Raw genomic sequence first — 57,671 nt, 5'->3', positions numbered from 1 at the left:
TGTAAAAAAGGTGTTAGAGGAAGTTGGCAGGAAAGATCCAGATATAGAAACCGTATTACTAGATATAAAGCAGTATGATATTCAATTTTGTGATGGCAGGGATCCTATTCAATATTCCGGGGACACTCGTAGCGTCATTGATATCGTTTGTTCCGCTGATTTTTATGTGATTGGTACACCCATTTTTCAAGCGTCACTCTCGGGGGCTCTCAAAAACCTTTTTGATTTAATTCCTGTTCAAACTTTTCGGAATAAAGTGATAGGGTTTGTCGCAACCGGCGGAACTTACCAACACTACTTGGTCATTGAGAATCAGTTAAAACCAATTGCAGGTTATTTTCGTTCGTTTGTCGCACCGAGTTATGTTTATGCACATAATGAACATTTCAATAAAAACAATGAGATTATTGATCAAGATGTAGTCAACAGAATTTCATATTTAGCTGAAGAACTCATATTTATGCAAAGAGCATTAGGTAGGCTCAGGTGACGAATTGTCCTGTCCGCTCTAAGATATGTAGAAAGGAAGAGGAGGGCAGTAATCATCGGCAGTCATGCCCGGTGGTAAGTGCGTCTACAGTCTTCACACACTGGTGTATGATGGCAAAAATTATTCCATCCGACGGGTTGGTAAGGCGATCCACTAAAGCAGCTGTCATTTGTTCATCCTTGAAAACATGACCCTTGGCCATTTCACAGTTTTGTCCATCGATTTTCCACCCGGTGCCAATACACACCCACGTATTTCATTCCTGCTGTAGATGAGATCGTCCTCGGAGAAGAAGTACACCCTCGCTGCCCAACCTTCTGTTCTTCCTTGCTTAATTGACGGAAATAGGCCGTCTCGTCAAAGGTACGTTTTCGACGATAGGTCAATACCCCTATGATTGTAAGTTGCATCGAAAGCATCCTTTCTGGATAAGATTACTTACAATGTTTGTTGTCTGGACGAGCGGGGAATACTGATTCCATTCTGCTAAAACAGGAACGATCGGCCTAAGCGCGAGGCTTAGGTCTTTTTTTGAATTATCACCGTCCACCCATACACCTATCATGGTTCAATTCGAATCAAAAGCCAGATTTAGTATTATTACATAGGAGTTATGAAGGGAGTCAATTACTTTGAATGTTGAATTGTTTAAGGATTTGATTAAGGATGAGCGGGGCAATTATTACGTAGCAGTCCACAAGGAAGGTAATGAGCTGACTTTGGTTAATGCGATGCTAGAGCGGTCTTACGAAGATTTATTGGAGTTTAATGAGGAATTCAAACAAAAGTATGCAGAGTACGAGCACCAGTTCATTGGCAAAATCATCATGGATAAGGTGCGGCACGACGTCGTATTCGCTTCCAAAGAGGACGGTCATGGCCGAATGCATGATTTGGGTAAGGTAATGAGCGAATACAGGGTTACGTTTATCGATATGATTGAATTTTACCGAAATCCTCGGACATGACGCCTATGAGAGCGAAACCGATTAAACTTAGTGTTTTGGATTTGGTCCCCGTTTTTGATGAGGTCGATGCAACCTTCGCACTAGGACAAGCTGTAGAGCTGGCTCAAGCAGCCGAAAGACTGGGATATTTCCGTTATTGGGTGGCGGAACATCATGATATGCCAGGGCTGGCATGCACCTCAACGGATGTGCTTCTATCGCATATCGGTGCAAAAACACAGAGCATTCGTATCGGATCCGGGGCATTGCTGCTGCCGCATTATAAGCCTCTTAAAGTTGCAGAATCCTTTCATTTACTCGCTAGCTTGTACCCGGGACGAGTAGATCTTGGTTTAGGAAGGGCGCCCGGTGGTTCTGCTGAAGTCAGCCTCGCTCTCAGTGACAACTTTCTTGAAAATGTCTGGAAAATGCCAGAATTGCTCCGAGGAGTTTCCGAGTTATTGCAGGGGAGCTATGAATACGAAGGACGTCGGATTACTGCCCGCCCAACTCCATCCGTATCGCCCGAACTGTGGCTGCTAGGGACTAATAAGAAGAGCGCGGCTTATGCAGCTGAGTTTGGAACAGGTTATGTTTTTGGCCAGTTTATGAGCGACGTAGCCGGGGAGGAAGTATTAAGAGCTTACCGCGAAGCGTTTACTCCGTCAGCTCTTTCCCCTGTACCGCGAGCAATCGTTGCCGTTGGTGTCGTTTGCGGGGAAACAGTGGAGGAGGCAGAGAGGCTGGCATCCTCGGGTACAGCTTTGTTTCAACAAGAAGCTTCCGCAGGGGAAAGGGCTCCGCTTTCGGAGCGTAAGCTGCTGATAGGCACGCCTGAGAGCCTAAAGAAAAAACTCGAACAGTTATCTCACGTGTATGGCGTTGATGAATTCATTGTCGTTACGATGATTCCCGACTATCGGAAACGGTTGCGTTCTTTTGAGCTGCTTGCCCATACATGCTCAATGGCTTAATTCGTTTTATTATTACAGCAGGAAATCGTGAGCAAAAGCCCGGATGATTGCCGGGCTTTTGTGCATCCACCGACACTTCCTGCAGTTTGGGGGCAGGATTCCGCTCCCGCTATGTGTAATTATTTCCTGCTATAACAAAACCACAGACGTAACGAGGAGGGAAAGCGCGTGTCACACCCTGAAAAGAAAGTCACTTTTACTCATCCAGAGACGATGCCCAAAGGTTTCGGATATTCCCATGTAGTGGAAGCAACTGGAGGCAGAACGATCTACATTTCCGGACAAGTCTCTTTGAACCAAGAGGGCCAGGTCGTCGGGGAAGGAGATCTGGCCGCACAGACGAAGCAGGTCTTTGAAAATATCAAAGCGGCCCTGGAAGCGGTAGATTCCCGTTTCGAAGACGTCGTGAAGCTGACAATTTTCATGACGGACATTACGCAGATTCCAGTCGTCCGGGAGGTTCGTGACACCTACGTGAACACGCTCACTCCTCCAGCCAGCTCAGCCGTTGAGGTGAGCAGGCTCATAAAGGAAGAGTTTCTCATCGAAATCGAAGCCATTGCTGTGGCGAATGCACGCTGACCGGTTGGGGGAAACTACTGGAAAGATGTGGTAGTAAACACGGTACGAAAAGAAGGCAGGGAAAATCAACATGTCAGCGACGTATAAAAAGGTGTTTTGGGCATCCGGATTCGGGTGGATGTTCGATGCGATGGATGTAGCACTTTTATCCTTTATTATGGTAGCACTACGACAGGAATGGGGATTGTCCGGTGAACAAGCAGGCTTGCTTGGGACCGGCAATACCATCGGAATGGCGATCGGGGCGGTAGCTGGCGGATACCTGGCAGATCGGGTCGGACGCAAGCCTATATTTATGCTGACGCTGCTGTTGTTCGGGGCTGCCTCTCTGGCGAGTGCATTTGCCACAGGCTTTTCGCTCATGCTCCTGTTCCGCTTCCTGATTGGTCTTGGTCTGGGGGCGGAGCTGCCGGTAGCTTCTACCTTGGTGAATGAGTTTGCCCCTCCGGAAAAGCGCGGCCGCACAGTGGTCCTGCTGGAGAGCTTCTGGGCCGTAGGCTGGATATTGGCCGCCATCATATCCTACTTCGTCATCCCTGTTTACGGCTGGCGGGTAGCTGTCATCATCGGGGCCTTGCCGATGGTGTACGCCTGGTACATTCGCCGCAACGTTCCGGAGTCGCCGAAGTTTCATCAGCGTGAGGAACGTGTTCCTTTAAAAGAATTGCTCACCTCCCACAAACGGGAGACGATTACGCTGTGGATCGTCTGGTTTGCCATTACGTTCTCGTATTACGGCATGTTTCTCTGGATGCCCTCGGTGCTGGTCGACAAGGGCTTTACGATGATCAAGAGCTTTCAGTACGTCCTGATCATGACGCTGGCCCAGCTTCCCGGCTATTTCGCCGCTGCCTATCTGGTGGAGAGATGGGGAAGAAAGTACACATTGGCGACGTTTCTGTTTATGACGGGCGTCATGGCGTTTGCTTTTGGGGGCAGCACCGGTACAGGAGGGCTTCTGCTGACGGGAGCCTTGCTCTCCTTCTTTAACCTAGGGGCATGGGGTGCTTTGTACGCGTACACGCCGGAGAATTACCCGACTCCTTTGCGGGCAACGGGAGCAGGCTTTGCCTCGGGTGTCGGCAGGATTGGCAGCATCATCGCTCCTTACCTGGTAGGGCATTATTCGGCGCTTCATTATAGCTACACGTTCATTTTCAGCATGTTTACAGTGGTCCTGTTGGTGGGGACAGTTGTCTTGCTTGTGATGGGACGAGAAACACGCGAGAAGCGAGTGACGAGTATCGCGTAAGGCTAGTAAAGGGCTAGAATGGCAGTCGCTTCGGCAATGACCCTGGCCTTCAGCTCCTCGGGGTGAATCGCCTTCATGCTTGCTCCATAGGAGAGCACCATTTCACAGGCAGACTCCAAAGTATGAAATTGTACATCGGCATCCACCCATTCGCTATCGACAGGATGGGTGGATTTTATTTGGACGTAACGCTCCTGCTTTAGGCGATCGAGTGACGATTCCCGGATACGGATTTGCGCTGGATAGCGCGGCAAGCTGGCTTGGAAGGCAGCAGTCGATTGCTCCCAGTACAGGCTCAGATCAAAGTCTTCTGGTCTGACAAAGGATTCCTCCAGAATCTTGGCCTCGACAAGCCGGGAAATGCGGTATGTCCGCAAATCATCCTCTACCTGCGCGACGAAATACCACGTGCTGCGCTTGGCGACGAGACCGAGTGGACGAACCGTTCGTTCCACCGTTTCCGTCCCCCTCCCGTACCGAATAAAAAGGACGCGCTCCTGCCACACAGCTTCCTGTACCGTGGACAGGCAGGGAAACGTCTCTGTCGATTGATGCCAGCCTGCACCGTCAATATGGATGCGCTGACGGACGTACTCAGCATTTCGCCTGCTCGTCTCAGGTGTAGCAGCCAACAGCTTTTGCCAGGCGGCTTCAAAGCTTTCCCGCATTCCGAGGTCACCTAAAGGCATTGTAGGGGACACGAGCAGCAAAGACTGGAGTTCACTTTCCTTTAAGCCCGTCAGATCGGTGCGATAACCCTCGGACAGAGCCCAGCCGCCGTTGGTCCCACGCTCCGCATAGACGGGTACGCCTGCCATGCAGAGCGCTTCCATGTCCCGATGAATGGTCCGTTCAGATACCTCCAATTTTTCTGCGAGATCCCTTGCTGTCATCCGTCCATGGTTTTGCAGCAGCAACAGGATCGAAACCAATCGATCTGCTCGCATAAAAGCCCTCCGTTCGTTTGCCATTTTCCTCTCCATCGTATCTTACCGAATATGACAGCCGTTGTCATATTGGAACCGATACAATAGCGCTAAGTATTGCAGGGATTCATTTATCCAAAGGAGTGACAAACCCATGAGCCATTCAATCAAGGCCATGCAGGGAAAAGTGGCAGTCGTAGCAGGCGGGACGAGAGGAGCGGGCAGAGGCATCGCCGTCATGCTGGGTGAAGCAGGTGCGACCGTCTACGTGACAGGCCGCAGTGTGAGAGGGAACCCATCGGATTTGGGCCGAGTGGAGACCATCGAAGATACGGCGGAAATGGTGACCGCAGCAGGGGGAGTGGGAATACCGGTACGCGTCGATCACTCGCAAGAATCCGAGGTAGTCGGCCTGTTTGAGCGAATCAAATCAGAGCAGGACGGTCAGCTGGATCTGTTAGTCAACGACATTTGGGGAGGAGAGTCTCTGACAGAATGGGGAAAGCCTTTCTGGGAGTGCTCTTTGGGCAAAGGAATTCTGATGCAGGAGCGGGCGATTCATACGCATATGATCACGAGCTATTACGCTGCGCCGCTCATGATTGAACGAAAGAGTGGTTTAATCATTGAGATCACAGACGGGACAGACTACCGTTACCGTGGCAATCTGCCCTACAGTCTCGCAAAAATCTCGGTGATTCATCTGGCGCAGGCGATGGCGGAGGATTTGCGCCCGCATGGTATTGCTGCGGTGGCATTGACTCCAGGCTTTCTGCGCTCGGAAGAAATGCTCGATTATTTTGGAGTGACCGAAGAGACGTGGAAGGAAGCGGCAAAACAAGATCCCCACTTTCTGATGTCAGAGACGCCAGACTATATCGGGCGCGCTGTTGTCGCACTCGCTACCGACCCACAAATAATGAACAGGTCCGGGAAAGCCTTCAGTACATGGGGGCTGTCCGACGAGTTTCCCTTTACGGATCGGGATGGAAGCCGGCCGCATTGGGGGAATTACGCAAAAGAACAGGGATTTTAAGGAACCAATAAGCAAGGAAGAGCCCCTCAGAAGGGGTTCTTTTGCTTTTGCAAAAAATCTATGATTTCTGGTAACTTTTTTATTTCCTACTGATTTCGTCTCTTTTTTTTTGATATACTCATGATGGTTTTAGCTCATGAGGCAGGAATGGTGAAGCCCTGATGGATTTTTTTCTCGATATGAAAACGATCATCCTTTCTTTGGTTGTTGGCCATTTGTTTACTGTTATCTTGATCAGCGCGTACTGGCGAAACCACAAAAAGGACGCAAAGATCAACGCCTTTTTCTTTGCCAAATGTACGCAGGCTCTAGCGTGGCTGTTTTTAGTACTGCGTGGGGGAGTGCCAGATGCGATTAGCATCTCGCTTGCGAACTCCTTTTTGTTTGTAGGGGCTGCATTAGAGACGATCGCTGTTCTCATGCTGAAGCAAGCGTTTAACCCGATTACCCGGAAAATATATGGAATATTGACTGCATGGAATATGATTGGTTTTCATCTGATCATTCTCTTCTTCAACGAGGAATACATCCGAATCGCCTTTGCTTCATTGGGAACGGCATTGTTTATTTTTATTCCCACGTACAAGCTTTTCAAAGAGAGTGGGTCCTCCCTGCTGATGAAAATTATAGGCTCTCTTTATCTTTTGGTCATAGTGGCTCTTTTGGGAAGATCGGTGGCAGCCGTTTTGTCTGGGAGCTCGATGGGACTTTTCACGCCTGGACTCTCTCAGACACTCTCCTTTTTGTCATTGTATCTGGTGATGATCCTAGGAAACACAGGCTATGTTCTCCTGTTGAAGGAGCAGTCTGATCGTGATTTGGTCCGATTAGCCAGTCTGGATGATTTGACCGGAGTCTTAAATCGCCGAACATTTATTTATCGAGCCAGAAAATGCATCGAGCTTTGCGCCAAGAGGAAGGCTCCGATTACACTGCTGCTTTTCGATGTGGATCACTTCAAGCAAATCAATGACACTTACGGACACGTCGCCGGTGACTACGTCCTGCAGGATTTGACCCAGAAGATCATGCGGCAGCTAGCCCCCGACGACTTATTCGGCAGGTACGGCGGTGACGAGTTCGCCATTATTTTACCAGGACAAGACGAGCTAAAATCATCCCGATTGGTCGAACGAATCAGGGAGGCAGCATTCGAAATGAGCGATGCGAATGTAACAGTACACTACACTTTGAGCGTGGGGATGCTAACGGTAGTACCCGATCGTCAGACCGAGCTGGAGTCGCTGTATCTTTCGTGTGACAAGGCGTTGTATCAGGCGAAGCGAAATGGACGCAACGGAATAGCTCACGCTGTGAGCGAAGCATAAGCATAGATGGAATCTTCGAAAAGATAGCCGTTCCATCCTGCAATCCTTTACCTGGGATACTGATTCTACAGATGCGATACTCTCCCTTCTAGTCAATGAACTGGCAAGCATCTCCTCGTACATTATGCTTGTTCCGCTTTTTGGGATAGTCTTGTTGCCAGAACAGAAAGGGAACTGGCAGTAGCGGCAATTTCCTGTATAGAACGAAGGATAACGTCCAGATCCTTTTTGTTTGCCTCAAACATAGAAATATAGTTGTCTACTTCCAAACTTGTTGCTGTCAAACCGGTTTTCACTTCGTTGACTTCCTTTGCCGTTTGAACAGTCGCTTCTTTCATGCCCGAAAGTTTCAGCCTTATTTCCTCCATATTGGAGGTGCTTTCTTCCACTAATTGATTAATATCCTTGTTGGTTTGTTTGGTTTCTTCGGCAAGTTTTCTCACTTCATGTGCAACAACGGAGAAGCCCCTTCCGTGTTCGCCTGCTCTAGCGGCTTCAATAGAGGCGTTTAAAGCTAGTAAGTTGGTCTGGTTTGCAATATTCTCGATGTCTTTGGACATGGCGATGACTCTTGACAAAACACTGGAAAGCTCATTCACCTTTTCAACTGAATGGATCGCCTCTTGTTGAAGGGCAGCCATTTTGACTTCCATTTGATTGATTTTACCGAGACTATATGACGTCAAATTGTTCAAATTGTTGCTGCTTTTCATTGTCATTTCTGTATCTTGCATTAATTTTAAAGCTTTGTCATTCGTAGAGCTGGAAGCGCTCTCCGTATGTTTTACGGATTCGGCAAGTTCTTGGCTGATACCGATCAATTCTTCTTGTACGCTTCTTTGTTTTTGATTCAGTTCCTCAATTGTGTGAATTCGACTGGTTACATACTCCTGTATGACGATTTGAGCATCCAAATTGGTAAATCCAGTAATGGCTACTAAAGTCTTTGCGAGCAAATCTGGCGAGTGGGACAACTGCTTCACAATAAGAGGAATGATAAAAGAATGGATTGTCTGGTAAGTAGCAAGGAACCACTGCACAGGCAATGCGGCTTTGTTATGTGTGTTGCCGATCCGTTTTCTGAAAGAGAAATACTCCGTGCTCAGGTCGGCGGTGAAGAGTGTATCCATATATTGTATAAAGACTTCTTTTAACCGCTCTCTGGAAGTATGTGCGGTAGCGATTTCTTTTAGGGTAGAGGTTTGATAAACCTTATCCAGAATTGATTCAAACACCGAGTCTGCTGATTCCATAATAATTGGCTTTATTTGCTGCAACGCCTCTGCATGAGACTTGGTTACCTGCATGTATGTCAATCTTGCGTGTATCTCTTTGTCTTGGACAAGCAGCTTGTCTTCATCTTCAAGCTTCTGATCGGGAATTGTGTCAGTGGAAGCCTTTTTTCCGAAAAGAGAAAATATCGTATTCATATTCCATCCTCCAAGGTTTTAAAGATCGCTGGCAGCGTCTTCTCTCTTCTTACCGTAGTCCAAAATATCATCCTGTATAATTTTTGTCAAATGTTAGTAAAATGTTTTGGTCTGAAAAAGAACTGAGTATACGAACTTAAGGTGTTGTTATATAATGTTTGTATAAGCTTTTGGAGGAAAATAGACTGATGAATTCACCAGGTAGATTTACAATACGCCAAGTCGCAGAGCGAACGAAGCTATCCACCCAAGTCATCCGAAAGTGGGAGGAAAGATATGAGTTAATTAAACCGCAACGACTGAGCAACGGTTACAGGGTCTATACGCAACAAGATGTGGAGACCATCTTGCGTGTAAAAGCGTTGGTTGATCAAAATTACTCTTTGCAAACGGCGATTATGAACGTCAAACAACAGAGCGATTTTTCTGAAGACACTATCGTCCCTTTGGAAAAGGAACGGCTGAAATCGCATTTTGTGGAGAAATTGATTAAGGCTGGAAGCAATTGTGAAGAGGCGGCATTACTGAGATTATTGCAAAGGGCACATTTCGAGTATCCAATAGATGCTTTTATACAGAAAGTCGTTCTACCTTTTTTAAAACAAGTGGGCGATTTATGGGAATCAGGGGGGTGGAGTGAATACCAAGAGCATATTTCAAGTCAAGTTGTTCGGGATTATATCTCTCATCTACGAAAGGGGATCGCACAGGATCCTGAAATGCCCTTGATTTTGGGGACTTGTTTACCGTATGAAATGCACGAAATTCCCGTTCATATCATGCTGCTTCAGGCTGCACAGAAAGGCTGGAGAAGTATGTTTCTTTGTCCGTCTCCTGCGGTGGGAGCTATTGAAAAAGCAGTAGAGAGACTCCAGCCCATGAAAGTCATTCTTTCAGCAATGACAGTCCAGCCGTTTAGCAAAGACGATCAATTGCTGGGGAGACTCGATCATTTTGCTGTTCAACATCCTCATATCCAATTTTTTTTAGGGGGGAGTGGAGCGATTCAATACACAGAAGGAAAAAAACTAAGAGCAATAATCGTTACAGAAGACTTAAATGAAGTACTGCAAATCCCTAGATGATCTTGTTTTAGCGTGTTTTTTGAACTCTGATTGTCTACACTCTTCATCCGACAGGAGATTGATGAATGGATTGTCTAAATTGCTCGTTTCCTCCTATTCAGTATGAAATCCATTTTGAAGGTGAGGCAAACATAAAAATGCTTCCCGTGCTACATAAACATATAAAAAGACAAAATGGATGGGCATTACAGAATGAAAACAACTTGGTTGTAATGGAAGAATCAGTCCTTGAGTTGTTCGATTTTTGTATAGAGCATATGCTACCTGATCGGATCTTTTATCGAATTCACGGAACATCGTGGGATTCTTTTTCGACTATTTCCTCTGTAATAGAAGCCCAATGGATAGATGACTTGATCGCGCAAAAAAAGATTACCTGTGAATGCTAATCTAATTCTTGACCACCCAGTGGTACATCGCTCATAAAAAAGTTGACCACCTGAGCACCTCTTTCCTGTATCTTGAAGTTGCTGAGACAACAAGATATGGGAGGAAAGGACATGCTTCAGATGGCTAATTATGAGTTTATCAGGAAACAACACATTTTGCTAGGAAAGCCGATTCGGCAAATTTCTCGCGAAACTGGCTATTCCCGTCAAGTCATACGAAAGGCCTTGAAATCAACGAAGATCCCTGTGTACCAGCTTTCGAAACCGAAACCCAAACCAGTCATTGATTCCGTGCAGCCCATCATCCTGGAATGGTTGCGTCAAGATGAACAGGCTCCTCCCAAGCAGCGTCATACTGCCACCCGTATCTACCAGAGACTTGTCGACGAATACGGATTCACCGGCGGTGAATCTACGGTTCGACGTTACGTCAGACAACTACGCGTTTCTCCTCCAAAAGCGTTTGTCCCCCTCGACTTCCCGCCAGGGAAATTTGCCCAATTTGACTGGGGCGAGGTTACTGTTCTTTTACAGGGTAAGCAGGTAAAAGTTCAAGTCTTTTGTATGCGTTGTACCTACAGCAGAAAAATTTTTGTCAAAACTTTCTTTCACCAAAAGCAAGAATCTCTTCTTCAAGGGCATGTCGATGCCTTTGAGTTTTTCGGTGCTGTTCCTCAGACCGTTACGTACGACAATCTGACAACAGCCGTAAAGAAGGTGTTGGAAGGTAAAAACCGCGTGGAACAAGAGCGATTTGTTCAGCTTCGTGCTCACTACCTGTTTGAAAGCTATTTCTGTGATCCGGGAAAAGGGCACCAAAAAGGCCAAGTCGAAAATCTCGTAAAGTTCGTCCAAAAGCAGTTCTTTACCCCAGTTCCATGTGTCTCTTCACTAGAGGAATTAAATTATTTCCTCCTTGAGAAATGTATCTCTTACGAGACAACTACGGTTCCAAGATCTTCCTTAACCGTTGGAGAAGCGTTTGTACAAGAGCAGCAGACCATGCTCCCATTGCCTCCACAACCACTGGATTGTTGCCGTGTCGTCTCTGTAAAAAGCAATACCTTGTCTATGATTCACTTTGAGAAAAATGCCTATTCTGTTCCCGTTTCATACGCATCTACCGAGCTTACTTGTAAGGTGTTTGCCGAACGGATCGAGGTATACCATGGAAACAAATTGATTGCTGAGCATGAGAGATGTTTGGAAAGCGGCAAAGAGCTTTTGCAATATGATCACTACCTGGATTTGCTTCTTACTCGACCAGGTGCGGTTTTGTATGCTAGACCTTTGCATCAAGCGGGGTTACCTCCAATTTACCAACAGTTCTTGGACAAGTGTCGACATCGACCAGGCGGAATGAAAGAATTCGTTCGCCTCCTGTTACTACATCGTGAATTCGATACGACTCTTGTGGAGGAATCACTGGGGGAAGCATATCAAAAAGGGTTGTTTCAGTATGATGCCGTAAGGCAATTGTTGTTTCAGCGTACGCTACCCGAACACCGTCTTCCCCAACTCGCGTTGGCTGAAGATAGTCCTGTTCCGCGAATTCAAGTAAAAGTTCCCGATCTTAACCAGTACAATCGTCTGTTACAAAAGAGGAGTGTGGTACATTGAGTACAATTTTCTTGCTTGAAACCTATGCCAAACGGCTTCGATTACCGGCTATTAAACGTGTCTACAAGGAAATGGCCCACGATGCTACCGAACGACAAATTCCCTATGAAGAATTTCTTCTCGCTCTTTTGGAACAAGAAGTTCAGCAAAGGGACGCAAATCAAATCGCCAGTCGGATCAAGCACGCCAGGTTCCCCTCAATGAAAACACTCGATCAATATGAATTCTCTGCCATTCCGTCTCTTAATAAACCAAAACTGTTACAACTCGCTCGTTGTGAGTACATTGAAAAGGCAGAAAACATCATGTTTATCGGGAATTCTGGTACAGGTAAAACCCATCTCTCCACTGCCCTTGGGAAGGAGGCATGTCACCATGGCTATTCCGTACAGTTTTGGACAGCCGCGAAAATATGCAACGAGCTTATGGAAGCTCAGTCCCAAAAGCGAATCCTCCAGTTGGAGAAACAATGGCTGAAAACCGATTTGATCATTCTAGACGAAGTCGGATTTGTTCCTCTCAGTAAAACAGGGGCGGAGCTCTTATTTCAATTTTGTGCAGCTCGCTATGAAAAAGGGAGCATCATCATTACTAGCAATTTGGAATTTGCTGATTGGACTCAGATTTTTAAAGATGAACAGATGACGGCAGCTCTGGTCGATCGTCTCACACATCGTGCCCATATCTTTGCCATGAATGGAGATAGCTATCGATTTAAACAAAGCATTCAAAGATCGTGATCATGAAAAAGTTACCCACCCGACGGGTGGATTGATTTTTGCCATGGTGGTCAATTTTTTGATGAGCACGGTGGTCAACATTTTGATTGACATTCACAATTACCCCCTTTTTTCAACCTATCGTAGATCAAGAGGGTAACATTTTTGGTCACGAAATTTTGTCGAGATCGTTGAGAGAAGATGGAACATTCATTCCCCCAAATGAGCTGTTTTTATCTGCAAAAAAACGCAATCGGTTGTTTGCACTGGATCGACTTTGCAGACTTACTGCTGTTCAACATTCCGCTGTCTTGAAAAACCAGAAAATTTTTATTAATTTCCTCCCGACTTCCATTTATTCACCAGAGCATTGCTTGCGAACCACACTAGAGTTAGCGCGTACGATAGGGGTTAATCCCGCCAACTTTGTATTTGAAGTGGTCGAATCAGAGAATGTAGAGGATACGGAACATTTAAAAAATATCCTGCATTTCTACAAACAACAAGGCTTTGAATATGCCTTGGATGATGTTGGGGAAGGCTTCAGCACGGTTGAATTGCTAAAGGAATTACAGCCTGCGTATATGAAGCTCGACATGAAATACGTCCAAGGAGTGTGTGCTGACTCACAAAAACAAGAAATGGCTTGCAAAATCTTGCAGGCTGCGCTTGAAGCAGGGTCCATTCCCTTGGCAGAGGGCATCGAGTCAAACGAAGACTTTGATTACCTGAAAAAGCAGGGTTTTCAGTTGTTTCAAGGCTACCTCTTTGGAAAGCCCGCTCCTGCGCCTTTGCAATCGTTTCGAATGAGAGCTTAATTATGGATGATTTCCTTTCCTAGCCACCCACTTGCGAACATCACCAGACAGCAGCAAATTGGCAATCACACCCGCAACCAATCCCCAGAAGGCCGCGCCGATCCCCGCGATTGAAATACCGGAGATCGTGACGAGAAAGGTAATGAGGGCACTTTCTCTTTGCGACACGTCGCTCATCGCCGAGGCAAGACTGGAGCTGAGAGAGGCAAACAGTGCGAGGCCGGCGATGACCGCGATCAGTTCCTTGGGAAAGGCGGAGAATACCGAGGCGATGGTCGCTCCGAACATGCTGAAAACGAGATAAAACGCTCCGCATGCAATTCCGGCAATATAGCGCTTGGACGGATCAGGATGGGCTTCTTTTCCTGTGCAGATCGCAGCAGTAATGGCGGCAAGATTAATCCCGTGCGCACCAAAGGGGGCAAGTACGATCGAAGCGACCCCTGTCGTCGTAATGAGCGGGCTGGCTGGCGTATTGTAGCCGTCCGCTTGAAGGACGCCGATACCGGGAGCGTTTTGCGAAGCCATCGTCACGATGCACAGCGGAATTCCCAGACCGATGATGGCATCCAGGGAAAAGGTAGGCAAGGTGAAGATCGGCTGCACGAGAGCGACCTGGATGCCTCCCAGTTCAAAGCGATTCAGCAAGAAGGCGGCGATCAGCCCGACCAGCAGCGAAAAGACGACGGCGTATCGCGGCATCCAGCGCTTTGCCAGGAGATAGCAAACAATCATAGGCAATGCCAGCGCAGGCAGCTCTTGCAAGGATACGAAGACCTGCACGCCAAAGGAAAGCAGGATTCCAGCGAGCATCGCCGTGGTAATCGATGGTGGAACGTATCGCATGATCGTAGAGAAAAGGCCGGATACTCCAAGCAGCGTGATGATCACGGCAGAGAAGAGATAGGCTCCGATCGCGTCAGAGAACGGATAGACAGACAAGCTGGTGACGAGCAGAACGGCACCCGGTGTCGACCAAGCCGTAATGACGGGAGTCCGATACCGAATGCTGAGTACAATCGCCGTCAGGCCGCTGCCGATGGAAATCGCCCAGATCCAAGAGGATAGCAGTGCGTCACTCATGTTGGCTGCCTTGGCTGCCTGAAAGACGATTAATAGAGGTCCCGCATAAGAGACCATGGTGGCGATCAAGCCCACGATAAGGGCAGAGACGGAAAAGTCGGCAGGAATCCTTTTGAAAGGAGAAAAAGACCCATGCTGTTGATGAGAGCTCACGAAAAAATGCCTCCTGATGAGGGTCAGCTCGAGCTGTTGCCGGAACCCTTTTCATTTAAAATGTAGCGAATGGTGCGCTTGGTGATATTGAGCTTTTTGCTGAGCAGCTGGCGATCACCCTTTGTTTCGGTCAGCCCTTTTTCTATAATCGCCCGGCCGATTTCTCCTTCCAGCAGCTTGATCCGCCTGAGCAGATATTCAAAATCGAAGCCGTCGAGAGAAGTGACGTTTCGAGTGATCGCTTCGACAAAACGCTCGCACTCCCGATCAATTTGCTGGGTGAGCGCCAGTGGGGGCTCTTGTACAGGAGAAGGAGAGTGGCTACTCTGGATCGCCTTTTTGTGCAGACTCGCCGGCAAATGCTCTGCACACACGGTCTCGCACTCGTGGAGAGCAAGCGTCTGATTAAGCACGTTAATGAGCTGCCGCACATTGCCAGGCCAGTCGTAGCCTTGCAGCAGCTCCAGGGCTTCCTGGTCGATTTCACTTACCTTGCCATTTCGTTTTTGCATATAAGCGTATGCGATCGTCGGGATATCGGCTGCTCGTTCACGGAGAGGGGGAATGGACAGCTTGATTCCTTCGAGTCGATACAAAAGGTCCCGGCGAAAGCGGTTCAGCTCGACCTCGTGCTCCAGATCGCGGTTGGTAGCCGAAATAAATCGAATGTTGCTCTGCCCGACATGCTCTGCGCCAATCCGCATGAACTCACCGGTCTCCAATGTGCGCAGCAGCTTCACTTGGATGGAGGAGGGAGCTTCTCCGATTTCATCGAGAAATAAAGTCCCGTTGTGGGCGAGCTCGAACAGTCCCTTCCTTGCTTTGAGAGCACCGGTAAAAGCCCCTTTTTCGTAACCGAACAGCTCGCTCTCCAGCAAGGTTTCAGGAACCGCCCCGCAGTTAAACGCAACGAACGGCTGCGAAGAACGTGAGCTGGCACCGTGCAGAAACCGGGCCATCAGCTCTTTTCCTGTGCCAGTTTCGCCTTCGATCAGGATGTGGATCGCTTTTTTTGCCAGCTTCTTGGCGATCGCCATGACCTTTGCCATCGGGCTGTCCGGGGCGTACAGGATCCCGTACTGGGCAGCTTCCCGCGATAGCTCGCTTTCTTCCACGGTAGACGACTCCAAAACGGCATCAATGATACGCTCGAGGTCGTCCAGGTCGTCAAAAGGCTTTTCCAAATAGTCCTTGGCTCCCCATTGCATCGCGGTGATTGCGGACTTGATCGTGCTGTAGCCGGTCATGATCAGGACCTCGCAGGAGGGGAAGACTGCCTTGATCCGTTTGAGCAGATCCAAGCCATTGGCATCCGGCAGCTTTAAATCGACCAGAGCGGCATGGAAGCCCTCCGTTTGGACCTGCAAGAGGTTTTCTACCTCTTTGCCCGTATTCGCCACGGTGACCTCGCAGTTTTTTTGGCGGAGAAAGTAGGTAAAAAAGGAAGTGACCTCTGTTTCGTCATCCACGATCAGTATCCGTTTTTTCTCCATTTCGCGCCTCCTCTCGTAAAAGCGGCAGCAGCAGGGTGAACTGACTGTACTTGTTTTCTTCACTCTCGACCATCAGCTTTCCTCCATGGGCTTCGGCAATTCCCAGACTGACAGATAAGCCGAGGCCAGTTCCTTTCGTCCTCTCCTTGGTAGAGTAGAAGGGTTGAAAGATTTGCGGCAGCTGCTCTCCCGTGATTCCTTCGCCGTTGTCGTAGACAGACAGTCCTACATAGGCATGAGCTTCGTCCTCAAGCAAAAAAGAGCGCAGCTCGATGCAGGGATTCTCTCGACCTGCTAATGCATCCCGCGCGTTGAGCAGCAGATTGATCACGATTTGCTCGATTTGGTGCCGGCTCCCGTGAAACTGCAGCGGTGGCTGTGTCAAATGCTTCGTGACCGTCAAGCCCGATACGGAGAGCTGATAGCCGATCAGCCCTAGTGCGTCTTCTACTACTTCATCTATCGAAATGGTAGAGAACACATACTCTTCCTGCCGGGAGAAGGTAAGCAGGTTTTGAATGATTTTTTTGCAGCGCACGCCGCATTGGTAAATGTCATTCATTAAAGGAGCTGTCGGTGTTGCTTTCATTTCCCGAAGGAGCAGCTGGGAGTTTCCGAGAATAGCGGTGAGCGGACTATTCAGCTCGTGAGCGATCCCTGCAGCCATTTCTCCAATGGCGGCCATCTTGGCGGATTGGACCAGCTGTGCTTCGATTTTGATCTTCTCGCTCACGTCCTGAAAGAGCAAGATATTTTCGACCGATACCCCCACGTGACTGGCAATCAGCGAAAAGAGCTCGGCATCCTGACTATGACTATCTGCTGACTGCTCAGCCTTCTGCAGCAGGGTAAGATAGCCAAATGCCTGATTGCGTTGACTGTGCAGCGGCACGGACAGAGCGTGATAGTCAGGGAACATTGCTTCAAGCATGTCCTTCAAAAAGCCTTTCAAAGGGTGGGTGGGCTGTTCGACGAATTCCGGGACAACGCTCGTATGTGTATGGCACTGCCATTGCCCATCCTCCTGCGATGCCAGATAGGAAGAGAGATGTCCTCCTTTTGTCAGGGTAAGCACAAAACGGGCAAACGGGAGAATCTGCGAAAGCTGGCTCGCGATGTAGATGCTGGTCTCCGGCCAAGAGGCATTGATTGAAAGCTGCGTCAGCTGGTTGATGACGGCCAGCTGCCTGTTCTTCTTTTTCATTTCCTCCACGAGGTAGGTCAGCTCGGTGTAATAGCTTTTCCGAGAGGATTGGATGCCGGTCAGCTTCTCGAGAATTTCCTGTTTGTTTTGCATAGGCACTCCTCCTACAGAGCTTGACGGAAAAGGGTAGCGACATCCTGTGCATTCATGTCGCGAGGATTCGTGGTCATGCAGACGTCGAGCAGGGCGTGTGCACTCAACAGCTCAATTTGATCGGGGACGAGCCCGATCGCAGACAAAGATTCGGGACAATCCAGATCCCGTGACAGCTCCTTTACTGCTTTCAGGGCCAGTCGGGAGGATTCTGGAAGGCTCAACCCCGCCGTGCTTTCCCCGAGGCATTCGGCGATGTGCCTGTACTTTTCGGGGGCTGCGATAAAGTTGTATTCGAGCACATGGGGCAGCAGGATGGCATTGACCTCGCCATGCGGCGCATCGAGAAAGCCTCCCAGCTGATGGGACATGGCGTGGACGGCACCGAGGATCGCATTGGAAAAGGCGATACCTGCCTGCAGGCTTGCCATCGCCATCGCCTGCTTCGCCTCCTCGTTGTACTGACTGGCAACGGAAGGGCGCAAATGCTTGGCGATCAGACGCATCGCCTGCAGGGAATGGACTTCGGTCAAGGGGGTAGCGGCGAGAGAAATATAAGATTCGATGGCATGCGTCAAAACGTCCATGCCTGTATTTGCCGTGAGCTGCCTGTCCTTTGTCATCAGTGTTTGTGGATCGATGATAGCGATGTCAGGGATCAGAGATTTGGAGATGATGGCCATTTTTACTTTTCTTGCACTGTCTACAATGATGGAAAATTGCGAAACCTCTGATCCGGATCCAGCGGTAGTTGGAACCATGACCATGGGAGGAAGCGGGTGAGTGATCTTGTCTACGCCTTCATAATCGACGATGCTGCCGTCATTGGTCCCGAGTAGCGCAATCGCCTTAGCCGCATCGATCGCACTGCCGCCGCCTACCCCGAGGATGGCGTCGCATTCCAGCGCCCGATACTCGGCGACACCTGCGTGAATTTCGTAATCCTTGGGATTGGCAGTCACGTTGGTCCACAAGTGGTACGCGAGCTTTTGCTGACTGAGAATCTGCATGATTCGCTCTACCCAACCCGCGTTTACGACACCTGAATCGCTGACGAGAAAGACGCGTGTCGCTCCCAGCCTGCGCAAGCTTTCGCCGATCTGAGCAATGGACTGGTTGCCAAAGATGATTTCCGGTGTCATGAATTTGGAAATTTGCATGCATTCGTCCCCCTTTTTCCACTAACTAGTAATACCGCAAAGGTGAACAAATCCCTCTTCTGGCCAAAAGGTTGGCTAATGGGCCGATTTTTCGGCTAGTCTGGCCGAAAGAATGGCTCGCTTTCAGGAGAGGGGCGCCAAAAGATAGGGAAAATAAAGCGCTTTCAGTTTGGCATGACGCTTGCTATAAAGAATGGCATCACACAAATCCATGCGGCTCATGCCGAAAGTGGGAATAAGGGAGGAAATAAGGGATGAAGGCAGCGGTAGTCAACGAGTTTCAAAAAAAGCTGGAGCTGAAGGAAGTAGCGGTGCCTGAAGTAGGGTATGGGGAAGTCCTGGTCAAAATCAAGACGTGCGGGGTGTGTCATACCGACCTGCACGCAGCCCATGGGGACTGGCCTGTGAAACCGAAGCTGCCCTTGATTCCAGGGCACGAAGGAGTTGGGGTAGTCGAAAAGCTGGGTGAAGGCGTTACTTCTTTGAAGCTGGGAGATCGGGTAGGGATTCCGTGGCTGTTCTCTGCATGCGGGGAATGCGACTACTGCCTGACTGGCTGGGAAACGCTTTGCCAACAGCAGCAAAACGGGGGCTATTCCGTGGACGGCGCCTACGCTGAATACTGCGTGGCACCTGCAGCCTACGTGGCGCGTATCCCCAACGAGCTCAGTGACGTGGATGCAGCTCCGATCCTGTGCGCAGGCGTGACCACGTACAAAGCGCTGAAGGTCGCAAACGTGAAGCCAGGGGAATGGGTAGCCATCTACGGAATCGGCGGCCTAGGACACGTCGCGCTCCAGTACGCAAAAGCGATGGGGTATAACGTAGTCGCAGTGGATATCCACAAAGAAAAGCTGGACCTGGCAAAAGAACTCGGCGCCGATGTAACCGTAAACAGCAGCGAGGTAGATCCTGTGGAAGCGATCCAAGAGAAGGTCGGCGGTGTACACGGAGCGGTCAGTGTGGCCGTTACCAAAAAAGCGTTCGAGCAAGCGTACAAATCCGTCAGACGCGGGGGCTCCCTCGTTGTCGTGGGATTGCCAAATGCCGAGCTGCCGATCCCGATTTTCGATACCGTTTTAAACGGCGTAACGGTAAAAGGCTCGATCGTCGGTACGCGTAAAGACATGCAGGAAGCGCTGGACTTCGCTGCCCGCGGCAAAGTGCGCGCGATCATCGAGACACAGCCGCTCGACAAGATCAATGAAGTATTGGAGCGAATGGAAAAAGGCCAAATCAACGGTCGGGTTGTTTTAACGATGGAGTAGGAAATCAATCAATTAAGGCTGTCACGCTGGTAGAGACCAGGCGTTGGCAGCCTTTTTGCATCGTTCATCCTGCACGGATTTGACGTATTCATCATGATCATATTTCAAAAGTGGAGATATCAAAAAAACGAAAACGAGCTACCTGCACCTATAGTATGATTTTTCAAAAAACAAGATTTTGATACCATAATAGAGAGTCGGACAGACGATTTTGGGGTGATTGGATTGAATCTCGGTACGGTTTTTGATTGTGCGGTAAGTCGGTACCCGTTCCATGTCGCTCTCGTCGAGAATAACGAGCGATACACATTTGATGAAATAAACGAGGAAGTAAATCGGTTGGCGACTTCCATGTTGAAGCTCGGTGTAGCTAGAAGAGACCGAGTGATGATGCTACTCAAAAACAGGAAAGAAGCTGTATGTATGTTTTGGGCGACTCAAAAGCTCGGGGCGATATTTACCCCGATCAGTATGAGGCTATCGCCAGAGGATACCCAGTATTGCATCAACGATTCAGAGCCCAAAGTCGTCGTATATGAGAGCAATAGCCGTCGGGCGGTGATGGCTGCGAAATTTAGTGAGCGCCCCATTTTTATCGGGTTGGAACAAGGAGAGGGGGATCTTTCCTATGCCGACTTGGTGAAGAGAGGGACGCATCCGTTTGAAAGTGTAGGGGTGGACGATGAGGATATCGCTATCATGCTGTACACGTCGGGAACTACTGGATTTCCAAAAGGGGTGCCTCGTTCCCATAAGAATGAATACGCTTCCACGATCGCGCACATCATTCAAAATTCATATGCAACCTTCGATAGCACACTGGGCGTGATGCCTTTATACCACACGATGGGAATGCGTTCTTTGTTGGCTATGTGCGTGTTGAACGGGAAATACGTGCTGGCTCCAAGCTGGGATCCTCACTCTGCACTCACGCTGATTGAAAAAGAACGGATTAGCTGCTTATACATGATTCCCCGGCTGTACCATGAGTTACTGGAAGATTCATCTAGTTCCCAATCAGATCTGTCGGCACTCAAGAAGATCGGCTATGCGGGCGCTCCGATGTCAGAAGCGTTGATCACGAAGTGTTTTCAGCGAATACAGCCAAAACATTTCGTCAATCATTACGGCAGTACCGAAATCTATACTTTCACTACTTGCTCCACACTGGACAAAAAGCCTGGTTGTGCTGGTAAGCCAGGTATTCATCAACGAGTAAAGCTGGTCACACCTGATCCTTCGGGCGGTTCTACTCCGCAAGACGAGGTACCTGCTGGCCAGGTGGGGGAGATCATCATTCATGCCGGCTCGGACGAAGCGTTCAAAGGATATTGGAATCGGCCTGACGCTACACGAAAGGCCATCCGAAACCAATGGTACTTCACAGGAGATCTTGGGAAGTTCGATGAAGATGGGGATTTGTACATTGTGGGCAGAATTGACGACATGCTGATTTCAGGAGGGGAGAACATTTCACCGATAGAGGTAGAAAAGGTGCTTTCCAGTCACCCGAAAGTAGCAGAAGCAGTTGTGATCGGGCAGGAGGACGATAGATGGGGCCAGATTGTTGTTGCATTCATCGTTCCCCTCGATCCAGCGGTAACGGTGCAGGAGCTCGACCAATACTGCAAACATCACGCGAAGCTATCCAATACAAAACGACCACGGAAGTACCTGTTTGTCGACGAGCTTCCGAGGAATGCTTCTGGAAAGATTATTCGACGAGAGCTTTCCAACGGTCTGACAGGAAGAAACGACGCATGAGAAAGAGGGGATAATTTTGTCTGGACTGCTCATTATCGATGATGAAATAGAAAGCAGTGAAGATATCCGATCGATTCTTATGGGAAGCCAGTACAATTACCTTCCAATTTATGAATGTGATAGTGCGCAAAAAGGATTGGGACTTGTTCGTAACTATCACCCGAACATGGTGATACTCGATTTGTCATTGCCTGATTTGGACGGGATCGAATGCGGTAAGATGATCCTGGAACAAAGTCCGCATATTCCCGTCGTCGTTCTCACGCATATCCAGATGTTCGAGGTAGTACAAGCCGTCATCAACGCGGGTTTTTCAGGGTATCTGTTAAAGCCGGTTTCGAAGATAGAGTTCCTTGGCACCTTAAACCGGCTATTGATACCGCAGCTGTTTAAGGAAACCCAGTCGGTGAGAAAACCAGGCGTTTCCCAAGAACCGGTTGAGATCGATTTCGGAAATCCGATTCAGAGCGCCATCCACTACATTCATAGCCAATATCACGAGCCAATCACTCTGAATGATGTCGCAGACCGCGTCTATCTTAGCGGGTCCCATTTTAGCCGATTATTTAAAGCGGAAATGAGGATCACATTTATCGAGTACTTGACCAAGCATAGGGTGGAGCAGGCAAAAAAACTGTTGAAAATGACATCGCTACCCATTGAGGTCATTGCAAACAACGCTGGTTTTACCAACGCTGGTTACTTCGCGACCACTTTCAAGCGTTTGGAAAATATAACCCCGAGTGAATACCGGCAGATGTTTTCCAGTCTTCTTTCCTAAAGGGAAGATTGAGCAAAAATGTGGAAACGAGATTGGAAAAAATGTAAAACCGCACAATTCAAAATATTCCTATGATAGAAGCATGCACTTCCAAGATTTGAGGTGATACAGAATTGATGGAGATCTATGAAGGGTTGAAGCACTGCCTGGAAAACAAGCAACGAGCAGTCCTAGCGACAATCATTGAAGTAGACGGGTCCACCTACAGGCGTGAAGGGGCGAGCTGTTTCATTACAGAAGACGGCAAAGTGCTGGGGACCGTGAGTGCTGGGTGCGTCGAAGGGGATTTGTTTGAGCATGCTAGGGACGTTCTCGAATCGGGAAGAGCGCGAACGCAGCATTATGATTTCCGGTCGGAGGAAGATTTGCTCTGGGGCATGGGAGTAGGCTGCAATGGCGCTATGAAGATTCTTCTGCAGCCATTTGATCCCGTTCGATACCCTGCATACACCAATCATGTGTTCCAGATGTATGAGAAGAAAGTCTTCTGTCGGAAGGAGTTTATTGTAGGTATCGTAATTGATACGGCTGATCCTTCCACACATCAAATTGGAACCCCTTACATTTTTGAACAAGATGAGCGAAGTACGCCGAGGATACGCAATGGATCCAGGGGGCTCGTCCATTGGGAGTTGAAAGGTGTTCAAGTCACCCTGTACGTGGAGACGGTTCAGCCTCGCCCCATGCTAGTGGTATATGGAGCGGGTCCGGATGCAATCCCACTGGTTCAGGGAGCGAGCAGGCTCGGATGGCATGTGACGCTCATTGATCATCGAGAGCATGCACTCTGCCATCAGGCCTTTGCATCAGCAGACCGATTGCAGCTAATCAGTCGAGAGGATTACGGGAATCTTTACGTGGACGAGAATGCGTATGTCGTAGTGATGACTCACAATTACCTGCTGGATGCAAAGGTAGTGAAAAGAATGATTGACTCTACGATCCCTTATCTGGGCGTACTCGGTCCACGCAAAAGAATCGAGCGGATTCTCCAGGAAATCCACACAGAACAGAAAAGGCCTATAGTCGTTGATTTTGCAAAACTGCATGCACCGATCGGATTGGATATCGGAGCTGATTCACCCGAGGAAATCGCCTTGAGCATCTTGGCAGAGCTCACGAGCTGCCGGAATCGGCGAGGTGGCCAGTCCCTGAGATTACGCTACGAACCGCTGCATGAGCGACACGAGTTTGTCTCAGAGAAAGTACTGGCACAAAGGTGAATTCTAGAGTCGGGATTGTCATAATGGCTGCAGGTTTTTCTAAGAGGATGGGCTGCCAGAAATTGCTCTTGCCCTATGGAACCCAAAGCCTGTTGAGGCACGTAGTTAAAAAAAGGGTTGAATACAACAGCAAGCGAGGCCGTTGTTGTACTTAATTCTCAGTTTGAAGATTTGTTTAGTGAGATATCGGATTTGCCTATCTGGGTAATCGACCCGTTGACGGTGGACTTGTGTTGCTGGCAGATCAGCCGGGAATCGAGCCAGCCGTCCTAGAAGTGGTGATTGACCGGTTTGGACAGACAGAAAAAGGAATCGTTCAAGCAGCAATCCAGTTTGGAGGGAGCGGCAAGTGAACAAGCAGCATATTGGCAAACCGATGGCGCGAGTAGAGGATGCGCGGCTGACGTCTGGGCAAGGCAGCTTTATCGAGGATATGAACCCGCTGCCCAACATCCATCACGCCGCCATCCTGCGCAGCCCTTATCCCCATGCCCGCATCAAGGCGATTCGCACGGAACAGGCCGAACAGATGCCTGGCGTGAAAGGAATCGTGACGGGCAAAGATGTGGTGGAGTTGACCCATCCGTTTCCAGTAGGGGTAACCGCTCCGGTCAAGTATTACTCCTTGGCGGTAGACAAAGTCCGCTATGTAGGAGAGCCAGTGGCCGTTGTCGTGGCGAAAAACAGGTACCTCGCAGAAGATGCGCTGGAGCGGATTGAAGTGGAGTACGAATCACTCCCTGCCGTCGTCGATATCGAGACGTCCCTTCTTGCGGACAGTCCCATTCTTCACGACGAGGTAGGCTCCAACATCGCCAACCACCGCACATTCTCGTATGGAGACCCCGACAAGGCTTTCCGCGAGGCGGAGCTTGTGGTGAAGCACAAATTCATGTTTCCCAAATACAGCGCCACACCAGTGGAGACGTACGGAGTCATCGCCCACTATCAATCAAGCAGCGACAGCCTGACGATCTGGTCTAATTTCCACGGTCCGTTCACCTTGCAATCGGTCATGGCGGCAGCTTTGCGGATCAACTGCAACCAGCTGCGAATCATGATCCCCAAGGATGTGGGGGGAAGCTACGGAATCAAGTCGGGGGTATATCCCTACATGGTGCTGATGGGGGTCGTCTCGAAAAAGGTAGGCTTGCCCGTGAAGTGGATCGAGGATCGCCAGGAACATCTGATGGCGAGCTCGAGCGGAACGGACAGGGTGACCTGGATCGAGGCAGCCGTGAAGCGAGATGGGACCGTGACTGGCTTGCGGATGAAAATGGTGGATAGCGTCGGGGCTTATGTCCGGGCACCTGAGCCAGCTTGTCTGTACCGGACGCACTCCAACAGCACCGGCGCCTATCGGATCGAGCACCTTGCCATGGAAACCATCGCGGTCATGACCAACAAAAGTCCGACCGGGCTGATCCGGGGCTACGGCGGGCAGCAGATGTACTTTCCGTTGGAGCGGATCATGCACATGGTGGCGACGAAGCTGGGGCTGGACCCGGCTGAGGTCCTGCGGCGGAATTTGATAGCCAAAGAGGAATTCCCGTATCAGACGCCGTCGGGTGGAATTTACGACAGCGGTGACTATCGGCAGGCGTTTGAAAAGCTGATGAGCATCGCAAAGTACGAGGAATTTCGGAAGCGCCAGGCAAAAGCCAGACAGGAAGGCAGATATTTGGGGATCGGTTTGGCTTGCATCGTCGAACCATCCGGCTCCAACATGGGCTACATCACCGTCGCATTGACCCCGGAAGAGCGGGGAAGGTCGTTGCCAAAGTCAGGGTGCGCGGAAGGTGCCACCGTCTCGATTGATCCGATGGGCGGCATCAGTGTCCGAATCAGCACGGCCCCTACTGGGCAAGGGCATGAGACCGTCTCGGCGCAGATCGTGGGAGAAGTGCTTGGAGTGGACCCGCGAACAATCAAGGTGATCGCCGAGATGGATACGCTGACCAGCCCATGGTCGGTAGCCTCGGGCAGCTACTCCAGCCGCTTTGGCCCTATCGGATCGAGCGCCGTTTATCAGGCGGCGGGAAAAGTCCGGGAAAAGCTGCTTCGGATCGCAGCCGATCAACTGGGGCGCTCGCCTGATGAACTGGTCATGGAAACGGGCAAGGTTGTGGTGCGAGACGACCCATCCAAACAAATCTCGCTCAAGCGGCTTGTCGGTTCCGCCCACTGGAACCCGCAAGGATTGCCGGCGGGAACGGAGCCAGGCATTCACGAGACCGCCTTTTACACGATTCCGACTGCGCTGCCTCCCGATGAAAACGATTTGATCAATGGTTCGGCCACCTACGGATTTGTCGCCGATGCGGTCACAGTCGAAGTCGATCCCGCGACCGGCGATGTGCAAATCCTGGACTATTTCACCATCCATGACGCAGGCGTGCTCCTGAATCCTCTTATCGCCGACGGCCAGATCATGGGCGGGTTGGCGCACGGATTGGGCGGCGCGCTTTACGAGGAGCTGGCCTACGACAAGAACGGTCAGTTTCTGGCAGGGAGCTTTATGGATTACCTGTGTCCGACAGCTACAGAGATTCCAAAGGTGACCATCGCACACATCGAGACGCCATCGCCATTGACGCCTCTCGGGGCAAAGGGCTTGGGAGAAGGCAATACGATGAGTGCGCCGGTTGTGATCGCAAACGCAGTCGCAGACGCCCTTTCCCCTTACGATGTCACGATCGACACGTTGCCTTTGTCACCGAACCGGATCTGGTCATGGATTCAGCAAGCGAAAGGAAAATAGACGCGCAAAGAGGAGGAATTGGTATGAACGGAAATGGATCTGTCGAGCTGAATGCTTCGGTCGAGCAAGTATGGGCCAAAATCCTCAATCCCGAGGTGCTGGCCGAGTGCATCATGGGATGCAAGGAATTGGTGCTGCAAGAGGATGGGAAATACCGCGCTGATCTAGCGGTAGGGGTCGCCGCGGTAAAAGGAAAGTACGACGCGACGATTCAGCTGGCGGATGTGGAAGAGCTGAAAAGCTACAAATTGATCGTACGCGGAGAGGGAGCGCCGGGCTTTGTAGAAGCAGAAGGCCTGATCGAACTGATCCCGGCAGAAGAGGGAACCACCACACTCACCTATGCGTACCAAGCAGAGGTCGGGGGGAAGGTAGCGTCGATCGGCCAGCGGATGCTTGGCGGGGTCGCAAAGCTGTTGATCTCAGACTTTTTCAAAAAGATGAAAAAACAAGTGGAAAATGAACAAAAAACAGCCTGACATCAGATGCGGAGGGGTTTGAGGTGAAACCGGCAGCTTTTGATTATCTTCGTCCCTCCAATGTGGAGGAGGCGTGTCAACTGTTAGTGGAGTACGGGGAGGAAGGAAAGCTGATCGCTGGCGGACAAAGTTTGCTTCCGATCCTCAACATGCGGCTATCCACTCCCGAGTGCCTCATTGACATTAGCGGATTGCAAGAATTGAAGTACATCCACTCGGAAGGGGATTGGCTGAACATCGGGGCATTGACACGGCAGCGAGATGTAGAGAGATCGGCCTTGGTGAAGGAAGCGGCACCGCTCCTGTCGGAGGCACTGCCGTACATCGGGCACATGCAGACACGCAATCGCGGGACGTTCGGCGGCAGCCTGGTCCATGCCGACCCGACAGCTGAGATTCCCTTGTCACTTTTGGCATTGAACGCGTCGGTCGTCATTCAAAGCGCAGAGGGGGCCAGGGAGGTCGAGCTGAACGATTTTTTCATCACGTATTTGACGACGGACATCATGCCTGGAGAGATTTTGCGGGAAGTGAAGATTCCTGTGGGGTCGATTCCCATGGGCTACTCGTTCCAAGAGTACAGCAGAAAACACGGAGATTTCGCGCTGGTGGCGGCGGCATGCGTATTGGATACCGACGAACAAAATCGGATCACGGGGGTCAGACTCACGCTGGGCGGAGTAGATGCTGTTCCGGTGCTCGCAGCGGATGCAGCGGACTTGCTCATCGGTGAAAAACTGACAGACACCCTGCTGCAGGAAGCCAGCCGCGCAGCCTCCGCACACGTCGATCCCGAGGGTGACCTGCACGCTTCGCGGGAATACCGCCTCCATCTCGCGCAGGTGTTTGCTGCAAAGGTAATGGAAACCGCATACAACCGCGCAGTAGCAAAGGGGGGGACAGCGTGCTCAAGGTAAATCGGAACGAATGGTTCAACCTCCGTATGCAAGTAAACGGCAAGCGTTATGAGGAGCGTGTCGAACCGCGGAAGCTGCTGAGCGACTTTTTGCGGGAGGATTGCGGCTTGACTGGGACTCACGTCGGCTGCGAGCATGGCGTCTGTGGCGCATGTACGGTGCTGGTGGACGGCAGTGCCGTCCGCAGCTGCCTGATGTTTGCCATTCAGGCGGAGGGAGCGGAAATCACGACGGTGGAGGGACTCGCCCAAGGCGGCACGCCTCACCCGTTGCAAGAAGCATTCTCTGAGTGTCATGCCTTGCAATGTGGTTTTTGCACGCCGGGTATCCTGATGTCTTCTGTGGAGTTTTTAGAGACCCATTCCAATCCGGGGACAGAAGAGATCAAGGAAATGCTCTCGGGTCATTTGTGCAGGTGCACAGGGTACAAGGGAATCGTGGAAGCCGTGCAGAGAGTCGCACACAGACAGAAGGAAGGTGAAGAAGCGAGTGGATCTGGGGACGCTGTTTCAATTTGCAGTCGAACGACACCCGCAGTTTGAAGCATTGGTGCAGGGCGACAAACGCCTCACGTACGAAGAGCTGAATCAGGAGGTGGACCGGGCGGCATCTGGTCTGCAGGCTCTCGGTATCAAACGGCGCGACCGCGTGGTACTCGTCCTGAAAAATCGGATGGAAATGGTCATCCTGTACTGGGCCATCCAAAAAATCGGTGCCGTGTTCACGCCGATCAATTTCCGGCTGACGTCGGAAGAGATTGAATATTGCGTCAATAATGCACAGGCAAAAGCAGTCATCTATGAACCGGTCAGCGAAAGTGCTGTCCTGCAGGCAGTAGGCGGGGTGCAAACGCTGAAGATCGCCGTGCTGGGGGCGAGGGGGGCGGATGTCAGCTACGAAGACTTGCTGACCAAAGGCAGCGGTGAGGTGAAGCTGGAGGCAGGGAATAGCGATGACTACTGCCTGATGCTGTACACGTCGGGAACGACGGGGAAGCCCAAGGGCGTGCCTCGCACTCATCGCAATGAGTACAGCGCGGCGGTAGCGCACATCATTCAAAATCATTACTCCGTCCAGGAAAGCACGATTGGCGTCATGCCCTTGTACCACACGATGGGCATGCGTTCCCTCCTCTCGATCGCCTTCCTGAACGGAAAGCTGGTCATGACACCCGATTACGATGCCCGACTGGTCCTCGAGCATCTGGACAAAGAAAAGATCACGTGTGTCTATCTGGTGCCTACCATTTTTCATGATCTAGTATACCATTCCGATTTTGCCAAGTATAACCTGTCTGCGTTAAAAAAGTTGGGCTACGCAGGCGCCGCCATGACGAAGGCGTTGACCGAGGAGATCATCGCCAAGCTTCAGCCGGTGGTTTTCGTCAACCACTACGGTTCGTCGGAGGTGTATACCTTCTCCATCTGCAATTATTTGGATCGCAAGCCAGGTTGTGCAGGCAAGCCTGGATTCCACCAGCGGCTTCGTGTCGTGGTGGCGGATCCGGAGGGCGGCTCTGGGCCTGACGATGTCTTGCCACCCGGTGTTCCCGGAGAAATCATTGTCGACCTGCGCTCTCAGGAAGCCTTTCAAGGTTACTGGAATCGTCCCGACGCCACAGGCAAGGCACTTCGTGAGGGCTGGTATTTTACCGGTGACATGGGCGCGATAGATGAAGATGGGGATTTGTATGTCTTGGGGCGCGTGGACGACATGATCATCTCCGGGGGAGAAAACATCCATCCACTGGAAGTGGAAGATGTCATCGCTAAGCATCCAAAGGTAGCGGAGGTCGCCGTCGTCGGCTTGCCGGATGTACGGTGGGGGGAAATTGTGACAGCGTTTGTCGTGCCCAAGGACTCCCGATTGACGCAGGAGGAGCTGGACGAATACTGCAAGCAATGCAGCTTCCTGTCCAACTTCAAGCGTCCCAGAAAGTACGTGCTAGTCGAATCCATTCCGAAGAGTCCGGTGGGAAAAATCCTGCGGCGGATGCTGCGGGATGGCCAATATGAAGCAGGATTGACAAAAAAGGAGAGTGTATCGTAATGGACAAACACACACAAGCAGGCGCAACGCTTAACCAATGGGATCATCTTCGCGTTGAAAAGAACCTTGAGAAGAAAACGGCGACGATCGTTCTGGACCGCCCGGAAAAAATGAATACGCTCAGCTTTATCGCCCGTTCGCAGCTGAATCAGATTTTCCAGCAGCTGAATGAGGATGATGAGGTCCGCATCATCATCTTGAAAGGCGAAGGAAATCAAGCGTTCTCCTCTGGCGGAACCATCGCGCAGTTCATGGAACGCCATCCGGAAGAGCTTTCGGTCCTCCACAAGAATGTGGCTGCCCCCGAGCGTTCGTCGAAGCCGGTGATCGCCCAGCTGCAAGGCTATACCTTCGGGGTGGGCTTGGAGATTGCGATGTCCTGCGACCTTAGGATCGCTTCGGACACCACCTTGCTGGCGCTGCCGGAAGTCAAGCTGGGGATGATCCCTGGAAGCGGCGGGACGCAACGCATCGCCAGAATCGCCGGTTTGGGCCGCGCCAAGGATATGATCATGCGCGGACGCCGGATTCCTGCGGCCGAGGCGTATCAATGGGGGCTGTTGACGACGGTCGTTCCTCAGGAAAATCTGGATCAGGCAGTGGCTGACCTGGTCGATGAGCTGCTGGAATATTCGCCGCTAGCCCTTCGTGTCCTCAAGCAAGTATTGAACGCTTCGCAGGAAGGACCGCTCAGCGCAGGGCTGGAAATCGAGGGATACGCGTACGGCATGCTGCGGAGCACCCATGATTTCCGCGAAGGCGTCGATGCCTTTAATGAAAAACGCAAGCCCAACTTTATTGGCGAGTAAAGCCTCATGAAATAGCCCGGGGACTCCCCGGGCTGCAATAGGCTCGTATATATCTGAATATTTCGTGAGTTATTTCAAAAAGACGTTCTTGGAGGTATGAATATGTCCATGGTGAACGATACGAGCGCGCCTACGCTGACGCGCCCGCCAAAGGTCGAAGTGAGCCGTCGCCAGATGATCAATGCGTCACTGGCCTCACTCTTGGGCTGGTCACTCGATTTGTTTGATTTGTTTGTCCTGCTGTACGTCGCTCCCGTGATTGGTCAGCTTTTTTTTCCGGCCGATCTTCCTACGCTCTCATTGGCCGCCGTCTATGCTTCCTTTGCCGTCACACTCTTGATGAGACCGATAGGCTCAGCGCTGTTCGGTTCCTATGCAGACCGGCTCGGGCGAAAGCGGGCGATGATTTTTGCGGTTACCGGTGTCGGGATCTCCACCGCCCTGTTCGGTGCTTTGCCGACCGTGCAGCAGGTAGGCGTGACAGCAGCCGTCTTGTTTCTCATCCTGAGACTGATTCAGGGAATATTCGTCGGTGGTGTCGTGGCGTCTACACATACGATCGGCACGGAGTCAGTCCCTCCGAAATGGCGCGGCTTCATGTCAGGGTTGATTGGTGGCGGAGGTGCGGGCTTGGGCGCCTTGCTCGCTTCGATTGTGTACTTTATCGTCTCGGAAGCGTTTCCAGGTGAAGCCTTCAACGAGTGGGGCTGGCGGTTCATGTTTTTTGCGGGAATTCTAAGCTCCATCCTGGGGCTGTTCGTCTTCAAATCACTGGAGGAGTCCCCGCTGTGGTTACAGGCGAAACAAAAGCAAGCCAGTGAGGCGAAACCCGAGGCCTCTCCCGTAAAAACGATCTTCTCCCAATATTTATCCGTCCTGCTCGTGAATCTGCTCCTCGTGATCGGCGGGGGCACCGCTTATTATCTCACCTCTGGATACTTGCCTACCTTCCTCAAAGTAATCAACAAAATCCCCAGCGGTACAGCATCGCTGATTCTCATGGGCGCAAGTGTAACCGCTATCATTTCCGCTGTCTTGTTTGGTTACCTGAGCGATGTCATCGGCAGGAAGAAGACTTTCATCATCATTGGCATCATCAACCTGATCGTCCTTCCGGTACTGTATCTTGGCCTGGGGAGCGCAACGACGATTCCAATGATTACTGGTTACGCATTTGCCCTCGCCTTTTTGGGAAATGCTGCATATGCACCGATCCTGATATTCCTCAATGAGCGCTTCCCGACATCCATTCGCTCGAGCGGAACAGGACTTTCCTGGAACATAGGTTTTGCTGTGGGAGGGATGATGCCCACGTTTGTCACCCTGGCCAGTGGCGCTACGGAAAACATCCCGTTTTCGCTGATGTACTTTTCGATCGGAGTCTTTGTCCTGTATGTGATTGGTAGCTTCATCGTTCCGGAAACGAAAGGGAAGTTCGAGTAGCACCCGAGCCAAAGAGAGGGAAGGTGGATAGAGACGATGGCGTACGTGACGGAGCAAAAACCTGCAGATTACTGCAATTATGTAGGGGGAGAATGGACGAGATCATCCTCTGGCGAAACGCTGCCATCCTATAATCCGGCAACTGGGGAATGGGTCGGCACCGCGCAAAATTCCTCAGTATCCGACGTGGAACAGGCGATCGACAGGGCTTACGATGTTTTCCAAAAAAGCGATTGGGGCTATAACCCGAAACGGCGCTATGAAGCATTGCTCGGCTTCGCACAAAAAATCGAGGAGAACCTGGAGCGGCTGGCCACGGTTTTGACCCGCGAGCAAGGGAAAACCATCAAGGAATCGCGGCAGGAGCTAGCTGGATGCGTGGATACCCTGAAGTATTTCGCGGGTGCGGCCAGGACGGTATTCGGTCGCTCCGTCCAGCTTGAACCGGGCAATTTTGGCGTGATTGCCAAGGAGCCAATCGGCGTGGTGGGGATCATCTCCCCATGGAACTGGCCCGCGCTTCTGATGATTCGCGAGCTTGCGCCAGCTCTGGCAGCGGGAAACGCGGTGATCGTAAAGCCGGCCAGCCTGACTCCGGTCATTTCTGTCGAGCTGTTCAAACTGATTGCGGAAGTGCCGCAGTTCACCAAAGGCATCGTCAGCATCATCACGGGTCCAGGGCGCTCGATCGGGGCAGCCATGGGTGTCAGCAAAAAAATCGACATGATCAGCTTTACTGGAGATACCTCGACAGGCAAGACGATCATGGAGCTGGCTACGAGCAATATCAAGAAGCTGGCGCTGGAGCTAGGGGGCAAATCTCCCAATGTGCTGTTTGCGGACGCCAATTTAGACAAGGCGATCCCACTCATCGGCCGATCCATTTTCATCTCCGCCGGACAAATCTGCATGGCCGGCTCGCGGCTGCTGGTACACGAAGCTGTCAAAGACGAGGTATTGGCCCGCTTGAAGCAGTACGCCGAGAATCTTTGCGTGGGCAACGGGCTGCTAGAGTCTACCGACATGGGGCCAGTGATTAATCAGGATCAACTGGAGCTGGTTACCGAGTACTGTGAAATTGGCAAGCGCGAGGGGAAAATGATTACCGGCGGACATCGTTTGAGCGGGGGAGAATTTGATCGAGGAACGTTTTTTGCGCCAACGATCATCGATGAGCTTTCGCCAAGCTGCCGCGTAGTGCGCGAGGAGATTTTCGGTCCTGTCCTCGCCGTTCAAAGCTTTGCGAACGAAGAGGAAGCACTTGCGATGGCGAATGATACCGATTTCGGATTGTCAGCGGGAGTGTGGACGAACGATCTGAACCGCGCAATGCGCATGTCCAAGGGTATCAAAGCGGGGACGGTATGGATTAATACGTACAACAAAAATTTTCCGGAGGCGGAATTCGGTGGCTACAAACAGAGCGGCCTAGGTCGGACCCGCGGAGTCGACGGGCTGATGGAATACTGTGAAACCAAGCATATCCATTTCGAAGTGGAATGAACCGGCATCGAAAGGAGACTTTGCGATGAATGGAAACCAAGTCGTGCAGGGAGCTGATTTTTCCTTTCACCTGCCGACCGCGATTGAATTCGGCTTAGGAAAAGCAACCCGTCTCGGAGAAATCCTATTGCCGCTGGGCGTGAAAAAAGTGTTCATCGTTACCGACAAAGGCGTCGTTTCCGCTGGTTTGCTAGAAGGCGTGACGTTCTCCTTACAGCATCAGGGGATCGGCTACGACATTTATGCGGAGGTGGAGTCTGATCCGAGTCTTGAAACGATTGATAGGGGTGCCGAATATTTTCTGAAGCAACCGTACGATTGTGTGGTGGCCATAGGAGGCGGCAGTCCGATTGATACGGCAAAGGGAATCCGAGTCGTGGCCACAAATGGTGGAAGCATCGGCCAGTACGCAGGCGTTCACCGGGTGCCGACAGCCTCTCCCATTCCGCTGGTCGCGATTCCAACTACGTCAGGGACGGGCAGCGAGGTGACAATCTTCGGGGTGTATTCGGACTGGCACAATCAAGTGAAAATTACCGTGACCAGCCCTTATATGGCGCCTACCCTGGCCTTGATCGATCCGGCCTTGACGATTGGCCTGCCATCAAAAATGTCAGCGGCCACCGGGATTGATGCCCTCGCGCATGGAATCGAAACGTATTTTTCTCTGGGGTCGAGCACCGCGTCTGATGCCCTGGCCCTGCAAGCCATGGAAGTGGTGGTTGCGAATCTGCGCAGGGCGGTTCATGACGGCTCTGACATGACAGCGCGAATCGGGATGTCACACGGCAGCTTGCTCGCTGGGATGGCGTTCAACAACGGTTTTTTGGGATTGGCTCATGCGATCGGCAGTGCCCTATCCGGACACTGTCATGTGGCCCACGGTGTCGCCATTGGATTGCTTTTGCCGCACGTCGTAGCGTTCAACACACCAGTGTGTCCGGAGAAAGCGGCAAAGCTCGCCGTGTTGATGGGCGCACAGGAGAAGGCAGCGGAGGCCGTCGCCCAACTCGTTTGGGAGATTGGGCTTCCCACTCGAATGCGCGAAGTAAACGTGAAGGAAGAAAAGCTTGTCGATATCGCAAGGGATTCCTTCAAGAGTGGGATGATGAAATTCAATCCGCGTAAGCCGACCGAACAGGAGGTGCTGGAGCTTTTACAACGCGCGTTTTGATAGCCAAATGAAATCGCAAGGAGGCAGCTGATTATGGGTGAACAGCTGAATCAAAATACGGTTGATGACTTCATTCCCAGCCTTAATCAGACAACGGATGAAGTGGCATGGGATCTGTACCGCAAAGCGATCCGTTTTGGAACATGGGATCCTGCGGCGATTGACCTCGGTCAGGATAAAAAAGACTTTGAAGCGATCGATGACGATTTGAAAGGGTACCTCATCCATTTCTGCACAGGATTTCTCGATGCGGAGGAGAACGTGGCACTGAAATTTTGCCCATGGATCATGCTCGGTTCTTCCACGGAGCAACAGGCATTTCTCAGTACGCAGCTGGTAGAAGAATTCAAGCACACCGAGTTTTTCATGCGCTATTTCCAAGAAGTGTTCGGTAGGGAGCGAATCGTTGGCGTGAAAAATATCGTCCAGCAAAAGCTTGATGATCGCGTGAAAATGATGCTGGCTGCGCTTGAAAAAGGGGAAGAGGAACGCGAGGCCGCATTGGTGGAAGGATTGACCCATTACCAAGGCATCATTGAAGGCGTTCAGGCGATGACCGGATATGATGTGTACGAAGCGGTGTTCGGAAGCAAAGGGCTTTTTCCCGGATTGGCGGAGGGCTTTGCCCGAATCAAAGAAGACGAGGGGCGTCATGTCGGTTTCGGTCTTCGCATGCTGAAGCTGCTTGCCCGTAATCCGGAGCATGCAAAGCGCATTCGCGGACTATACGACGAATACTTACCGTACATTTTGATCCGTTATGATCAGCCGGTCATTGTGGATGGACGGGAGTACCCGACGCCGCCGGAAGTTCAGGGGCGTGAACGGTTGACGAAAATGTTCGAGCGCAGGCTGAAGGATATCTTCGGGAAACCAGTTGCCAGATAAGGGGGGACACCACTCGACATGAGGGCAAAAACGTTGCGGACGTGGCTGGAATATCTTCAATCAACAGACCGGCTTGCTGTCATTGAAAAACAGGTTCATCTGGAGTATGAGATTGCCGCCGTCGCCAAAAAATTGGATGGGAGAAAAGCAGCCTACTTCACTCGGGTGGAGGATTATCGGGTTCCCGTTGTTTCCGGCATTTGCTCGACGAGAGAGCAATTTGCGGAAGCTTTGGAAACGGATCAGTTTGGGTTGATACCCAAATTTACAGATGCCGTCAATTCCCCGCTCCCCTGCAGGCAGGTGCAAAACGGGGAAGCTCCGGTAAAGGAAAACATCGTATTAAAAGAAATAGATCTGATAAGGATGTTTCCGATTCCAGTGCATCATGAGAAAGACTCGGGCAACTACATCACCGCCGGTCTTTTTATCGTGCGCGACCCAGTCACTCGGAAGCAAAATGTGTCCATTCACCGTCTGCAAGTATCGGGGAAGAATCGCCTGGGGGCCTTGCTTCTGCCACGGCACACCTTTCATCTGTACAAACAGGCAGAGGAGGCGGGAAGACCACTTGAATGCGCTATCGTCATCGGCGTGGATCCGGCCACGCTGCTGGCGTCGCAAGCGAGTACGCCGTTCGGTGTGGATGAACTGGAGATAGCCGGTGCCCTGCGCAATGAACCGCTGGAAGTAGTGAGGTGTGAAACGGTCGACATCGATGTTCCTGCTTTTGCGGAGATTGTACTGGAAGGCAGGATACTACCTCATGTCCGGGAGCCGGAAGGGCCGTTCGGTGAATTTCCCAAATACTACGGCCCGAAGAGCGACAAGGAGGTAGTGGAAATCACGGCGGTTACCCACCGCAACAATCCGATATTTTACACGATTGTGCCGGCTGCTTATGAGCATTTGCTGCTGGGCGGGATTCCGCGCGAGGCCAGTCTGTTCCAAACCGTCCGGCAAACGGTTCCGAGTGTGAAGGCTGTCCACATGAGTTCTGGGGGGACCTGCCGTTACCATGCGATCGTCTCGATCAGCAAACGAAACGAGGGGGAGGCGAAAAACGCGATCTTGGCCGCGCTTGCAAACAGTTTCGATATTAAGCATGTGGTTGTCGTCGATGAAGACGTGGATATCTATGACATGGAAGAAGTCGAATGGGCCATCGCCACCCGTTTTCAGGCGGAACGAGACTTGGTCGTCATTCATGGGGCACAGGGATCTAAATTGGACCCTTCTACGAACGAAGGAGTGGGTTCGAAGCTAGGATTTGACTGCACCGTACCCTTAAACAGCGAACCTATGCGGTATCTTCGCATAAGGATTCCTCAGTACGACGAGATCAAATTGGAGGATTACTTGAAATAATGAGGAGGCATCACTCTTAAGTCCTCTATTCGCTCAGGCCTTTTTTTGGAATGACGGTGGGTATTGGGGATTTCAATTTCATTCCTCTACATGGGTCAATTGGGCGCTGGGCAGCCGCAGCCGCCCTATATGCGGCGGGGCGCCCCAGATTGGCCTTTCTGTTTGGGCTGTTTGTCCTCGTGTCACATGGGATGGACTACATGTTAGCTGAAAAATAGTCGATCGTCGAAGAGACCGTCCGGGTAGTGCACCCCGGGCGGTTTTTTCTGTCCGTGCATGGCCTACGCACACAATGGGCATTTGTGCATAGGCTGTTGATAGCTTTTTGTACAGATAGGAATGAATTAAAGAGGTGATGAGGTGATACGCCCGAGAAACCTGCCTGACCTGATCGCGTCGCTCCTGTGCATAGCTTTCGGTTTCATCGTGAGCAGGGAGGCTTATCGGCTGGAGAGCTATGCCGATTCCGTGTACGTCGGAGATCATACGTTGCCGTTTCTATTGGCGATCGTGTTTGTCGTGCTTGGCGCAGCCCTGCTGTTCCAATCGTTTCGGGCCAAGATCGGAGAGGGAGAAGGCGCAGCCCATGACCCCGAGTCGCTGGCGGGGAACAGGGAAACATCGCGGTTGATCCTTTGCTTTGTTACCCTTTTTCTCTACGTATGGCTGCTGGATTGGTTTGGTTACGTACTGGCTACTCTGCTGGCTTCCTTTGTTTTGTTTCGCCTGATCGGATTCTATCGATGGCTGACTTCTCTCTTCTTTTCCATTCTGCTCACCGGATGCTTGTATGTGGTGTTTATCTATTGGCTGCAAATTACTTTTTCGCGTGGATCTTTTTTTGATTGAAAGGAGGGGAGAACCGTGGATACCATTCAGCTTTTGATGGATGGGTTCTCTTCAGCGCTGTCGCTGGAGAATCTGCTCATGGCTGCGGTGGGTGCCTTGGTAGGAACCTTTGTAGGAGTGCTGCCCGGCCTCGGCCCCACTTCAGCTATCGCGATTTTGCTGCCATTGACCGGGGTACTTGAGCCGACACAGGGCATCATCATGCTAGCGGGCATCTACTACGGAGCGATGTACGGAGGGTCGACGACAGCTATTTTGCTCAATATTCCGGGAGAGATATCATCCGTGCCTACATGTCTGGACGGATATCCGCTGGCAAAGAAAGGGAAAGGTGGCCCAGCCTTGGGGATATCGGCGATCGCCTCATTCGGCGCTGGGGTGCTGGGTGTGATCGGTCTGGTCTTTTTTGCGCCGATTTTGGCAGATCAGGCTTTAAAGTTTGGGCCTCCCGAGTATTTTGCGCTCATGCTGCTCGCCCTCACACTGATGGTCAGCTTGTCAGGAGGTTCTTTAATCAAGTCATTTTTAATGGGGGCATTCGGCTACGCGCTCTCGCTGGTCGGTTTGGGTCCCTCGTCCGGTATGCCCCGATTTGATTATGGCGTCTCACAGCTGATGGGCGGTTTTGATATGATCAGCATCATTATAGGGCTTTTTGCTGTGACGGAAGTATTGAAAGGAATCGAGGAAAGGCGCTCGGGAGCAACCATTGCCAAAACGGGAAGCGTCTATCCAGGCAAAGAAGAGCTGATGAAAAGTGCGGCGCCGATGCTTCGGGGAGGGCTGGTCGGTTTCTTTCTCGGGCTGCTGCCAGGCTGCTCTGCGGCGATTACCGCCTTTCTCGCCTACGATCTGGAGAAAAAGGTATCCAAGCATCCGGAGCGTTTTGGCAACGGTGCGATTGAAGGAGTCGCTGCTCCGGAGGCTGCCAATAACGCAACAAGCAGCGCAGGCTTTATTCCCCTGTTCTCGCTGGGAATCCCCTCTTCACCCCCACTGGCGATCCTGCTTGCGGGCTTGATGATTTATGGTCTCACACCGGGACCTGTGCTGTTCGAGCAGCATGCTCCGTTTGTCTGGACGGTCGTCGCTTCCATGTTCGTAGGCAACACCATGCTCCTGATCCTGAATTTGCCCATGGTATGGGTGTGGGTAAAGCTGACACGAGTGCCCTACGGGATTATGGCACCGATCATCCTGATGTTCTGCACGATTGGGGCATACAGCGTGCGAAACAGCCTGTTTGACGTTGGCACCGCTTTTTTGTTTGGGGCACTTGGATACTTATTTCATAAATACAAATGGCCTGTCGTCCCACTCGTCCTGTGCTTTATTTTGGGTCCTCTTCTGGAGGAGTCCTTCATTCAGACGATGGCGATGGGAGCAGGCAACATAGCGATTGTTTGGAGTCGACCGATTTCATTGGTGATTTTGGTTGCCGCCGCCGCGCTGCTGGTGATTTCCATCCTGCTGAACAGAAGGACCAACAAACGGGTAAGGGAAGAGCAGGCGCATGGGATCGATGTCGCAAGCTAGTCAAGTACAGGAGGAGTCAGGGTTGAAAGCATATAAGCAATGGGCAACGGTGATGATGTCTTTTTTGATGGCGGTCTCGATCAGTGCATGTGGCGCAAGGGAAGCTCCCCCTGCTGAACAAAGTGCTCCGAAGCCGGCACCTGCTGCACAAGCTCCTGCAGCACCACCATATCCGACCAAACAAATTGAGTATATCGTGCCTTACTCCGCAGGTGGCGGCGTCGATCTGGTCGCGAGGGCAACAGCAGACTATTTGAGCAAAGAGTGGGGGCAGCCCATCGTTGTCGTGAACAAAGCAGGCGGAGGGGGAGCAGTCGGAGCGGAGTATGCATTGAAGCAGGCAAAGCCGGATGGCTACACAGCGCTGGCGGTCAACGTCTCGAATACGACGATGCTGACGGCTGGGATGGTAAATTCACCGGTGAAAAATGAGGATCAGATTTATGCAGCACGGATTGGGAAAGGAACGCTGGCTTTTGCAGTCAAGGCGGACGCTCCCTGGAAGGATTTCGCCGAGTTTTCCCAATGGGTCAAAGAAAGCCCTGAGCAATTGACCTGGACATCGGTTGGGCCAGCAGGATTTTCTGCCTTTGGCGTAGCGGAATGGATGGACACCATCGGCGCTGATTTTTCCAAGTCGAGGATGATTGTGACCAAGGGTGCTTCGGATTCCGTACCAAAAGTGGCAGGAGGACATGCGGTTTTGGCCGTGCATACGGTAGGAGAGATCATGCCGATGGTGCAGGCTGGCAAGGTGAAAATTCTCGCGGTATCCGGCACAAAGAGAAGCCCCTTCCTGCCAGATGTTCCTACGGCAGAGGAGCTGGGAATCAAAGGACTGACTGTTTTCTGGTGGACGGGAGTATCGTTTGCCAAAGGAACGCCTGATTACGTCGTGGAAAAATGGCAGGAATCGATTGCCAAGATGGAGCAGGATCCAGAGTTCGCGAAGAAGCTGTCGGAAATCCAGGTGGAAGCCGCCTATGCGAAAAGTGCTGATTTTATCCAGGATGTCAATCAAGAGACGGAGTATTACACCGATCTAGCCACCAAAAAGGACATTCGCAAATAAGATTTTTCCAGAATGAAATAGCCGGGCTGCCGTTCAAATGAATGGCAGCTCTTTTTGGACGTGGACGGAAAAGGTCGTAAAAGGGTGGGATAAAGAGGATTTTTCAGTATTTTACAGAAGTCCATAATGATGGATAAAAATGAACAGGAAAAAGATAGATAGAAGCATCGTTAGAGGGGGGAGAAAATGGCGCTGCCAGGAGTGTGGGAACGATATAAGCAACAATTTCTAGAAAATATCAGTGATGGATTTATTTCTTTTGACCGCCATTGGAACGTCCTTCATGTGAATACGAAAGGAAGTCTCCTATTAACTAGCGAACGCGACGTACAGCTCGGGACAAACGTCTATGAGCATTGGCGCTTCAATGAGCCGGAATTTTTTGCGCAGCTCCGTCAAGTATCCGAGAGTCGGGTGGAAGCTTTTTTTATTGAATATTCACAACGATTGCAGGCGTGGTTTGAAGTAAAAGCCTTTCCGTCCGAGGAAGGGATCTATGTATTGTTTCGGGAAGTCGCAGCTTTTGAACAAAATGTGAAGCTGGAAAAGCAGTATTACCACTCGCTCTTTGAACAGCATCCCGATGCCATTTACGCCATGAATCTATCGGGCTATTACATAAACGTAAATCCAGCAACAGAGAGATTGACCGGATATTCCCGGACGGAGCTTGTGAACCAGCATTTTCACATGCACATTCATCCACAGGATTTGCCGCAAACGAAACAATGCTTTGAAGCGGCAGCGAAAGGAGCTTCGCAGCGATTCGAAGCGAGGATTCGGACAAAAACGGGTGAAATCATCCGGATGAAGTTTACGAACATGCCGATCATAGTCGAGGGATCAATCGTTGGCGTGTACGGGATTGCCCAGGATATCACGCAGCAAATAAACGGCGCGCGTCATGGTCATCCCCTGCGTGTGAGATATCGGATTTTGCGTCCAGATGGAGAAGAACGCATCGTGCTGTCCCAACGTGAGGTCAATCCAGATAAAGCCGACCCGACGAAAATGTTTGGGATTATTCAGGGCATCACGGAGCAGAAGCGTACAGAGCAATTGCTGATCGAAAGCCAGCAACGGTATCAGTCGCTGATGACGTACAACGCGGATGGAGTAACGGCGATTGATTTGACTGGTGCGTACATCGAGGTCAATCCGGTGTTTGAACGAATGACAGGCTATCGAAAAGAAGAGCTGCTGCAGCTCTCGTATAGCGATTTGCTTGGGGAAGACGAAGTGGCGCAAGCAGGAAGGATTTGGGACTCTTCTGTCAAAGAAGGCGCTCCGTTTACTTTATCCTCAAAGCTGGTACATAAAGAGGGACATCTGATCGAAGTGGCGACACACAATATTCCCATCATCGTGAATCGAGAGGTGACAGGCTATTTCACGATCTGGCGAGATACCTCTGGGCAAAAGCAGACGGATGAAATCCTGCGGCAGTCGGAAAAGCTGGCAGCAGTAGGACAGCTGGCAGCAGCAGTCGCCCATGAGGTGCGCAATCCGCTGACCTCTTTGAAAGGCTTTACCCAGCTGCTCCAGCATCAGTTCCCCACAGCGGACCAAAGCTACTTTGACATTATGAAGGGCGAGCTGGAGCGAATACAGCTGATCTCGGGAGAGCTGCTTGTATTAGCCAAGCCCAAGCCGGAGCGATTTGAGCAAAGATGCGTCAACCAGATCGTAAACGATGTGGCTTTGCTGTTGGAATCGCAGGCCAATATGAGTGCCGTGGAGATCGAGCTGTCTTTGGAAAGCGAGCTGCCTCCTATTTTTTGTGATGAGAATCAGTTGAAGCAGGTCTTCGTCAACATCATGAAAAACGGGATTGAGTCGATGAAGGACGGCGGAAAAATGAAAATCGCTTCGCAAAGACGCGCCCAGCATCTCTCTCTTTCCTTTACCGATGAAGGCTGCGGGATTCCGAAAGAAAAGCTGGATAAGATCGGGGATCCCTTCTACACCACGAAAGAGCAGGGCACGGGACTGGGCATGATGATTACCCAAAAAATCATTCAGCATCACAAGGGTGTCATGCAATTCGAAAGTGAAGTAGGGAAAGGGACTACCGTAACCGTCTTATTGCCAATAGAAGATATGTGAATGATTTTAATTTTCTGTTATAATTAAAAAATATTTGCTGTAGTGACTGACGCAAGCTGGATGGAAGGCGGTAGGCATTCATGTTGATACGAGTAGCCGTAATTACACCTGAGGACTTTGCCCCGCGTATTACGGCGCACGCGGAACATTTCAACGACATTAAATTCACGACATACATATATCGGAATCCAATGGAGTGCGAGACGCTGGTGGAGCAAATTCAAGACTGCGACGTGCTGCTGTTTGCGGGGCCGCTTCCCTATTATTATGGGACAAGACGTTCTACCCGAAAGCAGCAGCTGCCTTCTGTCTATATTCCCTCAGATGAGTATACGCTCACCTTGAACCTCGGTCATATCTTGCTGAACCGCGAGGAAGGTTTGCGCTTTTTATCCGTGGATACTCCCAAACAGCGGTATTTGGAGCAAGCGGTTGCAGAATGGCAGCTGGATAGCAGCGGCTGGCACGTGAAAGATTACAGCCAAATCGTCGATGGGGAGGGCACGCCTTTTGATCCCGAGGATATGATCCGTTTCCATCGTGAAAACTTCGAGTGCGGCAGGAGCAATCTGATTCTGACCAGCGTCGATTATGTCTATGAACGGCTGCGATTGCTAGACATCCCGTGTATCAATATGATCGTACCGGAAAAGAGCATTCGCGAAACGGTGGCGAGAGCAGCTCACTTCGGACAGCTGATGATCAGCGAGAATGCCCAAATCGCGGTCGGGCTGGCGGCGATCAACCAGCTGGAGGAAGGAGGCGGCACTCAGCCGAACGCAGGAATTATGCTGCAGCAGATGCTGCTTGATTTAGGGAAAGAGACGGATGCCTCGATCCAGCAGCTCGGCTTGGACCAATTTATCATTTATGGGACCAGAGGAAGCATTGAACAAATGACACGCAACTTCACGCAAATGCCTGCGATGGGAAACATGGAGGATCTATTTGGCGTGAGCATCAGTATGGGGTTTGGCTTTGGCATGACGGCAAAAGAGGCGGAAGCTCACGCACGGATCGGGTTGTTTCATGCTCGAAAGCAAGAGAGAAACAGCAGCGCGTTTCTGGTCACTCACGAAAAAGAGGTCATCGGTCCCTTGAGTGCAAACAGCAAGACCTTTCATTTGAAGAGCGAAAATCGGGATTTGCTGCACGTGGCCGAGCAAACAGGGATGAGTGTGGCGACGATCAGCAAGCTATCTGCGTTCATTAAACTGCGTAGAGAAAACAGCTTTACCGCAACGGATCTCGCGGAATATTTGCAGCTGAGCAGGAGAAGTGCGGAGCGCGTTTTGAAGAAAATGGTGAATCATCAGTTTATCGTACCTGTTGGCGAGGAGCAGCCTTATCGTCAGGGAAGACCAAGAGCCGTTTACCGAATCAATTTTTAGAAAATTCTCTTGACTGCCGTGTTTATTTTTCGTTATATTTTTTAATAATTAGCGACAAGATAACGACGTTTGTCGATAATGGATGAAAAATAAGGGGGGATTCCGACATGGCTTCAAGAGTACCTCACGTTTTTGTTATTTTGTTTTCCGTTATTTTACTAGCGGCAATCGCTACGTACGTGGTAACGCCTGGTGAGTATGATCGGGCAGAAGATGCCAATGGCCGCATGATCGCCGTGGATGGCAGCTATCATCCAGTCGAAGCAGATCGAGCAGGCTTCATGGATGTCTTTCAAGCGGTCTATACGGGGATGACCGGGGCAGCGGACATTATCTTTTACATTTTTATTGTAGGTGGCTCGTTCGGTATTTTGCGCTCGACGAATGTCATTGAAGGCGCTGTAGGGAGTATCTCGAAAAGGATGGCGGGCAGGGAAAAGCTCATCATTCCGGTGCTCATGGTGTTCTTTGCGCTAGGTGGAGCGATGCTGGGTCTGGCGGAGGAAACGATTCCGTACATCACCATTCTCGTACCGCTCATGCTGCGGCTTGGCTTTGACTCGATGACCGGGGCTGCTGTCGTTCTGCTCGGTACTTCCGCAGGCTTTGCCTCTGCCTTTATGAATCCATTTACCGTCGGGGTCGCACAAGGGATTGCGCAGATCCCGGTATTTTCGGGATTGGGTCTGCGCTTGATTATGTGGGTGGTGTTTGTCGGGGTCAGCATCTGGTTTGTGATGCGTTATGCAGATAAAGTGAAAAAGGATCCGAAGAGCAGCATTACTTACGACAGCGATCTGACACTGAAGGAAAAGCAGTCGCCTACCGAGCAGTTTGTCGGCTTGACCGGGAGACAGAAGCTGGTTTTGACGATCCTTTTGGCTACGCTGGTCGTACTGGCGATTGGAGTTTCAAAGCTCGGCTGGTACCTGACGGAAATCGCTGGCTTGTTCCTTTTGATGGGTGTTCTGATGGGGATTGTTTCCAAGCTGTCGTTAAACGATATTGCGGAGGCGTTCATCGAAGGCTGCCGTACGCTGGTGATGGGAGCATTGGTTGTCGGGGTCGCTCGTGGGATTCTCGTCGTTTTGCAGGATGGCAAGATCATGGATACCATTCTGTACGGACTGGCAAATGCGGTAGGCTCCCTGCCGACCAGTCTGACTGCGATCGGGATGTACATCGTGCAATGTCTGATCAGCTATATTATCCCATCTGGCAGTGGACAGGCTGCTGTCACCATGCCAATCATGGCTCCGCTTGGCGACCTGGTTGGTGTGACGCGTCAAACAGCTGTACTTGCTTTTCAGTTAGGAGACGGGATCTCCAACATTTTCACGCCGACTTCCGGCTATTTCATGGCAGGTCTCGCTTTGGCGGGCGTCTCATGGGTGAAATGGGCCAAGTGGCTGCTGCCGTTGATCATCTGCCACTATATCTTAGGTGCCGTTTTCGTGACGATTGCGCACTTGATTGGCTATCAGTGAGTCCTTGTAAATAGAAAGGCGGATCCACAGTGAAAATTACATCGATTACCGTCTCAGGCATCAAGCTTCCCCTGATTCGGCCCTTTATCGTGGCTTACGAAACGTACTACGACATGCCCACACTGCTGGTCAAAGTGGAGACAGATACTGGGATCACTGGGTACGGAGAAGCGACTCCCGACCAGCATGTGACGGGAGAGACATGGGAGAGCACGTACAGCACACTCGTTCATCATCTGGCACCGCTCGTGATCGGGGAAGACCCGTTTGCAATCGAGCATCTTCACGAGAAAATGGCGGAGACGATTTACGGTTCTCCCTCCGCCAAAGCAGCGATCGATCTAGCCTGCTATGACATCATGGGCAAAGCGACTGGTCAGCCTGTCTACAACCTCATCGGAGGGCGCTATCACGAAGTCATGGCTGTCCCGTTTGTCGTCAGCATTTTGGAGCCGCAGGTCATGGCACAGCAGGCTGCAGAGGCACTCAAAGACGGATACAGCACGATCAAGATCAAAGTTGGAACAAATCCAGCCGTTGACGTGGAAAGAATCAAGGCGGTGCGAAAAGCGATTGGGGACAAAGTACAGCTGCGGGTCGACGCCAATCAGGGGTGGAGAAACAAGGCGCTGAGCATGTGGGTGCTGGAGCAGGTAAAGGACTGCAATATCGACTGGATCGAACAGCCGGTGGTCGCGGATGACATAACAGCGCTGGCTGAGATTCGCCGCCAGATTCACATCCCGGTGATGATTGATGAAGGCGTGCACGGAGACCGCGAAATGCGAGAAACGATCGTCAAGCAGGCTGCTGACAAGCTGAACATCAAGCTGATGAAATGCGGGGGCATCTATCCCGCACTGAAGCTGGTTGCCCAGGCCGAAATGGTCGGCATGGAATGTCAGGTCGGATCGATGGTCGAATCCGCCGTCGCCAGCGCGGCAGGCGCCCATTTGTCTGCGGCGAAAAAGGCGATTATTTCCAACGAGCTGGTCGGACCTTTCATGTTCGCACGGGATGTAGCTGAGTTCCCATATGAGAAGAAAACGATCAGGCTGACAGATCGACCGGGCCTGGGACTCGACGTCAACGAGCAGACCATCGCGGAACTGACGCAGATGACCGCTGTCATTTCCGGGGAAAAGTAGAAGAGAAGGAGAAAGAGCGCGGGATCTGAGCCCTGCGCTCTTTTTTTGATTGGGGACATGGATCCGCTGCCTTTTTTATGCCTACTAGAATACGCAATCATTTCAGGTATGCTTTGAGTTGGTCATTCATCCAATCAAGCGCTTCTTCACGCAAGCTATACGAAACCACGCTTGAACCAAGAACATGACCTCGAATCAGACCGGCAGAGCGTAGATTCAATGTATGCTCATAGATCGTGCTTTTGGCCATCTGCATATGATTCACAATTTCCATGTAGCTTTTGGGTCCGGACTTCAGATAGTGCAGAATTTGCAGGCGGGTCTTGTCTGCTAAGCTACGTGTAAGGCGGTATAACGAGGGGGAAGGCAAATTATCTTCTATTACAGGTAATAGATCGGAAGAATATTGACAGACGGTAATTCCTCGGTAGCAATGGAGCAACGTAACGGGCTGAGAGTGATATTGCGGGATCAGCAGCACACGGTGTGCTTGATCAACCGGTTCAAAATACAGTCCGTTGGTAGCAAGCTCTATTAACTCCACCGGTCCGCGTGCTGCTTTCCATTGGAGCTTCTCGTTTGCATCGGTTATCAACGGATCGACAATCATAGATGATACGGATTGAAAATACTGCTGGTCCCATTCGGAAAGAAAGTAGCTTACTCTGTCTCTAACAACCCCTAGATCCTCGGGAAAAGTAGAAATCCAAGGAGAAAGCCGCTCAAAGAGTTCCCCTACAGATAAACTCTCCAGCCAAAGTAGAAACTGAGTCGTCGTTTCTTTTTTGGGACACTGCCAAACTAAAAGTTGCAATTGCCCCCAATCACTCCAATATTCAAGCTCTTTCAATTCGGCTGCAAAGCGCTCCGATAATTGTTCAGTTGTGTTCTTTACCCAGTTTGGACCTAATTCCAATCTTTTGTGTGCCTTTGTGCAAAGAAAGGTATAAAAACTGGTAATCAGTTCATTGGCTGGAGCAAAGGAAACTTCTACCGAATAAGTCATGAGTTCGTTCCTCCTCGAACTTTGAAAAAAAGGAATGACAAAATAGTAGCACTCTCCTATAATCGAATCAAGGTTTTAGTTCGTTTTGTAACGAACTTAACTATCGGTTCAAGAAAACGGAAAGTGGTGTTTTGCATGAAAGCCTTGTTAGTCGATGAAAGAACATTAACCTTTTCCAAAGGGGAGTTACCCATCCCTCAAATCGGTCCAGATGAAGTCTTAGTAAAAGTTCATGCAGCGGCTTTGAATCATAGGGACTTGAACATGCCGCTTTTTTATAAAAGGATGAGGGAGCAGGATGCGAGCTTTCCTGTGTCCACCTATGCAGTGGGAGCGGATGGCGCAGGTATCGTTGAGTCCATCGGATCAAATGTTAGGAGCTGGAGCATCGGGGATCCAGTTATTTGGAGCTCGCTTGCTTATTGTGGTGTTTGTTCAGCATGTTTGCTCGGGCAAAATGTGGCTTGTTTAAAAGGGAACATCATGGGGAGCACTGGGTTAAATGGGACAGTTGCACAATACGTTGCTGTTCCTGCCAAACTATTAATACCAAAGCCTGAACACTTGGATGTGAAAGAATCAGCTGCTTTGTCAATGGGACTGGGTACCGCTTGGCGGGCGTTAATTACCCGTGGAGGGCTGCAACCAGGTGAAAACGTCCTGATTCAAGGAATTGGTGGGGGAGTTGCGTTATTTGCTTTGCAGATCGCTGTTTCTATGGGGGCAAGAGTGATTGTCACTTCGTCGTCAGATGAGAAATTGAAACAAGCAATGGCTCTCGGGGCTGCTGCGGGAATCAACTACCAGAGCGAGGATGTCGTGGAACGTGTGATAGACTTAACAAATGGAAATGGGGTGGATCTGGTCGTAGATGGCGGTGGTTCCAAAACAATGCCTATAGCGATTCAGTCGGTACGGGATTTAGGTAGGGTAGTAAATTATGGATTTGTTACGGGAAGAACCTTTACGTTGGACACCTATCATCTGATGATTAGACAAGTATCGCTAGTTGGCACCGCCATGCATACATATTCTGAGTTGGTCTCTGCGGTACGGTTTTTTAGTAATGCCAAACTACGTCCTGTCATCTCAAAAGTGTTCTCGCTGGAAGACTCATTGCAAGGGGTGGAGTATCTAGAGAGTGGTTCTCATTTCGGCAAGATTGCGATTCATATGGATTGATCGAAAAATTCCTGAAAATCAAATCAAATCCGGGGGAGAGCGAAAGATGCAAGATCAGCAAACAGCACTGGTTGTGATCGATGCCCAAGTTGGACCGCTTTTCGGAACCTATAAGAAAGACGAGACCCTGAACATTATCCAAAAAATGATAGGGAAGGCAGAGAGGGAAAATATCCCTATCTTCTATATCCAACACGAGGGGGAGTCAGGGGGACTGATGGAGAGGGGGACGCCATTTTGGAAGTTTGCTGTGGGTATCATTCCACGCAAAGCAGATATCATTATTCACAAGCAGTTTGCAGATGCCTTTTATCAAACTTCATTGAGGAATGATTTGAAGCGACGGGGCGTTTCTACCTTGGTAGTTGTGGGAGTGAGGACCGAGTATTGTGTCGATTCGACTTGTCGCAGCGCCATAGCGTTAGGCTTTGATGTGACGTTAGTAGAAGACGGCCATACGACCGCTGATGGAGTCATCTCTGCAGCAAGCATCATTCAACATCATAACCGTACCCTCAGTAACACATTTGCAAAAGAAAGACGCATTGCTGTAAAAATGTCCAATGATGTGTTCTCTCAGCTTGCAAACGGGAATATGCAGGAATTGTAAAAAGTGAATCAATCTTTCGGATGCACAGAGTATAATCGTTACTATGGGTAAAACCGATCGTGGTACCTGTGCTTTGCAAAGAGTATGGCTGGGGGAGTAGCAATGAAACTGTTCGAATTAAATCTAGAGCAAAGCAAGCTGATGATGATTCAATTTTCCCCGAAAACAGCGGATCCCAAAATTCATGGTCATGGATCAGATTTTCAGCTAAGCATTCCGCTTATTGGAACTCCTTTCATTCAAATCAATAACCAGGATCGAAAGTTTCAAGAAAGATGGTGGTGTATTACTTCTCCTGATGAAAAACACTATCATTATTCGAATGAAGCGGGATCGAGGCTATTACTGATCAACTTGAAAAAGTCATTCTTGGAGAGAGTGTTGGCAGAGCGGCTCGAGCGGACTGTGGAGCGGCTCGAATTTTCACCTTGGGTCGAAGGCTCCGCGGAAGGCTTTAAAAAAATGGTTACCCGCATGATGAAACATACCCTGGATAGTTCTCTTCATCTAGAAGAGCTACAAGAGTTTGAGTACGAGCTGGCATCTTTACTTTTTTCACACACGAGAGGGACCCATTCCAAGGATTGGAGAATGGAGGCTTCCTATAATGACCACCCCTCTTTGCGAAAAGCCATGGATTATATACACGACGATTTTTCCAATGAGTTGGATCTAGATACTTTGTCGAACGCTTCTGGAATCAGCAAATATTATTTGATTCGACTGTTTAGAGAGTATGTCGGACAGACGCCTAGCCAATACATTGCGGACTATAGACTTCGGCATGCTGAGCAGTTATTGAGAAAAACCTCTTGTGAGGTCACGGACATTGCTTTTGAAGTAGGTTTTGGTAGCTTGAACACGTTTGAAAGATTATTTAAAAAGAAGTACGGAATGACCGCGAGCGAATTCAGAAAAAGCGTCTAATAGAATCAAATAGCACCCCTAGTCATGAAGCATTTTAATGGATGAATCCATCAAAATGCTTTTTTCTTTTCGCATTCAAAAATTGTTATTCTTTCACCTACAATTTCTGGGGAGTCATGTCAAAAATAGTGCGTTATATTACCCAAAGAATCCAATTTTCCCCGAAGAAAGAGCAGGTGAATGATATGGCTCGTTTTCATCCAATCGTTTGGTGCATGATATCCGGGACCTTTTTATCGAGGTCAGCGACATACATGACGATGCCGTTCTTGGCGATATTCCTCTACAAAAGTAAGGGAATCGACGCAGATATAACTGGAGCCATTATTGGTGTAAGTTTCCTGGTTGGTACCTTTAGTAGCTTCTTGGGAGGTGTTTGGTCAGACAGATACGGACGTTTTCCGGTATTAATCCTATCTTTACTTGGGTGGTGCCTGACATTTGCTGGCTATGCATTTGCTGATTCCATCACCAGTTTCTTTCTGATCAGCGCACTAAATGGATTTTTTCGAAATATTTTCGAGCCAACTTCTAAGGCATTACTTTCAGATATCACCAAACCTGAAGATCAACTGACCGTTTTCAATGCCCGGTATTTTGCTATCAATGCCGGTGCGGCAATTGGACCGATTGCAGGTGTTTACCTCGGGAGCGCTGAATCAACAGCTCCATTTTTCATTACTAGCAGTGCATATGCCTTGTTTCTGATGTTGGTAATCATACTGAAAGCAACGTACCCAATGACTTCCGCAAATGAAGGGCAGAAAGCACGAATTGGTTTTCAGCAAGCACTCGGTGTTGTACTTCGTGACAGGGTGTTCCGTTCCTTTTTGATTGGTACGATGTTCCTAACGGCTGCTTATGCCCATATGGAATCTACACTTGTTCAGTACATGGGAAACGCACCCGGATTTATCAATGGGGTTCAACTGTTGTCTTATCTGATCACAACCAACACAATCGCAGTCGTGACACTGCAGGTGCCTTTATTACGATTTGCCCGACGTTTTTCTTCCATGGCTTGTTTGCAGATAGGCACTGTATTTTTTGCTGTTTCTTTGGTTGGATTCGGTGTGTTCCATTCACTTATACCGCTCATTCTGTCTATGGTGATGTTCACGATTGGAGAATTGCTGTGTTTTGTGATGGCAGAAATGGTTATTCAAGAGATTGCACCGGAACATCTTCGAGGGACTTACTTTGGTGCGAGTGGTTTTCAATTTATTGGACAAAGCATGGGTCCATGGTTTGGCGGAGTGCTTCTTACTCATTTTGGGTTTTCGCAAGGACCGCTTGTTTTTAGTATTTTGATGATCATGACACTGTTGGCGGTGCCTATGTTTGTAGCTGCACAAAAGGAACAGGTGAAAGTAAAAACAGTTCATGTGAACGGAGGAATCTGACATGTTTCAATCCCGAATAGAACGCCTTGCGGAAATCATCGTAAATTATTCCATTCAAACACAACCAAATGAAAATGTTCTTATTGAGGCAACAGATATACCGCGCGAGCTTATACAAGCAATTACACGAGAGGTTCACAAAGTTGGTGGGAATGCATTTATCAACCTTCGGGACAGACAGGTGATGCGTGACTTGCTTATGAACGCTCCGGAAGAACAAATACGTCTATGGGGGGAAGCCGACTCTCGTTTCATGAGCATGATGCATGGATATGTTGCCGTGCGGGGAAATAGCAATCTATATGAGTGGTCAGATATACCGACACAAAAAATGCTTCAATATGAACGACTCTACATCAAACCCGTGCATATCGAGCAGCGGGCAAAACATACGAAATGGGTGGTTGTACGCTATCCAAATGAAGCAATGGCACAGCTTGCAGAAACAAGTACAGAAGCGTTTACACAATTTTTCTTTGATGTCTGTACCATGAATTACGAGAAAATGAATCATGCTATGGATGCATTGGTAGAACTGATGAACCAGACAGATCAAGTAAGAATCGTAGGTCCCGGTACTGACCTTCGTTTTTCGATGGATGGAATGCCAGCAATTAAATGTGCGGGTCAACTAAACTTGCCTGATGGCGAAGTGTATTCTGCACCAGTAAAAGATTCTGTGAATGGCGTAATCACTTTTAACACCCCAACTCCGTATAGTGGGTTTGTTTTTGAGAAGATTCAGCTGACCTTTGAAAAAGGAGTAATTACGAAAGCTGCTGCCAATGATACTTCACGCTTATGGGAAATTCTTCGGACGGATGAAGGTTCAAGCTCAATCGGGGAGTTTGCTATTGGCATGAATCCATTTATTAAAAAACCGTTAAAGGACATTTTATTTGATGAGAAAATCGATGGCTCTTTACATGTAGCCTTAGGAAATTGCTATGATGATGCATACAATGGCAATCATTCCGCCATACATTGGGATATGGTGTTAATTCAACGACCGGAATTCGGAGGAGGAGAAATCTGGTTTGATGACCGACTGATACGAAAAGACGGTAAATTCGTTGTTCCGGAATTATTTTGCCTAAATCCTGAAGAGTTAAGATAAGAAGCATGCTCTCGGAGAAATTTGGAAGGTGATACCGTGAAAAAAATGAGTCTAATGCTAACGGGAATTCTAGTTTCAATCTTTTTCTTAGGAGGGACACCTGGTTTTGCAGACAGTGTACTGGGAAAAAGCAATAGTACTAAGATGGAAACAAAACAACTTGAACCTGAATATGCAATTAATAAACCAATGGGGTTTGGTAATGTTAATCTTGTTGTAAATATACGATTACCTTTTGGAAAAGGCTTCTGTTTGGAGGATAATGGGAGTATTTAACAGCTTTTGGCTATCCACATGACTTTCTGGTCATTGAGCACGATAAAAAGGACAAATCAATTATATTCGTTAGCGTTTATAACTATTTTCAAGGCCAATTAACGAGAATTACTTCCTTTAGAACAGAGCCTGTAAAAGATCCTGAAATTGATGTCCATGTAGCCCATGAAAATGGATTTAATCTCTATATTAATGAGCACAAAAACCACGAGTTTGTTTCTTCAACCGCTTATGAATTTGATGTGGAGGCAAAAACTTATAAAGAAGTAGGAGTTCTTTCCAAATAAGCCTAGTCGTGGTGATGGCTTAAATGGGGAATTTGCAATACAATCTTACCCTTACGAGACACTAGAATCTCGTAAGGGTATTTTTTTGCAAATCAGTAAGTATCAAATCGAATCAAAGTTAATAAAAATGAGTCAGAGTAAATCATCAACCTTTCCTTTCATGACTGGCTGGTTTTAGAGGAGGAGTTTGCCATCCTGCAAGCGGAACGCTACGAAAAGATTACACAGTACGTGAATCAAAAAGGATTTGCTTCCATTGCTGAGTTGACGGAGTTGTTGGATGTATCGAAACCAACTGTGTTGCGAGATCTGCTGAAGCTGGAAGAACAGCAATTAATCATTCGCACCTATGGAGGAGCGGCAAGTCTGCACAAAGGAACGAATTTCGAGCCTCGGCACTCCGAAAAAGAAAGGCAAGCAGCGGAAAACAAGGAAATGATCGCGCAGCTGGCGCTCACCTTTATCCATCCGGGGGAGACGATTCTGCTCGACAGCGGTTCGACGGCGCTGATGCTGGCAAAGCAGCTGGTCAAGGTGAAAAACATTACGGTCATCACCAATGACATCAAAAGCGCGATGTGCCTTTGTGAAAACGAGGCCATTGATCTGGTCGTGCTGGGAGGCCAGAGGCGCAGAGGTGTATACAGCCTCGTCGGTCCGTTTACAGAGATGCTTCTGCAAAATTTGAACGTAGATAAAGTGTTTCTGGGAGCAGACGCTGTCGACATTCAAAAGGGAATTACGAACTCCAATATCGATGAACTCAACATCAAGAAAGGGATGATAGCTATAGCCAAGGAGGTGATCTTATTGGCCGACAGCAGCAAGTTTGAACAGGTTGCGTTTTCTCACATTGCCAATCTGGACGTGTTGGATGCCATTATCACAGACAGACATATTGAGCAAAAGGGCGTACTCAAAGTGCTGCAGGAGAAGGGAATTCACGTTCACATTGCTGGAAAAGTCCAGAAAGGAGGGAAAGAAGAACTCCGATAAAAGACACGAGAAGCGTTGCGAGTTCATTTGGGAGGGTGAAGCAGATGAAAAAAGTGATTATCGCCTGCGGGGCAGGCATTGCGACATCTACATTGATTTGCGACAGAGTGAAACATTTGTTGAGTGAAAACGGGATTGCTGCGGACATCATTCAGTGCACGGTAGCGGATATTGCCGGACACGCGGCCAGGGCAGATCTGATCATTACCTCCATGAAACTGGAAAACAGATACGACAAGCCAATCGTGACGGCGATCTCTTTTTTGACCGGCATTGGGCGTGAGCAGACGGAACAGGAGATTTTGGGGCATCTCAAATAATCGTGCTGACGAAAAGGGGGAAGAAGAATGGAAGCCATCCTGCAAGTTTTTACCTATCTTAGCGATCTTGGCTCCATGGTGATGATTCCGATCATCATCGCGATTGTCGGTCTCTGCTTTCGACTCAGTTTTTTGCGGGCGATCCGTGCAGGTGTCACGGTAGGGATCGGATTCGTGGGTTTGAACCTCGTGCTCGGCATTATTTGGACGTATATTGGCCCCATTACTACTATTTTCGTCGAGAAATTTCATCTGCAATTAACGGTGATCGACGCTGGATGGGCGGCAGCGGCAGGCGTCGCCTTTGCTACCAAGGTGGGGGCCGTGATTATTCCCTTTACCCTTCTCGTCAACGTCCTGATGCTGATCTCCAAACAGACGCGTACGGTCAATATCGACATCTGGAACTACTGGCATTTTGCTTTTACGGGTGCAGTCGTCATGACTGTCACTAGTAGTATGGTCTATGGCTTGTTGGCAGCGGCAGCCCATTGTATCGTCGCACTGAAGATGGCGGACTTATCCGCAGAGCGCGTCCAAAAGGAAATCGGCATCCCTGGAATCTCCGTCGCGCAAGGCTATGCGATCTCTTCTGTCCCTGTTTACATGCTGTTGGAAAAGCTGTATGACAAGATTCCTGGACTGCAAAATCGCAAGACGGATACCTCGTCCATCCAAGCCAAGCTCGGAGTGATGGGCGAGCCGATGATGATCGGCTTAGTTTTAGGTATCTTGATTGGCATCTTTGTCGGCTACGATCTGAAAAAAGTTCTGGAGCTGGGCATCGCGATGGGCTCCCTGATGCTGCTATTGCCACGGATGGTTAAGGTCATTATGGAAGGATTGGTCCCGATCTCGGAAGGGGCGCGTTCGTTCATGGAAAAACGCTTCAAAGGCTCGGAGTTTTACATCGGTCTTGATTCTGCTGTGACGCTTGGACACCCGACGACCATTACGGTGGGCATTTTGCTCATACCGATTACTCTCGTGTTGGCTATGATTCTTCCTCTTAATTCCACGCTTCCTCTGGGTGATTTGGCTGCGACAGCCTTCTTTATCTCCATGGCAACACCCATTCATCGTGGGGATTTTGTGCGCACGCTGATCAGCGGCACGATTATGATGGCGATTGTCCTCCTGTTCGCCAGCTATTTTGCCCCTATCATCACGGATACGGCAAAAAATACGGGCTTTACGTTCCCAGAAGGCGCGACGCAAATTACTGCACTGTCCGCGGGCAACTGGGTGGCGTTCGTGATCAGCAAGCTGATGTCACTGCAAGCGCTGGGGGTAGCGATTATTGTGGTCTTAGTGGGGGCTTTGCTGGCATTCAGCAAAAAGCTCGTGCTGTCCAAATAAAGGAGCATCAACAGGCTGGAGAGAGAGGAGTCGTGCAATGACCTGGCTAAAAGATGTGATCGGGACGGAGAAGGCGATTATCGCGATGTGCCACATCCTGCCGCTGCCGGGAGACCCGTACTACGACAAAGGAAAAGGAATGGAATACGTCGTCGAAATGACCCGCAAGGACTTATTGGCCCTACAGGAGGGTGGCGTCGATGCCGTCATGTTTTCCAATGAGTTCAGTCTGCCGTATCTGACGGATGTAAGAACGGAGACGGTCGCCGCAATGGCACGGATTATTGGAGAATTGAAAAAGGAGATTACCGTACCGTTTGGGGTGAACGTCCTATGGGATGCGAAAAAATCACTAGATTTGGCTGCTGCCACCGGAGCAGGGTTCGTCCGTGAAATCTTTACGGGCGTCTACGCGAGCGATTTTGGCATATGGGATACTAATGTAGGAGAGACCATTCGGCATCAGCATCGGATCGGAGCAGAACAGGTGAAGCTGTTGTTTAATATCGTTCCGGAGGCTGCCAAGTACATGGCTGATCGTGATATCGAAAGCATCTCCAAATCCACAGTTTTTAACAATCGTCCGGACGCGCTTTGTGTCTCGGGGCTGACAGCGGGAACCGAGACGGATGCACAGCTGCTGCAGAGGGTAAAGGCCATCGTACCGCACACAGTCGTACTGGCCAATACGGGGATGCGGCTAGAGAATGTGGAGCAGCAGCTCGCGATTGCAGATGGGGCTGTTGTCGGGACCACCTTCAAGGTCGATGGCAAATTTGAGAATCACGTCGATCCGAATCGCGTTCAAGCATTCATGGACAAAGTCAAAGCATTCCGCGCTCAATGGCAGTCGGAGGCCGAGGTACGATGATCATTTCCCCCTCGATTGCGTCCGCAAACCCGCTGCGCCTGGAAGAGGAAGTCAAACGACTGGATGCGACTCTGTACACAGACCTGCATATTGACATCGAGGACGGTCACTTTATTCCCAACATCACATTTGGCATGAAAACCGTGAAAAGCCTGCGCGAAGTGACCGACCTTCCATTTTCGTTTCACTTGATGGTGTCCAATCCATTCGACTATCTGGGGGAAATCTGCGCCTGCCAACCAAGCGTGATTTTCGTTCATGTCGAAGCACTGGATTACCCCAGCTCGTTTGTTGAAGCTGTGCAGCGTCGAGGAATAAAGGCAGGGCTGGCATTTAACCCCAAGTCAACGATTGCGCCTTTTCAATATGTGTTGAGCCGCGCCGATGCCGTCCTGATCATGACAGCCGAACCGGATGGGCAGGGACAGCAATTTATCCCTGCTATAATAGAAAAAGCGAAGCAAGTAGGAATGGCTGTTCCCTCCATTGAACTGTGGGTAGATGGGGGAGTCACTACTG

54 protein-coding genes (2 of these 54 cut by a window edge) are annotated in these 57,671 nt (G+C 50.0%); 46 read left to right on the top strand and 8 right to left on the bottom strand.

Annotated features, from left to right (window positions below; all coding sequences use genetic code 11):
• Positions 1-490: the 3' portion of an NADPH-dependent FMN reductase gene (locus ACLIN2_RS24055; protein ID WP_411502371.1), read on the top strand. It extends 53 nt beyond the left edge of the window; the window shows 490 of its 543 coding nt (coding positions 54-543); its start codon lies beyond the left edge, outside the window; the stop codon is at positions 488-490.
• A 203-nt stretch (positions 491-693) separates the two neighbouring features.
• Here the strand turns inward: ACLIN2_RS24055 and ACLIN2_RS24050 are convergent, their stop codons facing one another.
• A complete protein-coding gene (locus ACLIN2_RS24050) occupies positions 694-900 on the bottom strand; it encodes a hypothetical protein (RefSeq protein WP_411502370.1) in 207 nt (68 codons plus the stop codon).
• A 222-nt stretch (positions 901-1,122) separates the two neighbouring features.
• Between ACLIN2_RS24050 and ACLIN2_RS24045 the strand changes: the two genes are divergently transcribed.
• The 4 genes from ACLIN2_RS24045 (at position 1,123) to ACLIN2_RS24030 (ending at position 4,245) form a co-directional block, all read left to right on the top strand.
• Positions 1,123-1,458: a hypothetical protein gene (locus ACLIN2_RS24045; protein WP_092277093.1), complete on the top strand. Its 336-nt coding sequence runs from the start codon at positions 1,123-1,125 to the stop codon at positions 1,456-1,458.
• 5 nt (positions 1,459-1,463) lie between these two features.
• Complete coding sequence (locus ACLIN2_RS24040) at positions 1,464-2,411, top strand: LLM class flavin-dependent oxidoreductase (RefSeq protein WP_411502369.1); 948 nt, start codon at positions 1,464-1,466, stop codon at positions 2,409-2,411.
• A 213-nt stretch (positions 2,412-2,624) separates the two neighbouring features.
• Positions 2,625-2,993: a RidA family protein gene (locus ACLIN2_RS24035; RefSeq protein ID WP_411504590.1), complete on the top strand. Its 369-nt coding sequence runs from the start codon at positions 2,625-2,627 to the stop codon at positions 2,991-2,993.
• Between the two features lie 70 nt (positions 2,994-3,063).
• The gene (locus ACLIN2_RS24030) at positions 3,064-4,245 is read left to right on the top strand and encodes an MFS transporter (RefSeq protein ID WP_411502368.1); all 1,182 of its coding nucleotides are present in this window, start codon (positions 3,064-3,066) and stop codon (positions 4,243-4,245) included.
• A gap of 2 nt (positions 4,246-4,247) precedes the next feature.
• Here the strand turns inward: ACLIN2_RS24030 and ACLIN2_RS24025 are convergent, their stop codons facing one another.
• Positions 4,248-5,192, bottom strand: a complete 945-nt coding sequence (locus ACLIN2_RS24025; protein ID WP_411502367.1) for a helix-turn-helix transcriptional regulator — start codon at positions 5,190-5,192, stop codon at positions 4,248-4,250.
• 145 nt (positions 5,193-5,337) lie between these two features.
• Between ACLIN2_RS24025 and ACLIN2_RS24020 the strand changes: the two genes are divergently transcribed.
• Together ACLIN2_RS24020 and ACLIN2_RS24015 are read left to right on the top strand one after the other, a co-directional pair.
• On the top strand, positions 5,338-6,207 hold the full coding sequence (locus ACLIN2_RS24020) for an SDR family oxidoreductase (protein WP_411504589.1): 870 nt from the start codon (positions 5,338-5,340) through the stop codon (positions 6,205-6,207).
• A gap of 161 nt (positions 6,208-6,368) precedes the next feature.
• Entirely contained in the window at positions 6,369-7,535 is a 1,167-nt protein-coding gene (locus ACLIN2_RS24015) for a GGDEF domain-containing protein (RefSeq protein ID WP_411502366.1), read from the top strand.
• Positions 7,536-7,657: 122 nt separating this feature from the next.
• Here ACLIN2_RS24015 and ACLIN2_RS24010 read toward each other — a convergent pair whose 3' ends face one another.
• The gene (locus tag ACLIN2_RS24010) at positions 7,658-8,965 is read right to left on the bottom strand and encodes a protoglobin domain-containing protein (protein ID WP_411502365.1); all 1,308 of its coding nucleotides are present in this window, start codon (positions 8,963-8,965) and stop codon (positions 7,658-7,660) included.
• A 188-nt stretch (positions 8,966-9,153) separates the two neighbouring features.
• On the opposite strand from ACLIN2_RS24010, the gene ACLIN2_RS24005 reads away from it, so the two are divergent.
• The 5 genes from ACLIN2_RS24005 to ACLIN2_RS23985 all read left to right on the top strand — a co-directional run bounded on the left by ACLIN2_RS24005 (position 9,154) and on the right by ACLIN2_RS23985 (position 13,596).
• On the top strand, positions 9,154-10,050 hold the full coding sequence (locus ACLIN2_RS24005; RefSeq protein WP_411502364.1) for a MerR family transcriptional regulator: 897 nt from the start codon (positions 9,154-9,156) through the stop codon (positions 10,048-10,050).
• A 65-nt stretch (positions 10,051-10,115) separates the two neighbouring features.
• Positions 10,116-10,439: a hypothetical protein gene (locus ACLIN2_RS24000; protein WP_411502363.1), complete on the top strand. Its 324-nt coding sequence runs from the start codon at positions 10,116-10,118 to the stop codon at positions 10,437-10,439.
• A gap of 111 nt (positions 10,440-10,550) precedes the next feature.
• Entirely contained in the window at positions 10,551-12,059 is a 1,509-nt protein-coding gene (gene istA / locus ACLIN2_RS23995) for an IS21 family transposase (protein ID WP_411502362.1), read from the top strand.
• Positions 12,056-12,799 (top strand): IS21-like element helper ATPase IstB, encoded by a 744-nt coding sequence (gene istB, locus ACLIN2_RS23990; protein WP_411502361.1) that lies wholly within the window; start codon positions 12,056-12,058, stop codon positions 12,797-12,799. The genes istA and istB overlap by 4 nt, the downstream gene beginning before the upstream one ends.
• A gap of 86 nt (positions 12,800-12,885) precedes the next feature.
• A complete protein-coding gene (locus tag ACLIN2_RS23985) occupies positions 12,886-13,596 on the top strand; it encodes an EAL domain-containing protein (protein WP_411502360.1) in 711 nt (236 codons plus the stop codon).
• On the opposite strand, the gene ACLIN2_RS23980 is transcribed toward ACLIN2_RS23985, so the two are convergent.
• From ACLIN2_RS23980 to ACLIN2_RS23965, 4 genes are read right to left on the bottom strand one after another with little or no spacing between them, the layout of a single operon-like run.
• The gene (locus ACLIN2_RS23980) at positions 13,597-14,832 is read right to left on the bottom strand and encodes a benzoate/H(+) symporter BenE family transporter (RefSeq protein ID WP_246071068.1); all 1,236 of its coding nucleotides are present in this window, start codon (positions 14,830-14,832) and stop codon (positions 13,597-13,599) included. It abuts the gene before it with no gap.
• A gap of 23 nt (positions 14,833-14,855) precedes the next feature.
• The gene (locus ACLIN2_RS23975; protein WP_411502359.1) at positions 14,856-16,325 is read right to left on the bottom strand and encodes a sigma-54-dependent transcriptional regulator; all 1,470 of its coding nucleotides are present in this window, start codon (positions 16,323-16,325) and stop codon (positions 14,856-14,858) included.
• Positions 16,294-17,622, bottom strand: coding sequence for an ATP-binding protein (locus tag ACLIN2_RS23970; protein WP_411502358.1), 1,329 nt, complete (start codon positions 17,620-17,622; stop codon positions 16,294-16,296). The genes ACLIN2_RS23975 and ACLIN2_RS23970 overlap by 32 nt, the downstream gene beginning before the upstream one ends.
• An 11-nt stretch (positions 17,623-17,633) precedes the next feature.
• Complete coding sequence (locus ACLIN2_RS23965) at positions 17,634-18,782, bottom strand: iron-containing alcohol dehydrogenase (protein ID WP_092277119.1); 1,149 nt, start codon at positions 18,780-18,782, stop codon at positions 17,634-17,636.
• A 254-nt stretch (positions 18,783-19,036) separates the two neighbouring features.
• Between ACLIN2_RS23965 and adhP the strand changes: the two genes are divergently transcribed.
• The 23 genes from adhP (at position 19,037) to ACLIN2_RS23850 (ending at position 46,798) form a co-directional block, all read left to right on the top strand.
• Positions 19,037-20,050 (top strand): alcohol dehydrogenase AdhP, encoded by a 1,014-nt coding sequence (gene adhP, locus ACLIN2_RS23960; RefSeq protein WP_400587363.1) that lies wholly within the window; start codon positions 19,037-19,039, stop codon positions 20,048-20,050.
• Between the two features lie 225 nt (positions 20,051-20,275).
• On the top strand, positions 20,276-21,814 hold the full coding sequence (locus ACLIN2_RS23955) for a class I adenylate-forming enzyme family protein (protein WP_092277125.1): 1,539 nt from the start codon (positions 20,276-20,278) through the stop codon (positions 21,812-21,814).
• A 16-nt stretch (positions 21,815-21,830) separates the two neighbouring features.
• Positions 21,831-22,595 (top strand): response regulator transcription factor, encoded by a 765-nt coding sequence (locus tag ACLIN2_RS23950; protein WP_092277128.1) that lies wholly within the window; start codon positions 21,831-21,833, stop codon positions 22,593-22,595.
• A gap of 116 nt (positions 22,596-22,711) precedes the next feature.
• On the top strand, positions 22,712-23,818 hold the full coding sequence (locus ACLIN2_RS23945; protein WP_411502357.1) for an XdhC family protein: 1,107 nt from the start codon (positions 22,712-22,714) through the stop codon (positions 23,816-23,818).
• A gap of 23 nt (positions 23,819-23,841) precedes the next feature.
• A complete protein-coding gene (locus ACLIN2_RS23940; RefSeq protein WP_400587369.1) occupies positions 23,842-23,973 on the top strand; it encodes an NTP transferase domain-containing protein in 132 nt (43 codons plus the stop codon).
• A 194-nt stretch (positions 23,974-24,167) separates the two neighbouring features.
• Positions 24,168-26,579: a xanthine dehydrogenase family protein molybdopterin-binding subunit gene (locus tag ACLIN2_RS23935; RefSeq protein ID WP_411502356.1), complete on the top strand. Its 2,412-nt coding sequence runs from the start codon at positions 24,168-24,170 to the stop codon at positions 26,577-26,579.
• A 23-nt stretch (positions 26,580-26,602) separates the two neighbouring features.
• Complete coding sequence (locus tag ACLIN2_RS23930) at positions 26,603-27,058, top strand: SRPBCC family protein (RefSeq protein ID WP_411502355.1); 456 nt, start codon at positions 26,603-26,605, stop codon at positions 27,056-27,058.
• Between the two features lie 23 nt (positions 27,059-27,081).
• The gene (locus ACLIN2_RS23925) at positions 27,082-27,975 is read left to right on the top strand and encodes an FAD binding domain-containing protein (protein ID WP_411502354.1); all 894 of its coding nucleotides are present in this window, start codon (positions 27,082-27,084) and stop codon (positions 27,973-27,975) included.
• A gap of 26 nt (positions 27,976-28,001) precedes the next feature.
• Positions 28,002-28,517, top strand: a complete 516-nt coding sequence (locus ACLIN2_RS23920; protein WP_411504588.1) for a (2Fe-2S)-binding protein — start codon at positions 28,002-28,004, stop codon at positions 28,515-28,517.
• The gene (locus ACLIN2_RS23915) at positions 28,465-30,024 is read left to right on the top strand and encodes a class I adenylate-forming enzyme family protein (RefSeq protein ID WP_411502353.1); all 1,560 of its coding nucleotides are present in this window, start codon (positions 28,465-28,467) and stop codon (positions 30,022-30,024) included. The genes ACLIN2_RS23920 and ACLIN2_RS23915 overlap by 53 nt, the downstream gene beginning before the upstream one ends.
• Positions 30,024-30,833 (top strand): enoyl-CoA hydratase/isomerase family protein, encoded by an 810-nt coding sequence (locus ACLIN2_RS23910; protein WP_411502352.1) that lies wholly within the window; start codon positions 30,024-30,026, stop codon positions 30,831-30,833. Before ACLIN2_RS23915 ends, ACLIN2_RS23910 begins: the two co-directional genes overlap by 1 nt.
• 102 nt (positions 30,834-30,935) lie before the next feature.
• On the top strand, positions 30,936-32,276 hold the full coding sequence (locus ACLIN2_RS23905) for an MFS transporter (protein ID WP_246071070.1): 1,341 nt from the start codon (positions 30,936-30,938) through the stop codon (positions 32,274-32,276).
• Positions 32,277-32,312: 36 nt separating this feature from the next.
• On the top strand, positions 32,313-33,779 hold the full coding sequence (locus tag ACLIN2_RS23900) for an aldehyde dehydrogenase family protein (protein WP_411502351.1): 1,467 nt from the start codon (positions 32,313-32,315) through the stop codon (positions 33,777-33,779).
• A gap of 25 nt (positions 33,780-33,804) precedes the next feature.
• Positions 33,805-34,953, top strand: coding sequence for an iron-containing alcohol dehydrogenase family protein (locus ACLIN2_RS23895; RefSeq protein WP_411502350.1), 1,149 nt, complete (start codon positions 33,805-33,807; stop codon positions 34,951-34,953).
• A 33-nt stretch (positions 34,954-34,986) separates the two neighbouring features.
• The gene (locus tag ACLIN2_RS23890) at positions 34,987-35,841 is read left to right on the top strand and encodes a R2-like ligand-binding oxidase (protein WP_092277158.1); all 855 of its coding nucleotides are present in this window, start codon (positions 34,987-34,989) and stop codon (positions 35,839-35,841) included.
• A gap of 18 nt (positions 35,842-35,859) precedes the next feature.
• The gene (locus ACLIN2_RS23885; protein ID WP_411502349.1) at positions 35,860-37,209 is read left to right on the top strand and encodes a UbiD family decarboxylase; all 1,350 of its coding nucleotides are present in this window, start codon (positions 35,860-35,862) and stop codon (positions 37,207-37,209) included.
• A 360-nt stretch (positions 37,210-37,569) separates the two neighbouring features.
• On the top strand, positions 37,570-38,058 hold the full coding sequence (locus ACLIN2_RS23880; RefSeq protein ID WP_411502348.1) for a tripartite tricarboxylate transporter TctB family protein: 489 nt from the start codon (positions 37,570-37,572) through the stop codon (positions 38,056-38,058).
• A gap of 36 nt (positions 38,059-38,094) precedes the next feature.
• A complete protein-coding gene (locus ACLIN2_RS23875) occupies positions 38,095-39,594 on the top strand; it encodes a tripartite tricarboxylate transporter permease (RefSeq protein WP_411504587.1) in 1,500 nt (499 codons plus the stop codon).
• Between the two features lie 52 nt (positions 39,595-39,646).
• Entirely contained in the window at positions 39,647-40,666 is a 1,020-nt protein-coding gene (locus tag ACLIN2_RS23870; protein ID WP_411504586.1) for a tripartite tricarboxylate transporter substrate binding protein, read from the top strand.
• A gap of 186 nt (positions 40,667-40,852) precedes the next feature.
• Positions 40,853-42,772 (top strand): PAS domain-containing sensor histidine kinase, encoded by a 1,920-nt coding sequence (locus tag ACLIN2_RS23865; RefSeq protein ID WP_411502347.1) that lies wholly within the window; start codon positions 40,853-40,855, stop codon positions 42,770-42,772.
• An 80-nt stretch (positions 42,773-42,852) separates the two neighbouring features.
• Positions 42,853-44,163 (top strand): transcriptional regulator, encoded by a 1,311-nt coding sequence (locus ACLIN2_RS23860; RefSeq protein WP_411502346.1) that lies wholly within the window; start codon positions 42,853-42,855, stop codon positions 44,161-44,163.
• A 107-nt stretch (positions 44,164-44,270) separates the two neighbouring features.
• Positions 44,271-45,650: a YfcC family protein gene (locus ACLIN2_RS23855; RefSeq protein ID WP_092277174.1), complete on the top strand. Its 1,380-nt coding sequence runs from the start codon at positions 44,271-44,273 to the stop codon at positions 45,648-45,650.
• A gap of 29 nt (positions 45,651-45,679) precedes the next feature.
• Positions 45,680-46,798, top strand: a complete 1,119-nt coding sequence (locus tag ACLIN2_RS23850) for a mandelate racemase/muconate lactonizing enzyme family protein (protein ID WP_411502345.1) — start codon at positions 45,680-45,682, stop codon at positions 46,796-46,798.
• A 97-nt stretch (positions 46,799-46,895) separates the two neighbouring features.
• On the opposite strand, the gene ACLIN2_RS23845 is transcribed toward ACLIN2_RS23850, so the two are convergent.
• Positions 46,896-47,804, bottom strand: a complete 909-nt coding sequence (locus ACLIN2_RS23845) for an ArsR/SmtB family transcription factor (RefSeq protein ID WP_411502344.1) — start codon at positions 47,802-47,804, stop codon at positions 46,896-46,898.
• A gap of 135 nt (positions 47,805-47,939) precedes the next feature.
• Here ACLIN2_RS23845 and ACLIN2_RS23840 point away from each other — a divergent pair, with 135 nt between their 5' ends.
• From ACLIN2_RS23840 to ACLIN2_RS23790, 11 genes are all read left to right on the top strand, one after another.
• Entirely contained in the window at positions 47,940-48,986 is a 1,047-nt protein-coding gene (locus tag ACLIN2_RS23840; RefSeq protein WP_411502343.1) for a zinc-binding dehydrogenase, read from the top strand.
• A 46-nt stretch (positions 48,987-49,032) separates the two neighbouring features.
• A complete protein-coding gene (locus ACLIN2_RS23835) occupies positions 49,033-49,596 on the top strand; it encodes a cysteine hydrolase family protein (protein WP_411502342.1) in 564 nt (187 codons plus the stop codon).
• 102 nt (positions 49,597-49,698) lie between these two features.
• On the top strand, positions 49,699-50,523 hold the full coding sequence (locus tag ACLIN2_RS23830; protein ID WP_170184466.1) for a helix-turn-helix transcriptional regulator: 825 nt from the start codon (positions 49,699-49,701) through the stop codon (positions 50,521-50,523).
• Between the two features lie 116 nt (positions 50,524-50,639).
• Positions 50,640-51,926, top strand: coding sequence for an MDR family MFS transporter (locus ACLIN2_RS23825; protein ID WP_411502341.1), 1,287 nt, complete (start codon positions 50,640-50,642; stop codon positions 51,924-51,926).
• Position 51,927: 1 nt separating this feature from the next.
• Entirely contained in the window at positions 51,928-53,043 is a 1,116-nt protein-coding gene (locus ACLIN2_RS23820; RefSeq protein WP_411502340.1) for an aminopeptidase, read from the top strand.
• Between the two features lie 36 nt (positions 53,044-53,079).
• Entirely contained in the window at positions 53,080-53,319 is a 240-nt protein-coding gene (locus ACLIN2_RS23815) for a hypothetical protein (protein ID WP_411502339.1), read from the top strand.
• 428 nt (positions 53,320-53,747) lie between these two features.
• A complete protein-coding gene (locus ACLIN2_RS23810) occupies positions 53,748-54,602 on the top strand; it encodes a DeoR/GlpR family DNA-binding transcription regulator (protein ID WP_411504585.1) in 855 nt (284 codons plus the stop codon).
• Between the two features lie 44 nt (positions 54,603-54,646).
• On the top strand, positions 54,647-54,922 hold the full coding sequence (locus tag ACLIN2_RS23805; RefSeq protein WP_411502338.1) for a PTS sugar transporter subunit IIB: 276 nt from the start codon (positions 54,647-54,649) through the stop codon (positions 54,920-54,922).
• 27 nt (positions 54,923-54,949) lie between these two features.
• The gene (locus ACLIN2_RS23800; protein ID WP_092277531.1) at positions 54,950-56,281 is read left to right on the top strand and encodes a PTS galactitol transporter subunit IIC; all 1,332 of its coding nucleotides are present in this window, start codon (positions 54,950-54,952) and stop codon (positions 56,279-56,281) included.
• A gap of 37 nt (positions 56,282-56,318) precedes the next feature.
• On the top strand, positions 56,319-57,152 hold the full coding sequence (locus tag ACLIN2_RS23795; protein ID WP_411502337.1) for a BtpA/SgcQ family protein: 834 nt from the start codon (positions 56,319-56,321) through the stop codon (positions 57,150-57,152).
• Positions 57,149-57,671, top strand: partial view of a hypothetical protein gene (locus ACLIN2_RS23790; RefSeq protein ID WP_411502336.1) — the 5' portion only. Its footprint extends 74 nt past the window's final position; 523 of the gene's 597 nt are visible here — the first part of the coding sequence; it begins with the start codon at positions 57,149-57,151; its stop codon lies beyond the right edge, outside the window. Before ACLIN2_RS23795 ends, ACLIN2_RS23790 begins: the two co-directional genes overlap by 4 nt.

This window comes from Brevibacillus centrosporus, from assembly GCF_046622605.1.
Classification (GTDB): domain Bacteria; phylum Bacillota; class Bacilli; order Brevibacillales; family Brevibacillaceae; genus Brevibacillus; species Brevibacillus centrosporus.
The sequence above is the reverse complement of the archived record's forward strand: the minus strand, read 5'-3'. Positions and strand labels throughout refer to the sequence as shown.

Excerpts from the sequence above, each read along its gene's own strand:
- ACLIN2_RS23855 (WP_092277174.1), top strand. The coding sequence starts at position 44,271 with ATGGCTTCAAGAGTACCTCACGTTTTTGTTATTTTGTTTTCCGTTATT.
- ACLIN2_RS23900 (WP_411502351.1), top strand. The coding sequence starts at position 32,313 with ATGGCGTACGTGACGGAGCAAAAACCTGCAGATTACTGCAATTATGTA.
- ACLIN2_RS24015 (WP_411502366.1), top strand. The coding sequence starts at position 6,369 with ATGGATTTTTTTCTCGATATGAAAACGATCATCCTTTCTTTGGTTGTT.
- ACLIN2_RS23905 (WP_246071070.1), top strand. The coding sequence starts at position 30,936 with ATGTCCATGGTGAACGATACGAGCGCGCCTACGCTGACGCGCCCGCCA.
- ACLIN2_RS23800 (WP_092277531.1), top strand. The coding sequence starts at position 54,950 with ATGGAAGCCATCCTGCAAGTTTTTACCTATCTTAGCGATCTTGGCTCC.
- ACLIN2_RS23825 (WP_411502341.1), top strand. The coding sequence starts at position 50,640 with ATGTCAAAAATAGTGCGTTATATTACCCAAAGAATCCAATTTTCCCCG.
- ACLIN2_RS23910 (WP_411502352.1), top strand. The coding sequence starts at position 30,024 with ATGGACAAACACACACAAGCAGGCGCAACGCTTAACCAATGGGATCAT.
- ACLIN2_RS23875 (WP_411504587.1), top strand. The coding sequence starts at position 38,095 with ATGGATGGGTTCTCTTCAGCGCTGTCGCTGGAGAATCTGCTCATGGCT.
- ACLIN2_RS23945 (WP_411502357.1), top strand. The coding sequence starts at position 22,712 with ATGGAGATCTATGAAGGGTTGAAGCACTGCCTGGAAAACAAGCAACGA.
- ACLIN2_RS23820 (WP_411502340.1), top strand. The coding sequence starts at position 51,928 with ATGTTTCAATCCCGAATAGAACGCCTTGCGGAAATCATCGTAAATTAT.
- ACLIN2_RS23805 (WP_411502338.1), top strand. The coding sequence starts at position 54,647 with ATGAAAAAAGTGATTATCGCCTGCGGGGCAGGCATTGCGACATCTACA.
- ACLIN2_RS24025 (WP_411502367.1), bottom strand. The coding sequence starts at position 5,192 with ATGCGAGCAGATCGATTGGTTTCGATCCTGTTGCTGCTGCAAAACCAT.
- ACLIN2_RS23930 (WP_411502355.1), top strand. The coding sequence starts at position 26,603 with ATGAACGGAAATGGATCTGTCGAGCTGAATGCTTCGGTCGAGCAAGTA.
- ACLIN2_RS23970 (WP_411502358.1), bottom strand. The coding sequence starts at position 17,622 with ATGCAAAACAAACAGGAAATTCTCGAGAAGCTGACCGGCATCCAATCC.
- ACLIN2_RS24005 (WP_411502364.1), top strand. The coding sequence starts at position 9,154 with ATGAATTCACCAGGTAGATTTACAATACGCCAAGTCGCAGAGCGAACG.
- ACLIN2_RS23870 (WP_411504586.1), top strand. The coding sequence starts at position 39,647 with ATGATGTCTTTTTTGATGGCGGTCTCGATCAGTGCATGTGGCGCAAGG.
- ACLIN2_RS24040 (WP_411502369.1), top strand. The coding sequence starts at position 1,464 with ATGAGAGCGAAACCGATTAAACTTAGTGTTTTGGATTTGGTCCCCGTT.
- ACLIN2_RS24010 (WP_411502365.1), bottom strand. The coding sequence starts at position 8,965 with ATGAATACGATATTTTCTCTTTTCGGAAAAAAGGCTTCCACTGACACA.
- ACLIN2_RS24030 (WP_411502368.1), top strand. The coding sequence starts at position 3,064 with ATGTCAGCGACGTATAAAAAGGTGTTTTGGGCATCCGGATTCGGGTGG.
- istA (WP_411502362.1), top strand. The coding sequence starts at position 10,551 with ATGCTTCAGATGGCTAATTATGAGTTTATCAGGAAACAACACATTTTG.
- ACLIN2_RS23920 (WP_411504588.1), top strand. The coding sequence starts at position 28,002 with ATGCAAGTAAACGGCAAGCGTTATGAGGAGCGTGTCGAACCGCGGAAG.
- ACLIN2_RS23940 (WP_400587369.1), top strand. The coding sequence starts at position 23,842 with ATGGCTGCAGGTTTTTCTAAGAGGATGGGCTGCCAGAAATTGCTCTTG.
- ACLIN2_RS23895 (WP_411502350.1), top strand. The coding sequence starts at position 33,805 with ATGAATGGAAACCAAGTCGTGCAGGGAGCTGATTTTTCCTTTCACCTG.
- ACLIN2_RS23845 (WP_411502344.1), bottom strand. The coding sequence starts at position 47,804 with ATGACTTATTCGGTAGAAGTTTCCTTTGCTCCAGCCAATGAACTGATT.
- adhP (WP_400587363.1), top strand. The coding sequence starts at position 19,037 with ATGAAGGCAGCGGTAGTCAACGAGTTTCAAAAAAAGCTGGAGCTGAAG.
- ACLIN2_RS23975 (WP_411502359.1), bottom strand. The coding sequence starts at position 16,325 with ATGGAGAAAAAACGGATACTGATCGTGGATGACGAAACAGAGGTCACT.
- ACLIN2_RS24000 (WP_411502363.1), top strand. The coding sequence starts at position 10,116 with ATGGATTGTCTAAATTGCTCGTTTCCTCCTATTCAGTATGAAATCCAT.
- ACLIN2_RS24050 (WP_411502370.1), bottom strand. The coding sequence starts at position 900 with ATGCAACTTACAATCATAGGGGTATTGACCTATCGTCGAAAACGTACC.
- ACLIN2_RS23835 (WP_411502342.1), top strand. The coding sequence starts at position 49,033 with ATGCAAGATCAGCAAACAGCACTGGTTGTGATCGATGCCCAAGTTGGA.
- ACLIN2_RS23885 (WP_411502349.1), top strand. The coding sequence starts at position 35,860 with ATGAGGGCAAAAACGTTGCGGACGTGGCTGGAATATCTTCAATCAACA.
- ACLIN2_RS23840 (WP_411502343.1), top strand. The coding sequence starts at position 47,940 with ATGAAAGCCTTGTTAGTCGATGAAAGAACATTAACCTTTTCCAAAGGG.
- ACLIN2_RS23965 (WP_092277119.1), bottom strand. The coding sequence starts at position 18,782 with ATGCAAATTTCCAAATTCATGACACCGGAAATCATCTTTGGCAACCAG.
- ACLIN2_RS23830 (WP_170184466.1), top strand. The coding sequence starts at position 49,699 with ATGAAACTGTTCGAATTAAATCTAGAGCAAAGCAAGCTGATGATGATT.
- ACLIN2_RS24035 (WP_411504590.1), top strand. The coding sequence starts at position 2,625 with ATGCCCAAAGGTTTCGGATATTCCCATGTAGTGGAAGCAACTGGAGGC.
- ACLIN2_RS23795 (WP_411502337.1), top strand. The coding sequence starts at position 56,319 with ATGACCTGGCTAAAAGATGTGATCGGGACGGAGAAGGCGATTATCGCG.
- ACLIN2_RS23890 (WP_092277158.1), top strand. The coding sequence starts at position 34,987 with ATGGGTGAACAGCTGAATCAAAATACGGTTGATGACTTCATTCCCAGC.
- ACLIN2_RS23865 (WP_411502347.1), top strand. The coding sequence starts at position 40,853 with ATGGCGCTGCCAGGAGTGTGGGAACGATATAAGCAACAATTTCTAGAA.
- ACLIN2_RS23860 (WP_411502346.1), top strand. The coding sequence starts at position 42,853 with ATGTTGATACGAGTAGCCGTAATTACACCTGAGGACTTTGCCCCGCGT.